The sequence below is a fragment of the Leisingera sp. SS27 genome, from assembly GCF_028368855.1.
Classification (GTDB): Bacteria; Pseudomonadota; Alphaproteobacteria; order Rhodobacterales; family Rhodobacteraceae; genus Leisingera.
In genome coordinates this window covers 1-42,164 of sequence record NZ_JAQNCY010000019.1, presented here as the reverse complement: position 1 = coordinate 42,164, position 42,164 = coordinate 1, and the positions used below count along the sequence as shown (strand labels likewise).

General features: G+C 62.2%; 35 protein-coding genes. 15 read left to right on the top strand and 20 right to left on the bottom strand.

Annotated features, from left to right (window positions below; translation table 11 throughout):
* Positions 1-85 precede the first annotated feature (85 nt).
* From N6L27_RS22730 to dnaE, 7 genes are all read right to left on the bottom strand, one after another.
* Positions 86-724, bottom strand: a complete 639-nt coding sequence (locus N6L27_RS22730; RefSeq protein WP_271909709.1) for a hypothetical protein — start codon at positions 722-724, stop codon at positions 86-88.
* A 53-nt stretch (positions 725-777) separates the two neighbouring features.
* Positions 778-1,746 (bottom strand): hypothetical protein, encoded by a 969-nt coding sequence (locus N6L27_RS22725; protein WP_271909708.1) that lies wholly within the window; start codon positions 1,744-1,746, stop codon positions 778-780.
* 50 nt (positions 1,747-1,796) lie between these two features.
* On the bottom strand, positions 1,797-3,638 hold the full coding sequence (locus N6L27_RS22720; RefSeq protein ID WP_271909707.1) for a hypothetical protein: 1,842 nt from the start codon (positions 3,636-3,638) through the stop codon (positions 1,797-1,799).
* A gap of 34 nt (positions 3,639-3,672) precedes the next feature.
* Positions 3,673-3,930: a PAAR domain-containing protein gene (locus N6L27_RS22715; protein ID WP_271909706.1), complete on the bottom strand. Its 258-nt coding sequence runs from the start codon at positions 3,928-3,930 to the stop codon at positions 3,673-3,675.
* Positions 3,927-5,186, bottom strand: coding sequence for a DUF4123 domain-containing protein (locus N6L27_RS22710; protein ID WP_271909705.1), 1,260 nt, complete (start codon positions 5,184-5,186; stop codon positions 3,927-3,929). Before N6L27_RS22710 ends, N6L27_RS22715 begins: the two co-directional genes overlap by 4 nt.
* Positions 5,183-7,132 carry a type VI secretion system Vgr family protein gene (locus N6L27_RS22705; RefSeq protein ID WP_271909704.1) on the bottom strand — a complete coding sequence of 650 codons (1,950 nt, stop codon included), beginning with the start codon at positions 7,130-7,132 and terminating at the stop codon, positions 5,183-5,185. The genes N6L27_RS22710 and N6L27_RS22705 overlap by 4 nt, the downstream gene beginning before the upstream one ends.
* Positions 7,133-7,437: 305 nt before the next feature.
* A complete protein-coding gene (gene dnaE / locus N6L27_RS22700; RefSeq protein WP_271909703.1) occupies positions 7,438-10,950 on the bottom strand; it encodes a DNA polymerase III subunit alpha in 3,513 nt (1,170 codons plus the stop codon).
* 507 nt (positions 10,951-11,457) lie between these two features.
* Here dnaE and N6L27_RS22695 point away from each other — a divergent pair.
* The 7 genes from N6L27_RS22695 (at position 11,458) to N6L27_RS22665 (ending at position 17,158) form a co-directional block, all read left to right on the top strand.
* Positions 11,458-11,589: a hypothetical protein gene (locus tag N6L27_RS22695; protein WP_271909702.1), complete on the top strand. Its 132-nt coding sequence runs from the start codon at positions 11,458-11,460 to the stop codon at positions 11,587-11,589.
* Complete coding sequence (locus N6L27_RS22690; RefSeq protein ID WP_271909701.1) at positions 11,586-13,103, top strand: ABC transporter ATP-binding protein; 1,518 nt, start codon at positions 11,586-11,588, stop codon at positions 13,101-13,103. Before N6L27_RS22695 ends, N6L27_RS22690 begins: the two co-directional genes overlap by 4 nt.
* Positions 13,104-13,169: 66 nt before the next feature.
* On the top strand, positions 13,170-14,252 hold the full coding sequence (locus N6L27_RS22685) for an ABC transporter permease (protein WP_271909700.1): 1,083 nt from the start codon (positions 13,170-13,172) through the stop codon (positions 14,250-14,252).
* A complete protein-coding gene (locus tag N6L27_RS22680; protein WP_271909699.1) occupies positions 14,252-14,569 on the top strand; it encodes a hypothetical protein in 318 nt (105 codons plus the stop codon). The genes N6L27_RS22685 and N6L27_RS22680 overlap by 1 nt, the downstream gene beginning before the upstream one ends.
* Before the next feature lie 4 nt (positions 14,570-14,573).
* Complete coding sequence (locus tag N6L27_RS22675; protein ID WP_039183920.1) at positions 14,574-15,494, top strand: ABC transporter permease; 921 nt, start codon at positions 14,574-14,576, stop codon at positions 15,492-15,494.
* Positions 15,495-15,553: 59 nt separating this feature from the next.
* On the top strand, positions 15,554-16,627 hold the full coding sequence (locus N6L27_RS22670; RefSeq protein WP_271909698.1) for a BMP family ABC transporter substrate-binding protein: 1,074 nt from the start codon (positions 15,554-15,556) through the stop codon (positions 16,625-16,627).
* Between the two features lie 180 nt (positions 16,628-16,807).
* Positions 16,808-17,158: a VOC family protein gene (locus tag N6L27_RS22665; RefSeq protein WP_271909697.1), complete on the top strand. Its 351-nt coding sequence runs from the start codon at positions 16,808-16,810 to the stop codon at positions 17,156-17,158.
* A 225-nt stretch (positions 17,159-17,383) separates the two neighbouring features.
* Here the strand turns inward: N6L27_RS22665 and N6L27_RS22660 are convergent, their stop codons facing one another.
* Positions 17,384-17,875, bottom strand: a complete 492-nt coding sequence (locus N6L27_RS22660; protein WP_271909696.1) for a hypothetical protein — start codon at positions 17,873-17,875, stop codon at positions 17,384-17,386.
* Between the two features lie 277 nt (positions 17,876-18,152).
* Here N6L27_RS22660 and N6L27_RS22655 point away from each other — a divergent pair, with 277 nt between their 5' ends.
* The 3 genes from N6L27_RS22655 to N6L27_RS22645 are packed head-to-tail and all read left to right on the top strand — an operon-like array spanning position 18,153 to position 20,834.
* Positions 18,153-19,103, top strand: coding sequence for an aldo/keto reductase (locus tag N6L27_RS22655; RefSeq protein ID WP_271909695.1), 951 nt, complete (start codon positions 18,153-18,155; stop codon positions 19,101-19,103).
* 4 nt (positions 19,104-19,107) lie between these two features.
* Complete coding sequence (locus N6L27_RS22650; RefSeq protein WP_271909694.1) at positions 19,108-20,178, top strand: NAD(P)/FAD-dependent oxidoreductase; 1,071 nt, start codon at positions 19,108-19,110, stop codon at positions 20,176-20,178.
* Positions 20,178-20,834, top strand: coding sequence for a DUF938 domain-containing protein (locus N6L27_RS22645; protein ID WP_271909693.1), 657 nt, complete (start codon positions 20,178-20,180; stop codon positions 20,832-20,834). The genes N6L27_RS22650 and N6L27_RS22645 overlap by 1 nt, the downstream gene beginning before the upstream one ends.
* A gap of 70 nt (positions 20,835-20,904) precedes the next feature.
* Here the strand turns inward: N6L27_RS22645 and N6L27_RS22640 are convergent, their stop codons facing one another.
* Positions 20,905-21,756: a LysR family transcriptional regulator gene (locus N6L27_RS22640; protein ID WP_271909692.1), complete on the bottom strand. Its 852-nt coding sequence runs from the start codon at positions 21,754-21,756 to the stop codon at positions 20,905-20,907.
* 99 nt (positions 21,757-21,855) lie between these two features.
* Between N6L27_RS22640 and N6L27_RS22635 the strand changes: the two genes are divergently transcribed.
* Complete coding sequence (locus N6L27_RS22635) at positions 21,856-22,458, top strand: HD domain-containing protein (protein ID WP_271909691.1); 603 nt, start codon at positions 21,856-21,858, stop codon at positions 22,456-22,458.
* A 69-nt stretch (positions 22,459-22,527) separates the two neighbouring features.
* Here N6L27_RS22635 and N6L27_RS22630 read toward each other — a convergent pair whose 3' ends face one another.
* On the bottom strand, positions 22,528-23,451 hold the full coding sequence (locus N6L27_RS22630; RefSeq protein WP_271909690.1) for a LytTR family DNA-binding domain-containing protein: 924 nt from the start codon (positions 23,449-23,451) through the stop codon (positions 22,528-22,530).
* Between the two features lie 181 nt (positions 23,452-23,632).
* On the opposite strand from N6L27_RS22630, the gene N6L27_RS22625 reads away from it, so the two are divergent.
* Positions 23,633-23,821, top strand: a complete 189-nt coding sequence (locus N6L27_RS22625; protein WP_271909689.1) for a hypothetical protein — start codon at positions 23,633-23,635, stop codon at positions 23,819-23,821.
* Between the two features lie 336 nt (positions 23,822-24,157).
* Here the strand turns inward: N6L27_RS22625 and N6L27_RS22620 are convergent, their stop codons facing one another.
* Positions 24,158-25,051 (bottom strand): LysR family transcriptional regulator, encoded by an 894-nt coding sequence (locus tag N6L27_RS22620; RefSeq protein WP_271909688.1) that lies wholly within the window; start codon positions 25,049-25,051, stop codon positions 24,158-24,160.
* 111 nt (positions 25,052-25,162) lie between these two features.
* On the opposite strand from N6L27_RS22620, the gene N6L27_RS22615 reads away from it, so the two are divergent.
* Entirely contained in the window at positions 25,163-25,786 is a 624-nt protein-coding gene (locus N6L27_RS22615) for an FMN-dependent NADH-azoreductase (RefSeq protein ID WP_271909687.1), read from the top strand.
* A gap of 199 nt (positions 25,787-25,985) precedes the next feature.
* Here the strand turns inward: N6L27_RS22615 and N6L27_RS22610 are convergent, their stop codons facing one another.
* From N6L27_RS22610 to N6L27_RS22580, 7 genes are all read right to left on the bottom strand, one after another.
* Complete coding sequence (locus tag N6L27_RS22610; RefSeq protein ID WP_271909686.1) at positions 25,986-26,465, bottom strand: hypothetical protein; 480 nt, start codon at positions 26,463-26,465, stop codon at positions 25,986-25,988.
* A 199-nt stretch (positions 26,466-26,664) separates the two neighbouring features.
* Positions 26,665-29,172 carry a GcvT family protein gene (locus tag N6L27_RS22605; protein WP_271909685.1) on the bottom strand — a complete coding sequence of 836 codons (2,508 nt, stop codon included), beginning with the start codon at positions 29,170-29,172 and terminating at the stop codon, positions 26,665-26,667.
* Positions 29,173-29,388: 216 nt separating this feature from the next.
* Positions 29,389-29,730, bottom strand: a complete 342-nt coding sequence (locus N6L27_RS22600; RefSeq protein WP_271909684.1) for a hypothetical protein — start codon at positions 29,728-29,730, stop codon at positions 29,389-29,391.
* Between the two features lie 122 nt (positions 29,731-29,852).
* Entirely contained in the window at positions 29,853-31,127 is a 1,275-nt protein-coding gene (locus tag N6L27_RS22595; RefSeq protein WP_271909683.1) for a hypothetical protein, read from the bottom strand.
* Between the two features lie 539 nt (positions 31,128-31,666).
* Positions 31,667-33,070: an FAD-binding oxidoreductase gene (locus N6L27_RS22590; protein ID WP_271909682.1), complete on the bottom strand. Its 1,404-nt coding sequence runs from the start codon at positions 33,068-33,070 to the stop codon at positions 31,667-31,669.
* Positions 33,071-33,201: 131 nt separating this feature from the next.
* Positions 33,202-34,995 carry a gamma-glutamyltransferase gene (ggt, locus tag N6L27_RS22585; RefSeq protein WP_271909681.1) on the bottom strand — a complete coding sequence of 598 codons (1,794 nt, stop codon included), beginning with the start codon at positions 34,993-34,995 and terminating at the stop codon, positions 33,202-33,204.
* A gap of 234 nt (positions 34,996-35,229) precedes the next feature.
* Positions 35,230-36,216, bottom strand: a complete 987-nt coding sequence (locus tag N6L27_RS22580; protein WP_271909680.1) for a 2-hydroxyacid dehydrogenase — start codon at positions 36,214-36,216, stop codon at positions 35,230-35,232.
* Between the two features lie 218 nt (positions 36,217-36,434).
* On the opposite strand from N6L27_RS22580, the gene N6L27_RS22575 reads away from it, so the two are divergent.
* Both N6L27_RS22575 and N6L27_RS22570 read left to right on the top strand, forming a co-directional pair.
* The gene (locus tag N6L27_RS22575) at positions 36,435-36,932 is read left to right on the top strand and encodes an SH3 domain-containing protein (RefSeq protein ID WP_271909710.1); all 498 of its coding nucleotides are present in this window, start codon (positions 36,435-36,437) and stop codon (positions 36,930-36,932) included.
* Between the two features lie 317 nt (positions 36,933-37,249).
* Positions 37,250-39,463 carry an NADP-dependent isocitrate dehydrogenase gene (locus N6L27_RS22570; protein WP_271909679.1) on the top strand — a complete coding sequence of 738 codons (2,214 nt, stop codon included), beginning with the start codon at positions 37,250-37,252 and terminating at the stop codon, positions 39,461-39,463.
* 80 nt (positions 39,464-39,543) lie between these two features.
* On the opposite strand, the gene N6L27_RS22565 is transcribed toward N6L27_RS22570, so the two are convergent.
* Both N6L27_RS22565 and N6L27_RS22560 read right to left on the bottom strand, forming a co-directional pair.
* Entirely contained in the window at positions 39,544-41,451 is a 1,908-nt protein-coding gene (locus N6L27_RS22565) for a methyl-accepting chemotaxis protein (RefSeq protein ID WP_271909678.1), read from the bottom strand.
* A 238-nt stretch (positions 41,452-41,689) separates the two neighbouring features.
* On the bottom strand, positions 41,690-42,164 hold a 475-nt coding region (locus N6L27_RS22560; RefSeq protein ID WP_271909677.1), incomplete at its 5' end, for a methyl-accepting chemotaxis protein.

The following is a 42,164-nucleotide window of genomic DNA, read 5'->3' as shown; positions in this document are numbered from 1 at the left end:
CTTGGTGGCAAACCTCCGGCCGTGGTTTATTGGCTGAGAAAAGACGAAACCCAAACAGGTCAGCAGGAGCAGAGAGTAGCTTAAGTTACGCCGAAAGCTGTCCAACGATTGGGGAGTAGCTCACCCCCTCAGCCTCCCAATGTTGGGGCCAGAGCTGATCATCCTCGACAAAAAACTCCAGGTCGATCCGGTAGGCGGCAAAGGTTTGCCCGTTTTCCAGTATAACTTTCTCAGTTTGAGTCTGGGAAAACTTGTGTTGCCCATTGCTCCAAATCAGCGGGAGCCGCAGCACCCTGTCCTCACCAAATCGGGTCTGAGGCTGGCCGACGAATCCGCTTTGCACCTCATCATAGATGACGTGCAAGGCGTTGATTTCCTGGCTCTCGCGTGTTTTGAAATCCAGGCGTTCAACTGAGACTTCAAAACTGACATCATCCCGCAGGCTCTGTTCATACTCCCCTGTATCCGGGTTCTTACCGGTGATAGGTGAAAATATCAGCGACAGGGTGTTGCGGCCGGGCTGAACAGCCCAACTAATACTGCCGCTTGAATCGCCATGCCCGAAATTGACGTTTTCACGAATGTGCATGTCGTTGACGCGCAGGCTCCAGATGGCCCCGCCTGAGACAATATTGGCATAGTAGCCGTGGTCCATGTCTTGGGCCATCAGCGGGGCGGTGAGGGCCAGAAGCAGAGCGGCGGCCCAGTTCAGAATGCGTGTCATAAAAAACTCTTGGTCAGATGGCCCGCCGCAAAAAGGGCAGCGGGCCGGAGGGGTCAGAGGCCGATGTTGATTTCGGCGATTTTCCATTCGCCAGCCACTGTTTTGTAGAAAACGACTGGAACAGTGGTGATCTCGCCGGTTTGAGGGTGTTCCCAAACAAAAGGATCCGGGCGGATCCATACCAGGCGGCCGTTGCCATAGATTTGCACGGCTGCTTTCTGCAAATCAGTGACTAGTTCCAGCGGTTGCAGCACTTCACCATCTGGCTGTACAGCTTTGTAACTATTCAGGCCATCGTCAACGTTTTCGATAAACTCTCGTGCCGATGAGTATTCTGTATAAATATGCGCGGCGCGAGCCCAGGACGGTTCCATCATTCGAAAGAACACCTCGGTATCGCCCCGCTGAAACAGGCTGTGGACATCCTGATAAGCCGCCCAAAGCTCCCGCCGCATGTCCGGGGTGTCCTCCAGCGGCACTGCCTCAGCCTCCCAATGCTGCGGCCAGAGTTGATCATCCTCGACAAAAAACTCCAGGTCGATCCGGTAGGCAGCAAAGGTTTGCCCGTTTTCCAGTATAACTTTCTCGGTTTGGGTCTGGGAAAACCTGTGTCGCCCATCACTCCAAATCAACGGGTGCCGCAGCACCCTGTCCTCACCAAAGCGGGTCTGGGGCTGGCTTATGAAGCCCGACCGTTCTTCATCATAGATGATGTGCAGAGCGTTGATTTCCTGGCTCTCGCGTGTTTTGAAATCCAGGCGTTCAACTGAGACTTCAAAACTGACATCATCCCGCAGGCTCTGTTCATACTCCCCGGTATCCGGGTTTTTACCGGTGATTGGTGAAAATATCAGCGACAGGGTGTTGCGGCCGGGCTGAACAGCCCGACTGATATTACCGCTTGAATCGCCATGGCCGAAATTGACGTTTTCACGAATGTGCATGTCGTTGACGCGCAGGCTCCAGATGGCCCCGCCTGAGACGATATTGGCATAGTAGCCGTGGTCCATGTCTTGGGCCATAGTTATGTTCCTGCTCGTTATCAGCATCATAGTCGCTAAGAAAAGTGATTTCAGTAGTCTTCCCATTTGCCTTTGACTTCCTCAAAGATTGTTCTTGTGTGCTCAGCTGAAAACTCCGCAAGGGCGTTCTGGGCTGATATCTTCTTTTTCATATTTCCCTCTTCCGCAACCGATTGGACAATTTCATCATCGACTTGTTGGAACAAATCGGATGCGTTTCCATCCATGCGAAATGGATCTTTCTGATCAAGTAAGTCTTGTGTGCGATTTTTGCGCTGACGTTTAACGTCCAGACTCCCACCAATCTTCGCCTTCACGGTCACACCTTCGAAACTGTATTTGCGTTGGCGCTTGCCCTCATGCATGCGCATAGCCCAGGTCCAGGAGGTGTTGATTGTGCCGCTGGCACCGGCTTGGGCTTCAACGATCCAGACTTCAACTTGAACTTCGATGGCTATTTTGGCCTCACCGCGGATTTTCAACTCGCCGCCAAACTCCTGGGAAATCCCGTCCCAGGCGGCATCCATTTCACCATTGGCGGGAAGGGTGATCCTGGCGCCGCTGTTGATGCCATGGATCAGCTTGCCGGTGGCGGCAACTTTTAGGTAAGCTTCCAATTGACCTTTTACATACTCACCTTCCGCCATGCGTGCGCGGGCTTGTTGTACCGCTCGGCCAGTAGCCGGTGTAGCGACGGCAGAGATTAGCGCATCAATGATATCAAGGCGGCCTGAAATTCCGATTTCGAATTCCGATTTCAGTTTTCCAATATTCAGCTCCAGGTCTGGTGACCCCTTCTTGGCGTTGATCTCAAATCCCATGGGAGAAAAGCTGAGCGACTTACTGAGAGTTATGCCGGAAGAATAGGCGGTCAGATCCAGTTTTTTGCGATCCTTTGTGTTGCCCATTGCAACATAGTGATCCATCTGGCCGATAATGCTGGCCATAGTGCCTATCAGGCCTGGCGCGTTCTTTCCGTCATCAACGGCCTCTCCTGTACTGCTGTTGCCGCCTGCCTCGCCCTCTGCCTTGATGGTAAGGTTGCCGTATTTTCCCTCCAGCGTGCCCTTGGCGGTTGCCGCCGCCTTAACCCCGCCGGTGGTAAAGCTGATGCGGGTGGCCAGTTCCAGCTTGCCGTCCAGTTTGGCATAGGGCACCGGGATCACCCTAAGTTCCGTGCCGATGGAGCCGTCATCCAGGCATTGAACCGGCTTGAAGGTGGCCGCGGTTGTGCCGCCAGAGGCCTTCTGCAGTGCCATCACCGCATCAAAGGCAAACAGGGCATAAAGCACATTTTCCGGCACGTAGTTCTTGAGCATCAGCGCCGTGCTGAACCCCTGCGCCTCCCCGGCCGGAACAGTGGCCTTTTGGGCCTCAATCTGTGCAGTCCGGTCTGCCAGTCTGCTGGTGAGGATCCGAGGGCGATCGGGGTGACCCACCTCGCAGCCCCGCCCCTTCCACTCCACGTCCAGATTGGAAACCAGGTTGTTGCCCTGCATCTCCTTGGCGACCGTCAGCATCTTTGTTTGCCCCAATACTGGCGGCCAATAGAGCTTGCGGGAGCTGTCGGAGCTATCGGTCACGGTCCCTGCCAGCATGCAGCAGGGTTCCTGCATCTTGCAATCGACGCAGGCCTTACCGAACTCCGTATCAATTTTACCGTCCCCATCGGCGTCCGGTTCCGGCGGGATAGGGCTTTGGGTGAGCGGCGGGTTGCCGCCTCTGGCGTAGTTGTTCGCCAAGGCACCAAGCCTATGGCTGTCATTGGCAGGATCCGTGCCTTGCGCGATCTGCCGAAGAACCTCTTTGGCGTCGCCCCGGCTCGCAAACGCTTCCGGTTTGTACTTGAGCAGAAAAGCGTAATCGGCGGCTTCAGGAGTGAAATTGGTCACTGGAAATACTCTGTCATTCGGTCGGAAAGGAAAACTACGGAACTTTCTGCGACGGCGAGCCGGTCACGATGGTTCCGCCATGGCTGGTTTTGGACCCGATATGCGCGGTCGGCTTGCCGTCGGTGATGCAATCGCTGCTGCCGGTTACGATAACCGCGCCGCAGGCGGTGGCATCTCCGACCGTGGCCACGGGTATGCCGTCGCAGGTTGAGTGGGACGACACGCCAGTGATCGCATTGCGCCCGCATTTCGGGCAGTCATGCACATCCCCCAGCCGGGCGGTTGGTTTCATCGCTCACCTCCGGCCACGTCACGCAGCAGCTGCTCCTGATCCATTCTGGTCATCCACTCCAGCAGGCTGTTCTTACGCTGCCAGGGCAGTTTTCCGGGCTCGGTAAGCGCAGCATGCGCTTCGGAATGGCGCTCCCAAAATGCATCACCGAACTTCAGGAGGGTGCGCGCGATTGCGGTGATTTGCTTTTTGCTGCTCATGCCAAACCTGGCCGCCGCTTCGGGAGCCAGGGTCGCGGCCCGCAGGCATTCCTCCTGAGAGTAGCATTCCTGCTGGCTGCTGTGCAGAAACAGCGCAAGCTTGGCAACCGCCCGGTCCCGATGAAGCCTGCCGAATTTTTCAAAGCTCACTTCGTCAATTCGAAGAGGCCTGTCGGGACAGTCCGTCAGCGCAGTGTCCCAAGTCAGCTGAACAAGACGGTTCCGGCAGCTTTCCGGCGGGGAAAAAATGCCGGGCGGTTCGGATATCTTGGAGGGATCCGGCACGACGCATTGCGGACTGAGCGGTACAATCACACTGTTGAAGGGGCGCAAGAGCTGGCCGAGGACCTCAGGCGGAAGCGCAACTGTCGAATCCAAGAGCACCCGCGGGTCATAAAAGCGGAAGTACTGCGGCACCGCCGTGCCGATAGGGGTCGGCAGCATGGTGAAACGTCTCAGATGCCGTCTCAGCTCCTCTGTCCCGAGGCAGGTTTTCAGCAGAATTCCGGAATGCTCCTGGGGCGGACGTTTCCGCAGTTCACTATACAGCGGATCAAGCCTGTCCAACCTGATGATCCATGGCGCTGCCGCCAGCTTTTCCGGATCCTGAGTTGTATATAGGCAGGCGGATTCCAAGCGGGATCCAGAAATGAGCTGCGGCAGCCCTGGCCAGTTCACTCCGTCCAGAACCGCCCACAGCTCCCTGCTCGGTTCCAGCGCATCCCAGTTCACCTCTTCAAAACATAGGGGCACGCCGGAAGCCAAAGGTACTGGTTCCGCCACCAGAACCGGTCTTGCGGCATCTGCGCGGGCCGCTGCGGCCGTCAGCTGTTCCGAAGGAGGCAGCTCGGACAGCAGCTGTGCAGACCTAACTTTGGACAGCCGAGCCTGACCGGCAGCCACGGAAGCCCGTAGAGTTGCTTCGAGTTCCGGACGCCCAGCTGCGCGCAGCATAAGCTGCGCCAAAACCTTACCGTGCCCGCCGCCCCAGAACGGCTGTGCCTCTTCCAGGGCGCTCAGCTCGCAGTCAGCAATCCATATGGGATGCATGGTCATTCGCCTTTCAGCGGGCAATGGGATACAAACGGCGTTCCTTCACCGGCGGCAGCCTTCAGGACCGCGGGGATAGGCGGCAGGGCCGCGGCACCAGGCGAAGCGGAGCCGACATTTAAGACCGGAGCGGCGTTGACCGCCCCGCCTTCCAGAACCAATGCAGCACCACCGGCAACCAGCGTGATCTTGGAGGCATCCAGCACGATCTCCCCGCCCGCTTTGATCGTGAGGTCCCCGCCAGCGCTTACGGCATAACTGCCGCCAACGTCGCTGCCCCGGTCGGCATCTGTCTTTTCAAGGATTGGCCCCGTCACCTTCAGGTTTAGCGACCCGTCGATGGTTTCGGTCCGGTCTGCGGCAACATCCAGGTTGGAGGCATTGCCGACAGACACGTTGTCGTCAAATTCGACGCGCCGCATGGAGGAGTTTTCCACATGCATGTTCAGATCCTTCTGTGCGTGCATGTAGATGAATTCTTCACCGGACTGATCTTCAAAGGTCAGCTCGTTGAAGCCTTGCCCTTGATGTGATTTGGTTTTGAACACGGAACGGGACCGTTTTGCCGGCAAATCCACAGGCGGTTTGTTGCGGCCGTTGTAGACGCAGCCGGTGACCAGCGGTTTGTCGGGGTCGCCCTCCAGGAACTCGACCACCACCTCCATGCCGATGCGGGGGATCACCATGCCGCCCCAGCCCTGGCTGGCCCAGTTCTGGCTGACCCGGCAGCGCATGGAATACGACTTCTCCAGGTCCCAATGGAAATGCACCAGGATGCGGCCGTGCTCATCGCAGTCGATCTCGCCCTCGCCAACCACCACGGCCGTTTGCGGGCCCTGCACCACCGGCACCGGCGTCACCCGCGGCGGCACCATCGGGGCGGTCACGGGCATCAGCCGGTAGTCGGCAGTGAAGGGGCGGCCGGCAGAGGCGCCTTCCCGGTTCGATCCATAGCTTTGGCTGACAAAAGAATAGCGCGCCCATAGGCAAAGGTGTTTGGCGCCGTCGCCGGGCACCGCATCGCCGCCCCCCAGCGGCACGACGCCGCCCGGCCGCAAGCCGGTGATGTCGCCGCTGGCGAACTGGCGCGCATCATGGCCGCGCTCCTCTTCGCAGCGCAGCTGCGCCACCGTCTTGCCGCGCCCAAGGTCCAGGTAGCCGCCGGGATAATCATAGGCTTCCAGCTGGCCTTCGGCATAAGCCGCGTCGCCCAGGCGGTCGCTTTCCATCGCCGCCATCGGCGTCTTGAAGTTGTAATCCGTCAGCCGGGTTGCGCCCGTCGTCAGCCGCCGCTCCGGCCCCCAGGCCCAGAAATGCTCGCCCGTGGCGCCCTGGTTCTGGGCCGCGCCGTAATAGGGGCGGGATGGGATTTCGGCGTGGTTCAGCACGTCGTCCGTCAGCACCAGCGTGTGGCTGGCCTCCTGGTGGCGGATGTGAAAGGAGATCCCGAAGCGCTCCATCAGGCGGCGCGTGAAATCCAGGTCGCTTTCACGGTACTGCACCGTGTACTCCAGCTCCGGGTAGTCGTTGCTCAGAGCGGTTTCCAGATGCGGATTGCCCAGATGGCCGTAGTCCGCCAGCAGCTCCTGCAGGATCTCCACCACGGTTTTATGGTGAAAGATCCGCTGGTTGCGCCGTTTTCCGGCCAGCCAGAACCAGGGCCGGAGCCGCAGATCATAGCGCCAGCCGTTCTCGCCCGGGCCTTTCCAGCGGGCCTCGGTGATGATGCCGTCAAACAGCGCAGGCCCTTCCGCACCGGCGATCGTGACCGTGGCATGGGTGCCCAGCAGCGCATCGAAATCCAGATCATCCCGTGTGGCCAGCGCCTCGACGGAATAGTCAAACAGCCCGTTCAGCGCCTCGGTTCCGTCAAAGCGCATCAGCACCAGCGCTTCCGGCCCCAAGACGGTTGTCAGACGCCCCAGCCGGGCGTCCTGCACAAATGCGTTCATCAAATAAAACCCTTAAAAGTTGTGCCGGACACTAAGGGTTTCCGCACAAGGGTCAAGGGATCGCCAGCCCGCGGGAAGGGGGAATTACCGGGTGTTCGACGCAGGGCGCAGAGGCATATCCCCGGCGCCGCCCCGGCCGCGCGCCAGACGCCCAAATGCCGCGTCGCTCAACCAGAATAGATCAGACATGCACACCGCTCGTTTTCGAGCTCCGGATCACACGACACATCGGAAATCAATGCATCCTGACCCTAGTCAGAGCTCTGCACCTTACTTCCGAATACCTTGAATGCAGATTGGGGGCCTCAAATCTCCTCCACGTCCAACACCCCGTCCAGCGACTTAAGGGCGCCTTTGATCTGCGGATTGATCGGAAACGCCTGGCCCAGATCCATTTCCACATCTCCGGGCAGGCCGGGATCCTGCAGGTACATGTAGACCTCTCCGCGCGATGCATTGCGGGCCGCCGCCTTGGCATCCTCCAGCACCTGCGCCACGGTGCCAACAGCCGCCGCATCACTCAGGTACACGCGCAAGGAGCTTCGCCCGGCATCCGCAATGGCGCTGTCCACCGGCCCGACCGAGCGCACCAGAAGTTTCAGCTGGTCGCTTTCCATCGTCGCCTCAGCCGTGATCACCACCTTGGCGCCAGTCTCCAGAAACTCGCGGGACTTCTCCAGCACCTCGGAGAACAGCGTCACCTCATAGGCTCCGGAAGGGTCGCTCAGCTGGGCAAAGGCAAAGCGGTTGCCGCGCGCCGACTTCCTCTCCTGCCGCCCCGCGACCACGCCGCCCATCTTGGCCATGAACGGCCCGCGTTCGGCCTTGGCTGTCACCTCGTCCAGCGTCATGACATCCTTGCGCTTCAGCGCGGGCATGTAATCGTCCAGCGGATGGCCCGAGAGGTAGAAGCCAATCGCCTTGAATTCCTCAGACAGACGCTCGGCCGGCAGCCAGTCCGGCACATTGGGCAGCCGCGGCTCCGGCAGGTCCTCGCCTGCCTCACCGAACAGCGACACCTGGCTGGAATTCCTCTGGTCATGCACCGCAGCAGAGTAATCGACCAGTGCGCCGAGGCTCTCAAACACCCGGCGGCGGTTGCTGTCCAGCTGATCAAAGGCCCCCGCCCGCGCCAGCATTTCCAGCGGCCGCTTGCCGACCTTCTTGAGGTTCACCCGGCGGGCGAAGTCGAAGACATTGACAAAGGGACGCTCGCGGCCGTCCTCATTTCGCGCCTCGGCCACCAGCCGCATCACATCCAGGCCGACGTTTTTCAGCGCGCCCAGCGCATAGACCAGCTCACCATTGACCACGTTGAAGGTCGCCAGCGAGCGGTTGATGCAGGGCGGCACGTATTTAAGCTTCAGCCCCTTCTTCACCTCTTCGAAGTAGATCGCCAGCTTGTCGGTCAGATGGATATCGCAGTTCATGACGCCGGCCATGAACTCCACCGGGTGGTTGGCCTTCAGCCAGCCGGTCTGGTAGGACACCACCGCATAAGCCGCCGCGTGGGATTTGTTGAAGCCGTAGTTGGCGAATTTCTCCAGAAGGTCGAAAACCTCGCTGGCTTTCTTCTTGTCGACCCCGTTCTCCGCCGCGCCCTTCTCGAATTTGGGGCGCTCGGCGTCCATCGCCTCCTTGATCTTCTTACCCATCGCCCGGCGCAGCAGGTCGGCGCCGCCAAGGGTGTAGTTCGCCATCACCTGGGCGATCTGCATCACCTGTTCCTGATAAACAATGATGCCCTGGGTCTCTTCCAGGATGTGGTCGATCAGCGGGTGTACCGAGGTGATCTCGCGCTGGCCGTTCTTCACCTCGCAGTAGACCGGGATGTTTTCCATCGGGCCGGGGCGGTACAGCGCCACCAGCGCCACGATGTCCTCGATACAGGTGGGTTTCATGCGCTTCAGCGCATCCATCATGCCGGTGGATTCCACCTGGAACACCGCAACCGTCTTGGCGCGGGAGTAGAGATCATAAGTGACCTTGTCATCCAGCGGAATGGCGTTGATCTGGTTCTCCGCCCCCTCCGGCGGCTCATAGAGCTGGGTGCCATCCTCAGCTATATGCAGATCGCGGCCTGACTGGAAGATCAGGTCCATGGCGTTTTGAATGACGGTAAGTGTTTTCAGGCCGAGGAAGTCGAACTTCACCAGCCCCGCCTGCTCCACCCATTTCATATTGAACTGGGTCGCAGGCATGTCCGAACGCGGATCCCGGTAGAGCGGCACCAGCGCATCCAGCGGCCGGTCCCCGATCACCACGCCCGCCGCGTGGGTGCCGGCAGAGCGCAGCAGCCCCTCGACCTGCTGGCCATAGGTCAGCAGCCGGTCCACCACCGGCTCGTTGCGGGCCTCTTCGCTCAGACGCGGCTCTTCCTTCAGCGCGTCCACGATCGACATCGGCTTCACACCTTCGACCGGGATCAGCTTGGACAGCCGGTCCACCTGGCCATAAGGCATCTGCAGAACCCGCCCCATGTCGCGCACCGCCGCCTTGGACAGCAGCGCGCCAAAGGTGATGATCTGCCCAACTTTATCCCTGCCGTATTTCTCCTGCACGTATTTGATCACCTCTTCGCGGCGGTCCATGCAGAAGTCGATGTCGAAGTCGGGCATCGACACCCGTTCCGGGTTCAGGAAGCGTTCGAACAGCAGGGAATAACGCAGCGGATCAAGGTCGGTAATCGTCAGCGCATAGGCCACCAATGAACCCGCACCGGAGCCCCGCCCCGGCCCCACCGGAATGTCGTGGTCCTTGGCCCATTGGATAAAGTCGGCAACGATCAGGAAGTAGCCCGGGAACCCCATCCCTTCGATGATGCCCAGCTCGAAATCTAGCCGCTCCTGGTATTCCTCCACGCTCACCGCGTGGGGGATCACCGCCAGACGCTGCTGCAGGCCCTCATTGGCGATGCGGCGCAGTTCGGCCACCTCGTCATCGGCAAACTTCGGCAGGATCGGGTCGCGCCGGTAGGCCATGAAGGCGCAGCGCTTGGCGATCTCCACCGTGTTTTCAATCGCCTCGGGCAGGTCGGCAAACAGCGCAACCATCTCCTCCTGGCTCTTGAAGTAATGCTGTGCGGTCAGCCGGCGGCGCGGCTCCACCTGATCGACATAGGCGCCCTCGGCGATACAGATCATGGCGTCATGCGCCTCGAACATTTCCGTGTTGGGGAAATAGACGTCATTGGTGGCGACCAGCGGCAGGTCCATGGCATAGGCCATTTCCACATGGCCACGCTCAGTCTGCTTCTCCGCCTCCGGCTGGCCGTGCTCTCCCGGATGGCGCTGCAACTCCACATACAGGCGGTTCGGGAAGATGGCCTTCAGCCGCTGCATCAGCGCTTCCGCCGCCGGGCGCTGGCCCATCTGCAGCAGCCGCCCGACCGGCCCGTCCGGGCCGCCGCTGAGGCAGATCACGTCACCAGCGTTCTCTTCCAGCTCCTCCAGCGTCACATGCGGCAGCTCGCCCCCCTGCCGCAGATACAGGCAGGAGTTCAGCTTCATCAGGTGCTCATAGCCCGCCTCGCTCTGCGCCAGCAGCACCAGCGGCGCGGGCGGTTTGGGCCGCTCCCCCGGCGCCGGTTCGGTGAACCGCAGATCCACCTGGCAGCCGATGATCGGCTGCACACCGGCGCCACTTGCCGAAACCGAAAACTCCAGCGCCGAAAACAGGTTGTTGGTGTCCGTCACCGCAATTGCGGGCATCTCGTGCTTCTTGCACAGGTCCGGCAGCTTTTTAAGCCGCACGGCGCCTTCCAGCAGCGAGTATTCGGTATGGGTGCGCAGGTGAATGAATCGGGGAGAGCTTGTCATGGCGCCACGCTATCTTATTGACACGCAGAGGCGAAAGAGCGATCTGTGCGATGAACACCCGCCAAAACCGGTGCGGTGGGCAATGCATTTTATCCATTTTGTTGAAACTCTTTCGCATCCAGCGCGTAAAGCCTCCGCAAACCTGCAGATAAAACGCATAAATATTAACGACCTACCCGTATGTGCCGCAATTTTCTTGCTCCGCAGAATACTGCAGCGCAGCACCGGTTTTCCTTGCTTTGGCAACGGACCGCTCCCTAGGCTGCTGGCAGCAAGCAATAAACAGCCCGCCTCCCTTCTGCGCCGCATCGAGGGGACGGTACTCCGGGTCAACAGGGTAAAGCGGCGGTATCGGGAAGATGCGCAACTCGCAATGCAATGTGGGTCAGCTTGACCTGTGCTCAGGGCCGGTGCAGCCCGGCGCGCGTACCGCTGGTGCCGTTCCATCATGGCATCCTCGCGGCCATACCCCTGAAATCGCAGGGCATTTGCCCAAACACTATTCCCATGGCGGGAAACCGGCAGTATCCCTTGGCGGCACTGCATCCGGCCATCCGCAATGAAACGGAGAACGGGATGCCCGCCGCGGCGGCGGCTGACTGGGGGATCAGAACAATGAAAGAGGACCGGCGCACGTGACTGTACCACTGTTGAGCCTTCAAGGCCTGACCAAGGCCTACCCCGGAGTGGTGGCAAATGACACTGTCTCCTTTGACATCGGCGAGGGCGAAGTGCATGCCCTGCTGGGCGAAAACGGCGCCGGCAAGTCGACCCTGGTCAAGATGATCTACGGGCTGGTCAAACCCGACAGCGGCAAGATGCTGCTGCGCGGACAGCCCTATGAGCCCGCTGAGCCGCGCCAGGCGCGCGCCGACGGCATCGCCATGGTGTTCCAGCATTTCTCGCTGTTCGACGCGCTCAACGTGGCCGAAAACATCGCCCTGGGCATGGAAAACCCGCCCGAGATGCGCGACCTCGCTGCCCGCATCCGCGAGGTGTCGGAAACCTACGGCCTGCCGCTGGATCCCTACCGCACCGTCGGCGACCTGTCGGCAGGGGAACGCCAGCGGGTCGAGATCATCCGCTGCCTGCTGCAGGACCCCAAGCTTCTGATCATGGATGAGCCAACTTCGGTGCTGACGCCGCAAGAGGTGGAGATCCTGTTCAAGACCCTGCAGAAGCTGCAGTCAGAGGGCACCTCGATCCTCTATATCTCCCACAAGCTGGAAGAAATCCGCACCCTGTGCGACCACGCCACCATCCTGCGGCTGGGCAAGAATGTAGGCGAGTGCATTCCCTCTGAAACCTCCGCCCGGGACATGGCCGAAATGATGGTTGGCAGCACCCTGCAAACGCCTGAACGCGGCAGCCGTGAGTTCGGCGAAGTCGCAATGGACATCTCCGGCCTGTCGGTGCCTGCGCCTTCCGCCTTTGGCACCGCGCTCAAAAACGTGCATCTGACCGTGCGCAAGGGTGAGATCCTCGGCATCGGCGGTGTGGCCGGTAACGGCCAGGACGAATTGCTGGGGGTGCTGTCCGGCGAAACCCTGACCGAACCCGACGCAGTGAAACTGCATGGGCAGCCAATCGGCAAGCTGGGTCCAACCGCCCGGCGCAAGCTTGGTGTGCTGGCCGCGCCGGAAGAACGCCTCGGCCACGCCGCTGCGCCGGACATGAACCTGACCGAGAACGCAATGCTCACCGGTTCGGTGCGCGAGGGGCTGGAGAAGAACGGATTCCTCGACTGGGGTGCCACCAAGGACTTTGCCGAACGCATCATCAAGGCGTTTGATGTTCGCACACCGGGCCCCGGCAATGCAGCCCGGTCGCTGTCCGGCGGCAACCTGCAGAAATTCGTGATCGGGCGGGAGGTGCTGCAGGACCCGGATGTGCTGGTGGTGAACCAGCCGACCTGGGGCGTTGATGCCGCCGCCGCCGCATCCATCCGCCAGTCGCTTCTGGATCTCGCGGCCAAGGGTGCGGCGGTCATTTGCATCAGCCAGGATCTGGATGAGCTGATGGAAATCTCCGACAGCTTTGCCGCCCTCAACGAAGGCCGCCTCAGCGCCCCGCGCGAGGCTGCAGGCCTGACGGTGGACGAGATCGGCCTGATGATGGGCGGCGCGCATGGCATGGAGGTGGCGCATGTCTGACACCGCCTGCAGAGTTTTCGCCTTTGGCGAGAGTATTTTTGGAAAGATGAAACAGGGAGCCGCTTCATGATCCGGCTTGAGAAACGGCCGCAGCCGTCGCGTGCCTGGTCGATGGCGACGCCGCTGGTGGCGGTGATTGCCACCATGATCGTTGGCGGACTGCTGTTCGCGGCGCTTGGCAAACCGCCGGTGGAGGCGATCCGCACGATTTTCTGGGAGCCTCTGTTTGGCGAGTTCTCCTTCTACTACCGCCCGCAGCTCTTGGTGAAAGGCGCGCCGCTGGTGCTGATCGCCATCGGCCTGTCGCTGGGCTTCCGTGCCGGCATCTGGAACATCGGCGCCGAGGGCCAGTACATCATGGGCGCCATCTTCGGCGCCGGCGCCGGCCTTGCCTTCTACCCCTCGGACTCTTTCCTCATCTTCCCGTTTATGGTCATTGCCGGTGCATTCGGCGGCTGGCTCTGGGCAATGATCCCGGCGGTGCTGAAAACCCGCTTTGGAACTAACGAAATCCTGGTCTCGCTGATGCTGGTCTATGTGGCCGAGCAGTTCCTGGCTTCGGTCTCGCTGGGCCTGCTGAAAAACCCCGAGGGCTTCGGCTTCCCAGGCTCCCGCAACCTGCAGTCCTGGGACGCTGCCCATAATGCCGAGCTGATTGTCGGCACCGGCATGCACTGGGGTGTGGTGGCGGCGTTGATTGCGGTGATCTTTGCCTATGTTCTGCTGAACCGCCACATGACCGGCTACCACATCCGCCTGACCGGCGAGGCACCGCGGGCGGCCAAATTCGCCGGCGTGAACCCCACCCGCCTGGTACTGTTCTGCCTTGGCACCTCTGGCGCGCTGGCAGGCTTGGCCGGGCTGTTTGAGGTCTCTGGCCCCTCGGGCCAGATCTCCATCGACTTCAACGTGGGCTATGGCTTCACCGCCATCATCGTCGCCTTCCTGGGCCGCCTGCACCCCGTCGGCATCCTGCTGGCAGGCGGTCTGATGGCGCTGACCTACATTGGCGGCGACATCGCCCAGTCGAACCTGCAGCTGCCTGCAGCCGCGATTCAGGTCTTCCAGGGGATGCTGCTGTTCTTCCTGCTGGCGTTCGACCTCCTGACCAATTTCCGCATCGCAATCGGCAAGCCGGAGGTGGCGTGATGGGACAAGTGGTGCGCTCTCTGCGAATGTGGGACCCCGAAACTGAAAAGCATATCGTGCTGGAGGCTAACGAAAGTCAGTTGCGTTTGCTGGAGGCAGACATTCGCGCCAATAAGGACGCCATTGCAGCCCTGTATGAATGGGACAGCCTTTGCAGGAGTTCCCTAGCTAATGGCGAAACTTCTTCGCCTGAGCTTCCCCCGAGCATGAGTATTTTCTGGGCCATTTTGAAACAGCACGATCCGCGTTGGCCCGGTGGAATGGGCAGCAGGCTGTTGAACGAAATGACCGCCCGCATCTGCGGCGAACGGAGCTGAAAACATGGATCTTTCTGCAATCAACCCGGTCTTGCTCATCGCCTCGCTGATGGTGGCGGCAACCCCGCTGCTGCTGGCTGCGATCGGTGAACTGGTGGTCGAAAAGGCGGGCGTCCTGAACCTCGGGGTCGAGGGGATGATGATCGTCGGCGCCATCGCGGGCTTTGCAACTGCTGTTGAGAGCGGCTCGCCCCTCCTTGGCTTCGTTGCTGCCGCCATCGCAGGCGCGGCCCTGTCGATCCTGTTTGCCATCCTCACCCAGTTTGCCCAGGCAAACCAGGTGGCCTCCGGCCTGTCGCTGACACTCTTTGGCCTCGGTCTGTCGGCGCTGATGGGGCAATCCTATGTCGGTATCAAGCCGCCGCAGATGGGTGACATCCACATCCCGGTCCTGAGCGACCTGCCCGTTGTCGGGCCGATCCTGTTCGGCCATGACATCATCCTCTACTTCGGCATCGCCCTGACCGCCGCGGTCTGGTGGGTGCTGAAATACTCCCGCCTCGGCCTGGTGCTGCGTGCAGTGGGTGAAAACCACGACGCCGCCCATGCGCTGGGATACAAGGTGCTGAAAATCCGCTTGGCTGCGATCATGTTCGGCGGCGCCTGCGCAGGCCTGGGCGGCGCCTACATCAGCCTTATCCGCGTGCCGCAATGGACCGAAGGCATGACCGCCGGTATCGGCTGGATCGCGCTGGCGCTGGTGGTCTTTGCCAGCTGGAAACCCTGGCGCGCACTCTTGGGCGCCTATCTCTTCGGCGGCGTCACCGTGGTGCAGCTCAATCTGCAGGCCGCGGGCGTTGCCATTCCGGTCGAGTATCTGGCAATGTCGCCCTATCTGATTACAATCATTGTGCTTGTTATCCTTTCGGCGGACAAAAGCAGCGCACCTGCCTCGCTTGGCCGCAACTTCCACGCCTCCCGCTAGACGGGGGGCTTTTCACTGCCCCCTGCCCGGGGCCAAAAGATCAAACTGGGGAGAACCTGATGAAACTGACCAACCTTCTGACCAGCGCCGCCGTGGCGCTTGGCCTGGCCGCAGGCGCGGCGATGGCCGACACCACCAAAGTGGGCTTTGTCTATGTCGGCCCCGTCGGCGACGGCGGCTGGACCTATGAGCACGACCAGGGCCGCAAGGCGGTTGAAGCTGAGTTCGGCGATCAGGTCGAAACCGTCTATGTGGAAAACGTCGCCGAAGGCCCCGACGCCGAGCGCGTGATGACCCAGATGGCGCTGGAAGGCGCTGACCTGATCTTTACCACCTCATTCGGCTACATGGATCCGACCATCAACGTCGCCAAGAAGTTCCCGAACGTGAAGTTCGAGCACGCCACCGGCTACAAGCGCGCCGACAACGTCTCGACCTATTCCGCCCGCTTCTATGAGGGCCGCGCGGTGCAAGGCACCATCGCGGGCCACATGACCGAGAGCAACATCATCGGCTACATCGGCTCCTACCCGATCCCGGAAGTGATCCGCGGTATCAACTCTGCCTATCTCCATGCCAAGAAGGTGAACCCCGACGTCCAGTTCAAGATCGTCTGGGCCTTCACCTGGTTCGACCCGGCGAAAGAGGCTGACGCCGCCAAGGTGCTGATCGAACAGGGCGCCGACGTGATCCTGCAGCACACCGACTCCACCGCGCCGCAGGCAGCCGCACAGGCCGCAGGCAACGTGATCACCTTCGGCCAGGCCTCGGATATGTCTGAATACGCGCCGAAACCGCGCGTCTCCTCCATCATCGACGACTGGGCGCCCTACTATATCGCCCGCACCCGCGCAGTGATGGACGGCACCTGGGAGAGCGCAGACACCTGGGACGGCATCGGGGCCGGCATGGTTGGCATCGGCGAGATTTCGGATGCGGTTCCGGCGGACGTCAAGGCCGCTGCACTGGCAATCAAGGACGCTCAGGCTGACGGCTCCTACCACGCCTTCACCGGCCCAATTAACAAGCAGGACGGGTCCGCCTGGCTGGCAGAGGGCGAAACCGCTGATGACGGCACCCTGGCCGGCATGAACTTCTATGTCGAAGGCATCGAAGGCGACATTCCGCAGTAAGCGGCCCCTCCCATGACGCACAAAGGCCCGCCATTTGGCGGGCCTTTTCATTTTCGGCACACCCCCGGTTTCTCAAAGCCTGCTGACATACCCTGTCACTGCCTTGATGTACTCCCACTCCACCAGCTCGCGCAGACCTGCCTGCGGCACGCTCAAGCACTTTGGAGATTGCTTTTGAAAATGAATTACTTCGTTGTCGGCACCAACAACATGGATGCCGCCGTCAAATTCTATGACGCGCTTTTTGAAAACCAGGGATTTACCCAGGTCCGGCCCAGCGACCGGATGACCTACTGGCTCAAGGACGATTTCGCCTTTGCCGCCGCCCTCCCCTTTGATGGCGCACCCGCCAGCAATGGCAACGGCACCATGGCGGGCTTCAGCCTCGGCTCCGCAGATGAGGCCGCCCGGCTGCACCAGAAGGCGCTTGACCTGGGCGGCACCTGCGAAGGCGCGCCGGGCCAGCGCGGGCCGAGGTTTTCGGCCTATGTGCGGGACCTGGATGGGAACAAACTGTGTTTCGCTAATTAACAGGAACCGGAGTCCGCCTCAGGTCTGGCAGCCTCTCTCTCCGGAACCGATTGGTGGTCCGCTTTGCAAACAAAGTCAGCTCTCAGGTCTCGCATTAAGGCAAGTCTCGTACAGCACTGTCAGCGCACTTAGAAAAAATAGAGCAAGCAGCGCGGATCCACCCTCAAGAACCAGAAAACCGGTAAAGGCCGTTTCTGGTAGCTCAGCCAGTGCGTTTACACCGGTCTATAAAACTGACAACCCCGCCGCCGCCAGCATAAGCGAACCTCCCAAAGGTTTGGTTTTCTGCCAGGACTGCCGCAGGGTCAGCTTTTTGTCGATTGCAGCTGCTGGAAGAATAAGCCCGATCCGGAACCCTAGATAATACGTGCAGAGTGAAATAACCAACGTCGACCCGGTGGCACTTCCAGCCCAATTCAAACCACTGCTTGGCAGTAGGTAACTCACATTTTTTAGTAGCACAAAAAGGCCGATGGCAGGAGCAACCGTAGCCAATCCCGCAACAAGTGCTCGCCAGAAGTAGCTCCAGCTGCGCTGTGTTGACCAGGCGGGCAGCCAGCCTCCTGGCGCCTCATTCGCAAGCACATAACGGTGCCATGCAACTATAAGCCAGATATGAGCCGCTGCGAACAGAACACCGCCCGCGACACTCAGCAGTAAGTACAGAAGGTCAGTTGCAGACCCCTGATCCGAAGCCTTGCGGGTCAGACCGCCCAAGAAGCCATGGGATCAGAACAATCTTTAACGTGGCTGCCGGTCGTTCAGTCAGCTTGGCCAACGACCTGTCGCACAACTTCCAAAAGCCATCCATCTAAGCCGTGCCCCAATACAGCTCCTCTCAATCGCAGCTGTTTCCTAAACGGATTATCCAACACTCGTAAGAACGCTCGCTCAGCAATCAATCACTTTGCTGCGAGAGCGGGGCAGGACCAATTGCTTCCGGCGGCACATATCCTCTTTCCCCCTCCCTTCCCCCTGTGCCAAGCTCTGCGCCATGAACCGGATTCTGACCTCTCCAGACGGCACACCCGCCAGCCGTTTCGCCTTTGGCTGCATGCAGTTCGGCGGCCGCGCCTGCGAGGCGCAATCGGCAGAAATGTACGCTGCCTGCCGCGCCGCCGGCATCACCCATTTCGACACAGCCTGGGTCTATACCGATGGCAACTCAGAACAGATTCTCGGCCGCCTCATCAAGGCAGAGCGGGAGCAGCTGCTGATTGCCACCAAGGCAGGTTACGAGGGCGGCGCAGGGGCTGCCAACCTCCGCGCCCAATTGGATCAAAGCCGCCGCCGGCTGGATCTGGACATGGTCGATGTCTTCTACCTGCACCGCTTCGACCCGCACACCGACCTGCGCGAAACGATGGACTGCTTTGCCGCGCTCAAGGACGAAGGCGTGATCCGCTATGCGGCGCTGTCTAACTTCGCCGCCTGGCAGGTGATGAAGGCGCAGATGGCGGGACTGGCCTCCGGGGTTTCCGTCGACATTCTGCAGCCGATGTATTCGCTGGTAAAACGCCAGGCTGAAGTGGAGATCCTGCCGATGTGTGCGGATCAGGGCATCACCGCAGTACCCTACTCGCCCCTCGGCGGAGGGCTGCTGACCAGCAAATACGCCACAGGCGGCACAGGCCGCATCACCGAGGACGCAGGCTACAGCATCCGCTACAGCCCGGCCGCCATGCACCAGACCGCCGCAGCGCTGGCAGAGCTTGCTGCCCAGCGGGGCACCCATCCGGCCACACTTGCAGTGGCCTGGGCCGCCGCCCACGCATCTGCGCCGGTGCCGATTATCTCCGCCCGCAATGCGGAGCAGCTGCAGCCCTCGCTGGCAGCGCTGGATCTCCCGATGGACGCGGATCTCTACCATGCAATCGAGGCGCTCAGCCCCCGGCCAGCTCCTGCCACCGACCGGCTGGAAGAACAACAAGACCACAAGGACTAGACCCATGCAGGATTTCATCGTCATCGGCGGCGGAATGGCCGGCACCAGCGCCGCCGCCAGGCTGGCAAGCCTCGGCATCGTCACCCTGCTCGAGATGGAGGACGCGCTTGGCTACCATTCCTCCGGCCGCTCCGCCGCGCTGTTTGAGGAAAACTACGGCCACGGCCCCACCGTCGAGCTGAACCGCGCCAGCGCAGCGCACCTGCGCGAGAACGGCTACCTGTCGCCGCGCGGGCTGATGCTGGTCGGGGCCAAAGGGGACGCCAACCTTTTTGCCCGCGACGTGGACGAACTGGGCATGGCCACGCTGGAACTGGACGAGGCCCGCGCCATGGTGCCGATCCTGAACCCGGAGACCGTCGGCTACACTGCGATCAGCGGCGCGGCAGAGGACATCGATACCGACCGGATGCTGCAGGACTTTGCCAAGGCCCTGCGCGCCGCAGGAGGCCGGACCGTTACCAAGGCGCCGGTAACCACGATCAGCCGGGTCAGCAGCGGCTGGCAGGTCACCGCAGGCGGTGAGGTTTATGAGGCACGAAACCTGGTCAACGCCGCTGGCGCCTGGGCCGATCAGGTCGCGGCACTTGCTGGTGTCGCCGCAATCGGCCTGCAGCCCAAGCGCCGTTCGATGGCCCGGCTGCCCGCCCCCGGCGGGCATGACGTCAGCGGCTGGCCGATGCTGCTGGGCGTGGGCGAAACCTGGTATGCCAAACCCGACGCCGGCAAGCTCCTGGTCTCTCCCGCGGATGCTGATCCGGTGGACCCGCATGACGCCTACGCGGACGACATGGTGCTGGCCGAGGGGCTGGCACGCTACGAGGAAATGGTGACAGAGCCGGTAACGCGGGTCGAAGGCAACTTTGCCGGCCTGCGCAGCTTTGTCGCTGATGGCACCCTGGTGCTTGGGCCGGATCCGGACCAGCCGGATTTCATCTGGTGCGCAGGTCAGGGCGGATACGGCATTATGACCGCGCCCGCCGCGTCGCAACTGATTGCCGATCTGGTGGCAGGCCGCGACCCGGTTCTGGACACCGCCACGGTCGCTGCCCTGTCGCCCGCACGGCTGCGCTGATGCCGGTACGCTCCGTTCCCGGCGCGGCCTCTGTGTCGGAGCCGAAAGGCGGCAAGCTGTTCGCGCCTTCCGCCGAGCGCAACAGCAGCGCCATCTGCGACCTGCTGGCTGATGTGGCCCCGTCGCAGGGCCGTGCTCTGGAATTGGCCAGCGGCACCGGCCAGCATGTGATTGAATACGCTGCCCGCCTGCCCGGCCTGCACTGGCAGCCAACAGAGGTGGACGCCGCCCGCCGCGCCAGTATCCAGGCCTATGCCGATGAGGCGGGCCTGCCCAACATTGCACCGCCCTTTGCTCTGGACGCCACCGCCCCCGGCTGGGGCGCGGATCATGCAGGCCAGAACCTGATCGTGCTGGTGAACCTCCTGCACCTGATCAGCAGGGACGAGGCCCGGAACCTGATCCAGGAGGCCGCCGCCGCATTCGCCCCCGGCGGGCGGTTTGTTGTCTACGGCCCCTTTATGCGCGGCGGAGACTTTATCAGCGAAGGCGACCGCGCCTTCCACGCCGCCATCACCGCAAACGACCCGGAAACCGGATACAAGGATGATGCTGAAGTCATCCGTTGGCTGCAGACTGCCGGGCTGGACTTGGTTCAGGCGATGGAGATGCCCGCCAACAACCTGGCGCTGGTGACCGAACGGCCCGCAATCTGAATTCCGGCGCGGAATTCAGCCCGGAAAACACGTGTTTTCCGTGGAAAATTCCGCGCCGGAATTTTCTCAACTAGCCGCTGCCCCGCACCTCCTGCAGCCCTTGGACCACCTGGCGGATATGCTCCAGCGCCGGGTTGTCGGGCAGATAAAGCACGCGGCAGCTCAAGCTGATCTCCGGCGCGCCCTCCACTGCGTGCAGCCTGCCCGCCGCCAGCGCCTCTGCTGCCATATAGGCCGGGAAGTATCCCATGCCGCCCCGGCTTTGCAGGTAACGCAGCCCCATCAGAGCATTGCCCAGCACGATGTGCTGGCGGCTGCGGGCAGGCAGCACCCCTTGCAGCTGCGCGTCATATTCCGCGCCGAATTCCAGGTTGATGAACAGGGGAAGCGCGTCCTGCCCCAGCCGCAACGGACGGTCCGCCACCAGCACCAGCCGCTCCGGCGGCAGCTCTTCCGCTGCCAGCCGCGTGCCCGCCGGCATCTCATTGACGATCGCCACATCCAGCAGGCGGCGCGCCACCGCCTCGCCCATGTTCATCGCGTGATCGTAGTTCAGCGTAAAGGGCACCGTGCCCTGCACCTCCTCCAGCCAGACGGCCACATCAACCAGCAAGGGATCCCAGACCGACAGCTGCGCCCCCAGCCGCAGCGGCACCTGACCCGCCAAGCTTGCCTTCAGATCGCCCGCGACAAAGTCCCATGTGCGCATCATCTGCTCGGCGTAGGGCAGGAACTGCCGGCCCGCCGCGCTCAGCCTTGTGCCGCCGGGTCCGCGGTCGAACAGCGGCGTGCCGAGCGCCTCCTCCAACGACTTGATCCGGGCGCTGACGGCGGTTTGCGTCACATTCAACGCCCGCGCCGCACCGTGAAAGCTGCCCGCGGCCTCGATGGCCAGAAAGGTTTTGAATGCGCTGATCTGCATAGTGATCACTATTTATGCTCGCAGTGAGCAAATCAATTCGTTTTCCTGCTCACCGCAGACCCGCTACCCTGCCAGCAGATCAACCAAAGGACACGCGCCATGCTGGACAAAAGCCACAAGCCAACCTGGACCAGTTTCGAGGAAGCCACCGCCGCCGACTGGGCAGCGGTGGAGAAATATGAAGAGGAATACAACGCCGCCTTGCCCGACCGTATCCTCGACGCCATCCGCTCGCTGGACGAGGATTGGACCCCTTACCCGGTGAACCGCTATCAGCATAGCCTGCAGGCAGCGACCCGCGCCTGGGAGGACGGCGCCGATGACGAGATCATCGTGGCCGCCCTGGTGCATGACACCGGCGACATCCTGTCCCCCTACAACCACGGTGAGCTGTCGGCAGCAATGATGAAGCCCTATGTCAGCGAGAAGACCTATTGGATCCTCAAGCATCACTGCGTGTTTCAGGGCTTCTACTACAACCACCACTTCGGCGGTGACCGGAACGCGCGGGACAAGTACCGCGACAGCCCCCATTGGGAGGATTGCCGGTACTTCTGCGAGAAATACGACCAATGCGCGTTTGATCCGGGGTATCCGACAAAACCGCTGGAGTTCTTCGAGCCGATCCTTCGCAAGGTGCTGTCACGCGGCTGGGGCCATATGGAGCTGGCTGAAACGGCCGAGGAACAGCCTGCGGATTAGACCCTTTACCGTTCAGGAACAGCACCCCGCCCGGCTGGTTTCAAGCGGGGTGTTTCTGCCAGCGGCCCGTCATTTTCCTTCAATCTGCCAGCCCCGCAAAATCTCCCGCACTTGGGCGCGCCGCCCGCGTGCAACAGGCACTTCGCAGCCATCCGCCAGCAGCAGCACGTCGCTCTGCCCGCAGCGCTTCAACCCCGTAACCGTATTACGGGCCACCCACCAGGACCGGTGCGGCTGCAGGCCCGCGTCCTGCGGCATCTGCGCCAAAAGATCGGCCAGCCGTCCGCGCAGGGTCAGTTCGCTGCCTCCTGCCGATATCCGCAAGTAATGCTCCTCGGACTTCACATAGTGCAGCTGGTCCAGCCTGAAGGCGTGTCCGCTCAGCACTACAACTGCAGTACCATTTAACCCGTCTGCACTTTTACCAGCGGTTTGCTCTGCCAGCTCCGGCTGAGTTGAGACAGGCCCAGCCACCGCTGCACTGGCAGGTTTTTCGGGACCTTGCTGCTTGCGCCCGTACAGATCCAGGCCCAGCGCCGTATTGGCCTGCGGCAGGATGAACAGGAACAGAAGCGTTTCAAAAGTATAACTGAGCACCACATTGTAGGGAAACAGCTGCAGTACCACTTGCCAGCTGAGCGCCGTGCCAGTGTAGGGAACGGCCAACGACACAACCAGCACCGTGACCAGCGCCATGGATATCACATTAGGCACCGCGCGCAGCACCCGCACAACCCGCCCGCCCGGCGCCAGTGCAACCCAAGCCAGAAGGATCCCCGTATAGAATGTAATGAAACCCGCAACACAGATGACCCAAAGCAGGACATTCGCATGCAGCGGCATCCCGGCCTGACGGTATCCGTCGGTGTCGAACGCTGCCAGCAGCACGACCACCGCCGCGGCGTATTTCAGGAATACCCCGCTGCGCAAAATCATCATCATTTCATGCACCGTGAACTGCGGCGGTTCACCGAACATGTCAAAAAGCTGCATTTCGCGGCTTTGGAGATTGTCCTTGATCTCCCCCAAACCTATCAGCCCCCCGTTATCAGGTTACCTGTTGATGAGTGGCCGGAGATGGCTTCTTTCCTTGTATTGCCGCACAAAGGAAGCTTTCTCCGCGCTCACCCGTTCACCTTCGTCTATTCCTTTCCCCGTCAATGGCAGATGCAGAATGCGCCAGTTTGTTCCCGCAGATTTCGAGAAAGCCTCCAGCGACCTTGACCGTCTCAAGGAGGCGTATTTCGCCGCCGGTGCAGACCCGGCCGCGCGAGGCACCGCCGAAGCGGCCCTGGCTGCGGCCATGCGCTGGATCAGCATTGCTCTGAACAGCTACCCCCCGCTGGAAATGCCCCGGGACTGAAGCGCAGGCCAGCGCCACGCCAGTGCTCTGCTTTTGATGTCTGAGGCCAGTCCTATCCATTCCTTGATCTTAGTCAGAGGCATTCTGGAATGTGAATGGGTAAATGTATGTTTTCGCAGGGAAACGAGTGCATTTTTCCCTCTAGCGGTTTTCACCGATTATGGTAAAATTCGCCGCAATTCCCCCGCAGGTAAGAGCATTGTTTTCGTCAGCGCAATCCTCATGGAGCACGTCAGTGCACCGGGGCACGCCGGCACCCTCTGTCTGAACATTTGCGCTTCGCACAGCCCGTGGTCACTGAACATCCCCTGCGGCGCGGCGCCCGTTGCCTCCCGCTCAAGCCGCTGGCAGGCGGGCGGCAAGGAAATCCACAAAAGCGCGTGTTTTCGGTTCCAGCTGGCGCCGCTCCGCATAAACTGCGCTCACAGGCGTGCCTGCAGGCAGCGAGGGAAACCCGCTGAGCAGGGCAACAAGATCTCCGCGTTCCAGCTCCCTTCTGGCGGCCCACTCCGGTATCAAGGCGATCCCGCATCCGGACATGGCCAGCGACTTCAGAAACTCCAGCCCGTTCGCTTGCACCGGTCCGTTGACAGGCACCTCGCAGGGACCATCCGGTGTGGCAAACCGCCAAAGCGTCCGGCCAGAAGACGTGCGGAAAGACAGGCACTGATGCGCTGACAAGTCCGATGGATGCGCAGGCCGCCCAAATGCCTCAAGATAGGCCGGACTGGCGCATAGCTGCGACCGGCTGTCAAAAAGCTTGCGGGCGATCAAGCTGGAGTCCTTCAGCTGCCCCATGCGGACAGCAAGATCGATCCTGCCATCCACAAGGTCGCTGAGCGAAGAAGAAAGCAGCAGCCGCACCTTCACCTCCGGGTACCTTCGCAGGAACCCAGGCAGCAGCGGAGAAATCAGCGTAACGGCCAGGTCAGGCTCCGCGGTCAGCGACAGCACTCCTGCAGGCGCACCGGTCATACGGGCGATGCCGCTGCGGGCCGCCTCCAGCTCTTCGGCGGCACGGCGTGCATGGCGGTAATACAACTCGCCGGCCTCAGTCAGGCTTTGTTTGCGGGTGGTGCGCTGAAACAGCCTGGCGCCCAGCATCTGCTCGAGCTGCTGAATCTGTCGCGCCACCGATGACGGCGCGACACCAAGCACCCGCGACGCGGCGGAGAAGCTGCCCTCCTCCACCACACAGACAAACAAATTGACGCTTCCACCTTCGCTCATTTGTGCATTTTTCGCACAAATCCTTTGCAATTCAATCCATTTTTGCGAGACGTGCCTGCCCTCATATTGCTCCTGCCGAAAACACTCATTCTCTCAGACAGGAGACCCCGAATGACCAAACTGCTGTTTATCAAGGCCTCGCCCCGCGGCGGCGACTCAAAATCCGCTGCGCTCGCCAATGCCTATCTGGCCAGGCTTCAGGACAATACACCGGAACTGGAAGTGGACCTGCTGGATCTGTCCGCTGAACCCCTGCCGGACTTCGACGGCAACAAGGTTGCCGCCAAGATGAGCGTGATCACCGGCCAGGACCACGATGCCGCCCAGCGCACCGCCTGGGACGAAATCACCAGCATGGCCGAGCGCTTCATCAGCGCCGACATCTACCTGATCGCCACGCCGATGTGGAATGGCAGCATCCCCTACAAGTTTAAGCAGTACATCGATCTGATCCACCAGCCCGGTCTGCTGTGGGGGCTGGATCCCGCAACAGGATACTTCGGCCTTCTGGAAAACAAGAGGGCAGTGCTGGCACTGACCAGCGGTGCCTACGGGCCGGAGATGCCTTCTCCCGCGTTCGGCGTAGATTACCAGTCGTCCTACCTGCGGTTCTGGCTGAACCAGGCCGGTGTGCAGGACATCGAGGAAATCCGCTTCCAGCCGACATTGCTGACACAGGACCCGGAAGAAGACTTCCAGTCAGCCATCACCCGGGCAGAAAAGCTGGCGTCCTAGCGGGCAGCGCACCTGACGCAAATACCAAGCAGGCCGCGCCCCTGCGCGGCCTGCTTGGCTCTACGGGAGCCTCCGGATTTGAAATTCGAAAGGTGACGGGCGGATGGACCGAACAAGCGGCTCTTGGGCTATTGGCTGCTTTGAGCGCAAACTAACCGCTAGTTTCTGACACCATCTGCCATCGCAGCGTAGGAATCCTTTATGCCGTCAACTGTTGGGAGCGGGTGCATTGGCCCATCTGGCGCATGAAGCCCTGAAGCCCTGAAGCAAGTACGATTGTATTGATGAAGTCAAAGATACCGCAGACTTCCACCGCTTCGTAAATCGCGCCTTCGCTCCATCCTGCCTTCCGGACCGCATCGAAGGCCTTTGCAATGTCGGCATTATTCCGGCTGTGCAAGCATTCAGCAAAGTTCAGAAGTGGCTGGATACGTTGGTTGGTATCTTCTATCGGGCCGGAAATAACCTCTGAAAACAATGTGTGATAGAACACACAATAAGGGGTCGTGTTCTGCTTTGATACAAACGCAGCGATTGCTTCTCGATCACCTCTGGACAGCTCTCCATCTGCGCACATGATGTCGTCCAGGAGACGAAGGAGGTTCTCCGAATTGCGCGGGAACATCTTCAGCACATCGGAAAGGCCACTGTCTGACGAGAGGCCAACAAAGTTTGTCATATAGTTTCAACCCCAATCCAGATTAGCCCGCACCAAAACGCTATCTACCGTACATACACGGCATATTAGCGCCCGGCAGGTGCGATGTCAGCTTCGCCCGCGAAGAAGAAAGAGCAGATCATTTCTGCTTGACCCAGTCGGCCCCAACAAAAAAAGCCCCGGCCGATGACCGGGGCTTCTTCATCTCTTCCGTCAGACCTTAGCCGTTCTGACGGATGGTCTCGTTCTTCGGATCGTAGGGGCTGTCGCAGGTGACAACCGCATCCCACAGCTTGTCCTGGATCTTGACCTTCAGCTTGGTGCCTTCCACCGCAACCTCAGGCTTCACATAGCCCATGCCGATGGATTTCTCGAAGGCGACCGAGTAGCCGCCGGAGGTCAGGCGGCCCACACGGGTGCCGTCTTCCGCATAAAGCGCCTCGCGGCCCCAGGGATCGGCGTCGGACGGGCCGTCGATCAGCAGGGTGCAGCACTTCACGCGGACGCCGGTCTCGACCAGCTTGTCCTTGCCGTGGAAGTCCTTCTCCAGATCAACAAAGCGCGGCAGGTCAGCTTCCAGCGGGGTCGCGTCGCGGCCCAGCTCGTTGCCGAAGGCGCGGTAGGATTTCTCCTGGCGCAGCCAGTTCTGGGCGCGCGCACCCACCAGCTTCATGCCGTGCTTCTCGCCAGCTTTCTCCAGCAGGTCAAAGAGGTAGTTCTGCATCTCGATCGGGTGATGCAGTTCCCAGCCCAGTTCACCAGTGTAGGCAACGCGGATCGCGTTGACCGGGCACATGCCCAGTTCGATCTGCTTGGCCGACAGCCAGGGGAAGCGCTTGTTGGACAGTGCGGTTTCCGGATCTGCGTCAACGATCACCTCTTTCAGCACATCGCGGGACTTGGGGCCTGCGATGGCGAAGACGCCCCACTGGGTGGTCACGTCCTGGATCTCGATGTAGCCGAATTCCTCCATCTTGTCCTCGGCCGCCTTGCGCAGGAAGTCGGCATCATACTCGGACCAGGCACCGGCGGAGACGAGGTAGTAGTTGTTCTCGCCGTTGCGGACGATGGTGTATTCGGTCCGGGTGGTGCCGAATGCGGTCAGCGCATAGGTCAGGTTGATGCGGCCGACCTTGGGCAGCTTGTTGCAGGTGAACCAGTCCAGGAACTGGGTGGCACCGGGGCCCTTGACGACATGCTTGGTGAAGGCGGTCGCATCGATCAGGCCAACGCCTTCACGCACGGCTTTCGCCTCATCCACGGCATGCTGCCACCAGCCGCCGCGGCGGAAGGAGCGGGCGTCGTGGTCGTAGTTCTGCGGTGCATCGACGGGGCCGAAGTAGTTCGGGCGTTCCCAGCCGTTAACCCAGCCGAATTGTGCGCCGCGGGCTTTCTGGCGGTCGTATGCCGGAGCAGTCCGCAGCGGACGGCAGGCTTCGCGCTCTTCGTCCGGGTGGTGCAGGATGTAAACGTGCTCATAGCACTCTTCGTTCTTGCGGGCCGCGAACTCGGTGGTCATCCAGTTGGAGGAGTAGCGTTTCGGGTCGAGCGACGCCATGTCGATCTCGGCCTCGCCGTCCACCATCATCTGCGCCAGGTAGTAGCCGGTGCCGCCGGCGGCGGTGATGCCGAAGGAGAAGCCTTCCGCCAGCCACATGTTGCGCAGGCCCGGTGCCGGGCCGACCAGCGGGTTGCCGTCAGGGGTGTAGCAGATCGGGCCGTTGAAGTCGTCTTTCAGACCGGATTCCGCACAGGACGGAACGCGTTCTGCCATCGCCATGTACTGCTCGGCGATCCGGTCCAGATCCAGCGGGAACAGGTCGGCGCGGAAGCTGTCCGGCACGCCGTGCTCGAACTGTGCCGGTGCGCCGCGCTCGTAGATGCCCAGGATCCAGCCGCCGCGCTCTTCGCGGGCATAGGATTCATTGTCGGCGTCGCGCACAACGGGGTGCTCGGGGTTGCCGGCTTCACGCCATTTGACCAGCTCGGGGTCCTTGTCCATGACGATGAAGGTGTGCTCGACCGGGATCGCCGGCATCTTGATGCCCAGCATCTTGGCGGTGCGCTGCGCGTGGTTGCCGGATGCGGTCACGACGTGCTCTGCGGTGATCACCACTTGCTCGTCGGAGGGGACAAGGTTGCCGCCTTTTTCGACCATTTTGGTGCAGGTGACTTCCCAGTGGGTGCCGGTCCAGTGGAACGCGTCGGCCTGCATCTTGCGGACGATGTCGACACCGCGCTGGCGGGCGCCCTTGGCCATCGCCTGGGTCACGTCTGCCGGGTTAATGTAGCCGTCCTCGGTGTGGTAGATCGCGCCTTTCAGGTCGCCGGTCTCAATGAGCGGCCAGCGCTCCTTGATTTGATCCGGGGTCAGCCACTCATAGTCCACGTCGCAGGTCTCTGCGGTGGAGGCATAGAGCATGTATTCGTCCATGCGCTCCTGAGTCTGCGCCATGCGCAGGTTGCCCACCACGGCGAAACCTGCGTTCAGGCCGGTTTCCTCTTCCAGGGTCTTGTAGAAGTCGACCGAGTACTTGTGGATGTGGGTGGTCGCATAGGACATGTTGAACAGCGGCAAGAGGCCGGCTGCGTGCCAGGTGGAGCCGGAGGTCAGCTCGTCACGCTCGATCAGCATGACGTCTTCCCAGCCGGCCTTGGCCAGGTGATAGGCAATCGAGGTGCCGACGGCGCCGCCGCCAACAACAAGCGCTTTGACTTGGGTTTTCATTCTCCGGCTCTCCAGCTTAATGAGATTCTTGGCAGTGGTTATGCCCGCGCGTGCAAATCCTCGCAAAATCAGGCCGACGCAAAAACACTCAAAACCGACCTTGCGCGCCACAGCATACCGGATTCTGCAGGCAGCGGTGCCGGAAATGGTGTTTTTCCGCACAAGCAAAAGGGGGCCGCGGCCCCCTGTCGTCTGTTTCAGGCTGTTCCGGCTTGCTCAGCAGTCGGCAACATTGCCGCGCCGGATGCAAACGGGCTGCGCCTCACCGGCGTCCCCGGCGGTGTCTGCCTGGGCCACCTGATCGCCTCCGCCAAGCAGGCTCTTGCCGTAGCTGGAGGCCGTCTGCCAGAGCGACTGGCCGTCCTGCGGCGCGTCCAGGGCCGCACTGTCCCGGACTGCGCGAGAGCGGGCAATACGCTCCTGCACAATGGTGCCATAATCGGTGGCGCTGAGATCCCCCCAATTCAACCCCGCGTCACGGGTTTGGATGTAATAGTCGTAGCCGACCACCCCCTGGATGCTGAACACCAGAATGCCCATCGCTTTCTTCAGTGCCATCTTTGCCCTCCGGGTCCGCACATGCCATGCCGTTCACATCACATTCAAACCTGGCGCAGAAATGCGGCGGCAATCCGGCAATTCAGGGAAAAGCCGGTGCAATTGCCCCGGTCTGGCGGGGATCAGTCGCAGGTCCGTGTGGTGCCGCGGCGGATACAACTGCTGCCATCACCGCTGTCTCCTGCCAGGCCCTTGCTGACCTTGACCTGAGCCACGCCGCCGTTCTGCGGAGCCGCGTCGCCCGCCTGGCTGGACACGCCTGTGAACACGCCGAGCAGCGTGCTGGCCAGCCCCGCTGTCTTGCCCGCACCGTCCCCGCTGCTCTGGCTGTCTTCTGCGGCATCCTGCACCGCGGCATGATCTTCCGCCTTGATCGCGACGCCGCCGCGCGTTGCGCCGGCCTCTGCCATCAGCCGGACCAGGCGCTCACGGTAGGCGGCCTCCAGCACTACAGCGGGGTCGGGCACATCACCGCTGGTGACATCGATCACACCTCTGGTGCCGGTCATAGCGCCGGCCAGCAGCTTGCCGTGATCAATATTTTCCATCTTCAGCCGCGCCGCCTTGGCCTCAATGCCCTGCAACTCGCTGCGCAGCCGGGCGATATCCCCTGCCAGCTGCTCTTCGGCGGCCAAGGGCACGGTCACATTATTGCCTATGGTGGGAACGGGTTGCGCCAGCAGGCTGTTCAGCCCGTCATAATCGATGGCCGACAAGAGCTGCCGGATAGTCTCATCCGAAGCATCCGCATGGACCAGGATCGTGGCACGCTCGCCGAAGCCCAGCACCCCCTTGAACTTGCGCATCTTACCGCTGCTGCCTTTAAAGGGTCCCTGATCGCGGCCGAAGGCGACGCCGCCGATGACCGCATAAGGCTCCTCAGGCAGCTCCATGCCGCGCATCGAGGAAACAACCATCCCCCCCAGGGTGTTCGGGTTCTCCTGGCCGCGCAGAAAGACGCTGAGCACAACCGCTTCGCCGTCCTTGCTGTAACCCCAGCTGTGCGGCTCCATCTTGGCGGCCCGTTTCCGCTCGCGGGCGCCATCCAGCGCCTGGTCCAGATCTGACAGCGGATCTGCCCCGGATTCCGCGCCCTCCGCGCCGGCTGCCAGTATTCCCGGCCGCTCAAGCAGGCTGAACCGCTCCATTCCGGCAGGCGCCCCGGGCAGATACGCCTTGCCGCCCTGCTGCCAGCGGCGGCGGCGCTCCTGCTCCTGCTCGGCCAGACGGCGTTCCGCTTTGCTGCTGAGATAGCGGCTTTCAAAAGTTCCGGCATAAGCAGAAAGGCTCAGACCGCCAAGGTCCAGCCCCGCCCGGCGGGTTTGCTGTTCATAATCAACGCCCAGAAATACCAGCCCGCACACGGCTGCAAAGCCTGCCAGATGCTTGATGCTCATAATGTCCCCGTGGAAATGCCTCAAATCTTACGACCCGGCTAAAGGGGGTTTGGGGCGGGAATGCGGCAGCAACACGAAAAGAAGCAGGTTCACGCCCGCACAGATTGAATCTGCCGGGACGAGTCTGGTTCTGCTGTTTCTGTCTGGCCTGTCCTTCTGTGCTGCATCGTTTGCATCTGCCAGCAGTTAGGATTGGCGGCGCCGCCAAGGGGCGGAGGCGGGACGGGAGGGTTGCTCCCGCACGCGAAACGTCATCTGTGCGTGCCCCTGCCAAAGGGCCCTGTTCCAAGGTGCCGGGGGTGTCAGGCCCGGCGGTGACCGCGATCAGGAAGCATCATGGCACAGGGAATTTAAGATGCCGTGACAGGGGCGTGCGCCGCCTGCGCAACACCTTGGGTCAAGACCCGAGGGCGCTGCGTTTACCGCTGCTGGCGCGCAGTGAGCTTTTTCAAAGAAGAAGAGACGGGGGCGCTTCATCTTTCCTCAAGTACTCAAGTTCCGCCGCCTGCCCAGCCCAGCGAGGAGCGGTGGCGCGCCTCTCACATCTCCACAATCTTGCCCGGGTTCAGAATGTTCTCCGGGTCCAGCGCCGCCTTGATCGCGGCCATGTAGCGGGTGGCGTCGCCCAGTTCCTGCTGCAGATAGGGCCGCTTGCCCTGGCCGATGCCGTGCTCACCGGTGCAGGTCCCGTCCATTTCTATCGCCATTTCGTTCAGCCAGCCGATGTATTCGTCCGCTTTCTGGCGCTCAGCGTCGCTTTCCATGTCAATCAGCAGCAGCGCGTGGAAATTTCCATCACCCACATGGCCGACCATCGGCGCAACCAGCCCCATGGATTCAGCCTTATCCCGTGCCTTGCCAACACATTCCGCCAGCCGCGAAATCGGCACGCAGACGTCGGTGGACAACCCCTTGGCGCCGGGGCGCAGCTGCAGGCTGGCCCAGTACATATCGTGGCGCGCCTGCCAAAGCTTGCTGCGTTCCTCTGGCGTTGAAGTGGCGGCCGCATCAAAGCCGCCGAACTCTTCGGCGATGGAGGCAAACATATCCGACTGCTCGACCACCCCTGAATCAGAGCCGTGGAACTCCAGCAGCAGAAGCGGTGTTTCCGGCAGGTCGAGGCCGGAATAGGCGTTGGCGGCGCGCACGCTCATCTCGTCCAGCAGTTCGATGCGGGCGACTGGAATGCCGTACTGAATGGTCATCATCACCGCACGGCAGGCCTCATCCACAGTCCGGAAGGAACAGCGGGCAGAGCGGATCGCCTCAGGTATGCCCTGCAGTTTCAAGGTCAGTTCGGTGATCAGGCCCAGCGTGCCCTCGCTGCCGACCAGAAGCCGGGTGAGGTCATAGCCCGCTGAGGATTTCTTGGCCCGTTGTGCGGTGCGGATGACGGCCCCGTCCGCCATCACCGCCTCCAGCCCCAGCACGTTGTCCTTCATGGTGCCGTAACGCACCGCGTTGGTGCCGGAGGCCCGGGTGGCCGCCATGCCGCCGAGCGACGCATTGGCGCCGGGGTCGATCGGGAAGAACAGGCCCTGGTCGCGCAGGTAGGTATTCAGCTGCTCGCGGGTGACGCCGGGCTGCACCACCACGTCGAGATCCTCGGCATGGACCGCGATGATCTGGTCCATCCGCATCATATCGACGCAGATGCCGCCTGCGGGCGCGTTCACATGCCCTTCCAGCGAGGTGCCGGTTCCGAAGGGAATGACCGGCACGCCGTATTCGGCGCAGACCGCGACGATCTCCGACACCTCCCGCGTGGTGGTGGGAAAGACCACCGCATCCGGTGCCTGGTTGGTTATCCAGGTGGTGGTGTGGCCGTGCTGCTCGCAGATCGCCTGGCCGGTCTGCAACCGGTCGCCGAACTGCTGGGTCAGCGCATCAATGGCGGCAGCAATCCCGGCCTCGTTGCGCGGCAGTGATGTGGCTTGGACCATGGCGGCCTCCCCTGGCAGCGGGGCGCGGCGCCCCGGAAAAATTCACCTGTTAACCTACGGGCAGCCACCGGAGTTCAGCAATACCCAGAACCCCGTAGCCGCCCGCATTATACTGAAGCCATGCGGAGTTCCTAACCGCCCAGCGCAATCCCCTCGCGCCGCGGATCCGCCGCGCCTTTCAGCCCGTCACCGATTTCAATCGCATGCAAACCAGAGGTCAGGTCGCGGGCATTGACCTCATACCCCATCCCCGTCAGCGCCTCCGACAGTTCCTCTGCTCTGGTACCCGCTTCCACGTCATAGGTGCCAAAGCGATTCACCAGATGCGGCAGTGCCAGCGCTTCCTGGATGCCCATACCCCAGTCGGCCCAGGCGATGATCGACTTCGCCACATAGCCGATGATGCGGCTGCCGCCGGGAGACCCGATGGCCAGCACCGGCTTGCCGTCCTTCAGCACAATCGTCGGCGCCATGGAGGAACGCGGCCGTTTGCCCGGCTCCAGCCGGTTGGCGATGGGCACCCCTTCCGCATGGGTGCGGAAGGAGAAATCCGTGAGTTCATTGTTCAACAGAAACCCGCCCGCCATCAGCCGGGAGCCAAAGGCGTTTTCAATCGTCGTGGTCATCGACAGCACGTTGCCGTAGGGGTCCACGATGGAGATGTGGGAGGTCGAGGGCAGCTCGATCGACTCGTCATCCGCCAGCATCAGCGCATGATCGAATTCAGGCGCGCCCGGCGCCACCTCTGGCAGCGCGTCATCGCCTTGCAGCAGCTCTGCCCGTCCCGCCAGGTAATCCGCGGCAACCAGCCCCTGTGCGGGAACCGGCACATAGTCGCTGTCCGCCATGAAACGGCCCCGGTCTGCAAAGGCGAGGCGCGAGGCATCGCCAATCAGCCGCCAGGCATCAGCGCTCTCAGCCCCCAGTTCTGCCAGATCGTAGTTCCCCAGCATCCCCAGGATCTGCCCCACAGTCAGCGCGCCGGAGGACGGCGGCCCCATGCCGCAGGCCTCGAATTCGCGGTAGGCGGCACAGACCGCCGGGCGTTCTTTGACTTGATACAGCGCCAGATCGGCGGCAGACAGCACGCCCGGATTGCCCTCAGCAGTCGTAACGGCGCGCACGATTTCTGCCGCAATAGGGCCGGAATAGAATGCCCCTGCCCCGCCCTCTGCCAGCGCTCTCAGCGTGGCGGCATACTCGGGGTTCAGCAGTGTTGCACCCTCGGCAATCGGCTCTCCGTCCGGCAGGAAATAGGCGGCTGTTGCAGGTGCGCGCGCCAGCCGTTCGGCATCCCCCGCCACCAGCGCAGCCAGACGCGGCGAGACGGCAAAGCCTTCCTCCGCCAGTTTCATCGCCGGTTCAAACAGCGATGGCCAATTGGCGCGGCCCCAGCGGCGGTGGGCCTCTTCCAGCAGCGCGGGCGTGCCAGGCGTGCCGACAGAGCGGCCCCCGACAACTGCATCGAAGAACTTCAGCGGCTCTCCGTTTTCATCCTGAAACAGCGTGGGAGTTGCCGCCAGCGGCGCCGTCTCGCGCCCGTCCAATGTGGTCAGTTCGCCGGTCGCAGCGTCATACCAGACCAGAAACGCGCCGCCGCCCAGACCGGAGGACTGCGGCTCCACCAGTCCCAGCACGGTCTGCACCGCCACCATCGCATCCGCCGCAGTGCCGCCTGCGCGCAGCACCGCCGCGCCGGCCTCCACCGCATGCGGGTTGGCTGCGGCCACCATCCAGTTGTCAGCTTCAATTGCTTCGCCGCGTGCCTTGGCCTCCAGCGCGGCAGCCACTTCCGGGGAGATCGCCTCAAAGGTGCCGGCGGTCGCAGCCTCTGGCGCAACAGCATCAGCAGCCTCCTGCGCACCGAGCGGGGCCGCCGCTGCAATGGATAACAAATAAAGGCTTTCCTGCCAGCGAATGCGCATCATCTTCTCCTTCGGAATTCGTATTGCCCGGCAAAGCTGCCATCAATCCAGATTTGCGACAATCCGCCACACCCCTAAGGTTCCGCACATGACCCTGTGCGGAAAATGCCGATTGACGCCGGGAAAAAATCCTAAACTGACATCAAATTGCAGAACAATTTCCTGCAAGAATTCTATAATTTGGGAGATTTTACCAATCACAACATCCCGAAAAGAACAAACCCCAGAAGGATGTCACAGCATCGACGGAACAACCTGATCCGGGGGCCGGTGGCCGTCCTCAAAGGTCTTGATGTTCAACAGCACCTTTTCGCCCATCTCGATCCGCCCTTCGATGGTGGCCGACCCCATATGCGGCAGCAGCACCACATTCGGCAGCTCGCGCAGGCGCGGGTTGATGTCGGTGCCGTGCTCATAGACGTCCAGCCCCGCACCTGCGATCTCATCAGAGCGCAGCATCCGGGTCAGCGCGTGCTCGTCGATCACCTCGCCCCGGGAGGTGTTCACGATCACTGCAGAGGGTTTCATCAGCTTCAGGCGGCGTGCGTTCATCAAGTGAAAAGTTGAAGGTGTCGAAGGGCAATTGACGGATATCACATCCATCCGCGCCACCATCTGGTCGAGGCTCTCCCAATAGGTGGCCTCCAGCTTTTCCTCGATCTCCGGACGCAGGCGGCGGCGGTTGTGGTAATGGATCTGCATCCCGAAGGCTGCGGCGCGCTTGGCCACGGCCTGACCGATGCGGCCCATGCCGAGGATGCCCAGACGGCGCCCGGCGATGCGTCCGCCCAGGAACGCCGTCGGCGCCCAGCCCTGCCAGTCGCCCTTCTGCATCACTGCCAGCCCTTCCGGCATCCGGCGCACCACCGCCATGATCAGCGCCATCGCCATATCGGCGGTGTCGTCAGTCAGAACACCCGGGGTGTTCGAGACCAGAATGCCGCGCTGGCGGGCGGTGGCGACGTCGATGTGATCCACCCCGGCACCATAATTGGCAATCAGCTTCAGCCGCTCGCCTGCCTGGCCCAACAGCCCCGCATCAATGGTATCGGTGACGGTGGGAACCAGCACATCGGCATCTTTCAAGGCCGCCGCCAGCTCGCTCCGGGTCATCGGCGTATCATCCTCGCGCAGGCGCACATCGAACAGCTCGCTCAGCCGGGTCTCCACAGGTTCCGGCAACCGTCGCGTAACGACAACACTCAGTCGGTCTCTTGGCACTTGCGCTCTCCCTTGGGCTTTTCATTTTGCACGCCTCCATGGCATCGTGGCCCAGTATGCGCAGAGGCACAAGAACCCAACCGCATTCCCTGACAGCGAGACCGGAAATTTGACGGGCTCAGCAGGGGCATAACCAGACGGGCGGAAGACCGGAACAAGAGGCTGGGCGCAACCCGGCTGGGCAACGAAGAGGCGAGCAGGCAGTGAGAAACGCGGCAATGGCAATCCGCCATCTGGCAGCGGCAGCAGCAGTGACAGTGCTGACCGCCACCTTCTGTGTGGCCGAATCCCGCGGCCCCGTCACCAACCTGCCGCTGCCCCGCTATGTCTCGATGAAGGCCGCCACCGGCAATGTGCGCCGCGGCCCGTCGCTGACGCATAAGATCGACTGGGTGTTCAAACGCCGCGGCATGCCGCTTGAGATCACCGCTGAGTATGGTCACTGGCGCCGGGTGCAGGACCGCGACGGCGCCGGCGGCTGGGTGCATTACGCGCTGCTGTCCGGAGTGCGCACGGTTCTGATCGAAGAGGACATGCTGACCGTGCATGCACGCCCCGACACCCGCTCACCGGTCACTGCCGCGTTTGAATTGGGCGTGGTCGCCCGTCTCGGTGAATGCGCAACCGACTGGTGCGAAATCTCGGCCGGCGGCTACAGCGGCTGGGCGCCGAAGAAAAAGCTCTGGGGCGTCGCCCCCGACGAACTGCGCGAATAACCTCCTCCCGCTTTCATCTTCCCCTAAATACTCCGGGGTGAATTGGGCCACCGGCCCAAGAGGGGCAGAGCCCCTCATCAATTCAAGCCTGCGGGGCAGCGCCCTGGCCCCTGCCGCGGCAATCTGCGCGGGCCTCCCGGGCACCGCACCATTGCACCTGCAGCAATCCTGTTCTACATGGGGGCCATACCATTGGCTTCCCAAGCCCGTTCCAGCCCCGTCATGCCGCGCTGGAACATCACTGGAATAACCCCCGGCACGGGCCTGGCCCTGCTGACGTCATAAACGCCTCCGAGATCGCTGAAAGGTTGTGGAACATGGCAGAAAATCAAACCCCGGACATATTGTATACCATTGTAGACGAAGCGCCCGAACTGGCCTCGGCATCCTTCCTGCCGATCATCCGCAAGTTCGCGTCTGCCGCCGGTGTGACCGTCGGCACCAAGGACATTTCGCTGGCCGGCCGCATCATCGCGGCCTTCCCGGAGAACCTGACCGAAGCACAGCGCCAGAGCGATGACCTGGCCGAGCTGGGCCAGCTGGTGAAAACCCCGGACGCCAACGTGATCAAGCTGCCGAACATCTCCGCCTCTGTGCCGCAGCTGACCGCCGCCATCAAGGAACTGCAGGCCCAGGGCTATGCTCTCCCGGACTATCCCGAGGAGCCGCAGACAGACGCCGAAAAAGACGTGCGCGCCCGTTATGACGCGATCAAGGGCTCCGCGGTGAACCCGGTCCTGCGCGAAGGCAACTCTGACCGCCGCGCGGCCAAGGCGGTGAAGAACTTCGCTCAGAAGAACCCGCATTCGATGGGTGCATGGTCGGCCGACAGCAAGACCAAGGTCTCCTCGATGCCGGGCAACGATTTCTATGCCAACGAGAAATCCGCCACCATCACCGCCGCCCAGGCCGGTAACGCAAAGATCGAGTTCGTGGCCAAGGACGGCGCCGTCACCGTGCTGAAAGACGGCTGGCCGCTGGAAGAGGGCACCGTGGCCGACGCCACCTTCATGTCGGTGAAGGCGCTGTCGTCCTTCCTTGGCGAAGCGATTGCCGACACCAAGGCCGACGGCACCATGTTCTCGCTGCACATGAAGGCCACCATGATGAAGGTCTCCGACCCGATCATCTTCGGCCACGCGGTCAAGGCCTGGCTGGCACCGGTGTTCGAGAAATACGGCGCTGAGCTGGACGCGCTGGGTGTGAACCCGAACTCCGGCATGGGCGACCTGCTGGAACGCGTCAAAGGCAACGCCGAAATCACCGCCGCCATCGAAGCGGTGCGCGCTGACCGCCCGGACATGTACATGGTGGACAGCGACAAGGGCATCACCAACCTGCATGTGCCCTCCGACGTGATCATCGACGCCTCCATGCCTGCGGTGATCCGCGCCGGCGGCAAAGGCTGGGACCAGAACGGCAACAAGGGCGACACCAACTGCGTGATCCCCGACCGCTGCTATGCATCCGTCTATGACGAGACCATCAGCTTCTTCAAAGCCAACGGCGCGCTGGACGTGACCACCGCGGGCGCGGTCGCCAACGTTGGCCTGATGGCCCAGAAGGCAGAGGAATACGGCTCCCACCCGACCACGTTTGAGGCGCCCGCCGACGGTACCATCCGTATCGTTCTGGCCAACGGCGAGACGCTGCATTCCCATGACGTGGAAACCGGCGACATATGGCGGTCCTGCACCGTCAAGAAAGCCCCGATCGAGAACTGGATCCTGCTGGCGATGGACCGCCAGCGCCTGACCGGCTCCGAAGCGATCTTCTGGCTGGACGCAAACCGCGCCCATGACGCGGAGCTGATCAAATATGTTCAGCCTGCGCTCGATGCAGCAGGCGTTGCGGACAAGTTCCAGATCATGGCGCCGCGCGAAGCCACCCGCCTGTCGCTGGAGACCATCACCGCAGGCAAAGACAGCATCGCCATCACCGGCAACGTGCTGCGCGACTACCTCACCGACCTGTTCCCGATCCTGGAGCTGGGCACCTCGGCCAAGATGCTGTCGATCGTCAAGCTTATGCAGGGCGGCGGGCTGTTCGAAACCGGCGCGGGCGGCTCTGCCCCCAAGCACGTGCAGCAGCTGGTCGAGGAGAACCACCTGCGCTGGGATTCGATGGGTGAATTCTGCGCCCTGGGCGAGTCGCTGAACTTCCTGGCCGACGTCAAAGGCAACGCCAAGGCCGGCGTGCTGGGCCGCGCGGCTGAGGACGCAACCCAAGGCATCCTCGACCACAACCGCTCACCCTCGCGCAAGGCCGGCCAGCCCGACAACCGCGACAGCCACTACTGGTTCGCCCGCTACTGGGCCGAGGCGCTGGCGGCCCAGACCGAGGATGCCGAGCTCGCAGCGCATTTCGCCCCCATCGCCGAAGAACTGGGCGCCAAGGAAGAGCAGATCATCAGCGAGCTGGCCGCCGCCCAAGGCGCGCCCGCAGATATCGGCGGCTACTACCGCCCCAGCGTGGAGCTGAAGGCCAAGGTGATGCGCCCCAGCCCGGCGCTGAACGCCATCATCGGCTGATCCGCTCCTGACGGACCGAAACGGAAAACGCCCGGGGATATCTCCCCGGGCGTTTTTTGTCTTCAAAGGTCTGTTCCGGCTTAGAAATCCTGCCACAGATCCCGGGCGGCGTTGCCGCTGGCGGCCGCGGCGGCGGGCTGCGGGGCGGGCTGGATGTCCCAGTCATCGCCGCCATGGGCCGTTGGCGCAGGGGCCGGGGCGGCGGCGGGTTTCGCCGTTGGCGCCGGGGCCGCCGCAAAACCGCCGCCTGCGGTCTTGAAGTGGGCCACCAGATCGCTCAGCTTGGAGGCGTCGGTCTTCAGCATGTGGCCGGCCGCGGTGGCCTCTTCCACCATCGCCGCGTTCTGCTGCGTGACCTGATCCAGCTGGGTGACACCGGTATTGATTTCATTCAGGCCGGTGGACTGCTCCGCCGCACCCTCGGCGATGCCGGAAACCAGCTGCGAGATATGGGTGACCTGGCTGACGATGCTTTGCAGCGCGTCGCCCGCCTTGCCGACCAGATCGACACCGCGCGCCACCTGGCCGGAGCTGTCGGAAATCAGCGTCTTGATCTCCATCGCCGCGTCAGAGGACCGCTGCGCCAGCGCCCTGACTTCGGATGCCACCACCGCAAAGCCGCGGCCTGCCTCGCCGGCCCGCGCTGCCTCGACGCCGGCATTCAGCGCCAAGAGGTTGGTCTGGAAGGCGATATCGTCGATCACAGAGATGATCTGGCTGATCTTGTTGGAGCTTTCCTCGATCTCGGTCATCGCCGAGACCGCGCTCTGCACCACCTCGCCGCTGTTGCGGGCCTCCTGCTTGGCGTCCTCCATGGTGGCCTCGACGCTGCGGGCGCCCTCGGCGGCGGATTTGACGGAAGCGGTCAGTTCATCCAGCGCCGCGGCGGTCTGTTCCAGCGTCGCGGCCTGGCTTTCGGTGCGGTGCGACAGGTCGTCAGAGGCCTGGCTGATCTCGGAGGCGCCATTGCGGATACTGGCGGCGGCGGCGATCACCTGCTCCACCGTCGCGCTGAGGTTTTGCGCGGTGGTGTTGAAATCCTGGCGCAGCTGTTCGTAATCCTGAGGGAAGGTCTCGGTGATCTGCGCACTCAGGTCGCCCTGCGACAGCGCCGACAGCTTGCTGCTGAGCGCCGCCACCACCTTGCTGCGCTTTTCATTCAGCGCATGCTCCGCGTCTTCCAGCTCCTGCTGCCGGATCAGCGCCTGGCGGAAGACGTCGACACTGCGAGCAATCTCACCCAGTTCGCTGCGCGCCTCTGCCGAGGGGATTTCGCTGCTGGTGTCGCCGTCCGCCATCGTCTGCATCCGGTTCTTCAGGCCGGTCAGCGGGCCAGTCACGCTGCGGGTGATGAAATAGGCAGCAACCATCAGCGCCACCAGGCTTACGCCAAGCACGACCAGCGCCTCGTTGCGCATCATCGCAACATCGGCCTCGATATCCGACACATAAGCGCCGGTGCCGATGATCCAGCCCCACTGCTGATACGCCTGCACATAGCCGATCTTGGCTTCCATCACCTCAGAGTCGGGCTTCTTGAAGAAATAGGTCAGCTCCCCCGCCCCTTTGGAGGCGGCAATTTTCTCCAGCTCCTGGAACACCTTGATGCCGGTCACATCCTCATAAGCACCCTGGTTGGTGCCAACCCAATCCGGTACCACCGGGTGGGCCTGAACCACCAGGTCGTGGTCGAAGACAAAGACATATCCCGAGTCGCCAAAGCGCAGCGCGGTCAAACGCTCGCGGCCGAGGTCACGCGCTTCCTCCGGCGTCAAACGGCCAGATTGAACCCCTTCCTCCAGGTCGCGCAGCAGGCTGACGGCCGTGTCGGTGACATTGTGCAGCTCCGTATAGCGCATCTCATAGGCGTTTTTGACGGACTGCGAGAGCAGCAGGAAGGTCAGCAGCGCCATCAGCGACAGCGCAAGCGCCGAAAGCGCGTAGATACGGACAGGCAAGCGGTAGAGAAAAGCGGGTATTCTGGACATGTATTCAGAGCCTTCATTGCAGGTCTATTGCCTGCTTGTTTAGGCTGCAGTTTCTAACAAACCCCTACCCCGGCAAGCCCCGCCCGCATTTTCACGCCGTATTGCCTGAGTTTTTTGCCGCATTTTGAGTGAACCGTCCTCCATCTGCCGGCCGGCGCCCATCCCGCCTGCGCGCAAGGTGCAAACGCCCGGGGATATCTCCCCGGGCGTATTTTTGTCTTCAAAGGCCTGTTCCGGCTTAGAAATCCTGCCACAGATCCCGGGCGGCGTTGCCGCTGGCGGCCGCGGCGGCGGGCTGCGGGGCGGGCTGGATGTCCCAGTCATCGCCGCCATGGGCCGTTGGCGCAGGGGCCGGGGCGGCGGCGGGTTTCGCCGTTGGCGCCGGGGCCGCCGCAAAACCGCCGCCTGCGGTCTTGAAGTGGGCCACCAGATCGCTCAGCTTGGAGGCGTCGGTCTTCAGCATGTGGCCGGCCGCGGTGGCCTCTTCCACCATCGCCGCGTTCTGCTGCGTGACCTGATCCAGCTGGGTGACCCCGGTGTTGATCTCATTCAGGCCGGTGGACTGCTCCGCCGCACCCTCGGCGATGCCAGAAACCAGCTGCGAGATATGGGTGACCTGGCTGACGATGCTTTGCAGCGCGTCGCCCGCCTTGCCGACCAGATCGACACCGCGCGCCACCTGGCCGGAGCTGTCGGAAATCAGCGTCTTGATC

What these genes read in the sequence shown, in the direction of transcription:
- N6L27_RS22675 (WP_039183920.1), top strand. Translation starts at nt 14,574, where the DNA reads ATGGATCTTTCTGCAATCAACCCGGTCTTGCTCATCGCCTCGCTGATG.
- N6L27_RS22710 (WP_271909705.1), bottom strand. Translation starts at nt 5,186, where the DNA reads ATGACCATGCATCCCATATGGATTGCTGACTGCGAGCTGAGCGCCCTG.
- ggt (WP_271909681.1), bottom strand. Translation starts at nt 34,995, where the DNA reads ATGCGCATTCGCTGGCAGGAAAGCCTTTATTTGTTATCCATTGCAGCG.
- N6L27_RS22695 (WP_271909702.1), top strand. Translation starts at nt 11,458, where the DNA reads ATGGCGGGAAACCGGCAGTATCCCTTGGCGGCACTGCATCCGGCCATC.
- N6L27_RS22630 (WP_271909690.1), bottom strand. Translation starts at nt 23,451, where the DNA reads ATGCAGCTTTTTGACATGTTCGGTGAACCGCCGCAGTTCACGGTGCAT.
- N6L27_RS22625 (WP_271909689.1), top strand. Translation starts at nt 23,633, where the DNA reads ATGCGCCAGTTTGTTCCCGCAGATTTCGAGAAAGCCTCCAGCGACCTT.
- N6L27_RS22670 (WP_271909698.1), top strand. Translation starts at nt 15,554, where the DNA reads ATGAAACTGACCAACCTTCTGACCAGCGCCGCCGTGGCGCTTGGCCTG.
- dnaE (WP_271909703.1), bottom strand. Translation starts at nt 10,950, where the DNA reads ATGACAAGCTCTCCCCGATTCATTCACCTGCGCACCCATACCGAATAC.
- N6L27_RS22725 (WP_271909708.1), bottom strand. Translation starts at nt 1,746, where the DNA reads ATGGCCCAAGACATGGACCACGGCTACTATGCCAATATCGTCTCAGGC.
- N6L27_RS22730 (WP_271909709.1), bottom strand. Translation starts at nt 724, where the DNA reads ATGACACGCATTCTGAACTGGGCCGCCGCTCTGCTTCTGGCCCTCACC.
- N6L27_RS22635 (WP_271909691.1), top strand. Translation starts at nt 21,856, where the DNA reads ATGCTGGACAAAAGCCACAAGCCAACCTGGACCAGTTTCGAGGAAGCC.
- N6L27_RS22680 (WP_271909699.1), top strand. Translation starts at nt 14,252, where the DNA reads ATGGGACAAGTGGTGCGCTCTCTGCGAATGTGGGACCCCGAAACTGAA.
- N6L27_RS22620 (WP_271909688.1), bottom strand. Translation starts at nt 25,051, where the DNA reads ATGAGCGAAGGTGGAAGCGTCAATTTGTTTGTCTGTGTGGTGGAGGAG.
- N6L27_RS22610 (WP_271909686.1), bottom strand. Translation starts at nt 26,465, where the DNA reads ATGACAAACTTTGTTGGCCTCTCGTCAGACAGTGGCCTTTCCGATGTG.
- N6L27_RS22715 (WP_271909706.1), bottom strand. Translation starts at nt 3,930, where the DNA reads ATGAAACCAACCGCCCGGCTGGGGGATGTGCATGACTGCCCGAAATGC.
- N6L27_RS22685 (WP_271909700.1), top strand. Translation starts at nt 13,170, where the DNA reads ATGATCCGGCTTGAGAAACGGCCGCAGCCGTCGCGTGCCTGGTCGATG.
- N6L27_RS22655 (WP_271909695.1), top strand. Translation starts at nt 18,153, where the DNA reads ATGAACCGGATTCTGACCTCTCCAGACGGCACACCCGCCAGCCGTTTC.
- N6L27_RS22605 (WP_271909685.1), bottom strand. Translation starts at nt 29,172, where the DNA reads ATGAAAACCCAAGTCAAAGCGCTTGTTGTTGGCGGCGGCGCCGTCGGC.
- N6L27_RS22645 (WP_271909693.1), top strand. Translation starts at nt 20,178, where the DNA reads ATGCCGGTACGCTCCGTTCCCGGCGCGGCCTCTGTGTCGGAGCCGAAA.
- N6L27_RS22615 (WP_271909687.1), top strand. Translation starts at nt 25,163, where the DNA reads ATGACCAAACTGCTGTTTATCAAGGCCTCGCCCCGCGGCGGCGACTCA.
- N6L27_RS22575 (WP_271909710.1), top strand. Translation starts at nt 36,435, where the DNA reads ATGGCAATCCGCCATCTGGCAGCGGCAGCAGCAGTGACAGTGCTGACC.
- N6L27_RS22565 (WP_271909678.1), bottom strand. Translation starts at nt 41,451, where the DNA reads ATGTCCAGAATACCCGCTTTTCTCTACCGCTTGCCTGTCCGTATCTAC.
- N6L27_RS22705 (WP_271909704.1), bottom strand. Translation starts at nt 7,132, where the DNA reads ATGAACGCATTTGTGCAGGACGCCCGGCTGGGGCGTCTGACAACCGTC.
- N6L27_RS22650 (WP_271909694.1), top strand. Translation starts at nt 19,108, where the DNA reads ATGCAGGATTTCATCGTCATCGGCGGCGGAATGGCCGGCACCAGCGCC.
- N6L27_RS22600 (WP_271909684.1), bottom strand. Translation starts at nt 29,730, where the DNA reads ATGGCACTGAAGAAAGCGATGGGCATTCTGGTGTTCAGCATCCAGGGG.
- N6L27_RS22665 (WP_271909697.1), top strand. Translation starts at nt 16,808, where the DNA reads ATGAATTACTTCGTTGTCGGCACCAACAACATGGATGCCGCCGTCAAA.
- N6L27_RS22570 (WP_271909679.1), top strand. Translation starts at nt 37,250, where the DNA reads ATGGCAGAAAATCAAACCCCGGACATATTGTATACCATTGTAGACGAA.
- N6L27_RS22640 (WP_271909692.1), bottom strand. Translation starts at nt 21,756, where the DNA reads ATGCAGATCAGCGCATTCAAAACCTTTCTGGCCATCGAGGCCGCGGGC.
- N6L27_RS22595 (WP_271909683.1), bottom strand. Translation starts at nt 31,127, where the DNA reads ATGAGCATCAAGCATCTGGCAGGCTTTGCAGCCGTGTGCGGGCTGGTA.
- N6L27_RS22590 (WP_271909682.1), bottom strand. Translation starts at nt 33,070, where the DNA reads ATGGTCCAAGCCACATCACTGCCGCGCAACGAGGCCGGGATTGCTGCC.